This is a genomic window from Streptomyces sp. NPDC029292, from assembly GCF_055569295.1.
Genome location: NZ_JBVHXR010000009.1, coordinates 103588 through 159657 on the forward strand (window position 1 = coordinate 103588; position 56070 = coordinate 159657).

Annotated in this window: 51 protein-coding genes and 2 pseudogenes (1 of these 53 only partly in view); 14 read left to right on the forward strand and 39 right to left on the reverse strand. The window is 71.3% G+C overall.

Translation table 11 applies throughout. The features are described from left to right. Positions 1 to 480: 480 nt before the first annotated feature. The 6 genes from ACZ4WS_RS20930 to ACZ4WS_RS20955 all read right to left on the reverse strand — a co-directional run bounded on the left by ACZ4WS_RS20930 (position 481) and on the right by ACZ4WS_RS20955 (position 5837). Positions 481 to 603: a hypothetical protein gene (locus tag ACZ4WS_RS20930; RefSeq protein WP_467982425.1), complete on the reverse strand. Its 123-nt coding sequence runs from the start codon at positions 601 to 603 to the stop codon at positions 481 to 483. Positions 604 to 1091: 488 nt separating this feature from the next. Further along, a complete protein-coding gene (locus ACZ4WS_RS20935) occupies positions 1092 to 2036 on the reverse strand; it encodes a 3-carboxyethylcatechol 2,3-dioxygenase (protein ID WP_467982427.1) in 945 nt (314 codons plus the stop codon). Further along, positions 2033 to 3787: a bifunctional 3-(3-hydroxy-phenyl)propionate/3-hydroxycinnamic acid hydroxylase MhpA gene (gene mhpA / locus ACZ4WS_RS20940; RefSeq protein ID WP_467982429.1), complete on the reverse strand. Its 1755-nt coding sequence runs from the start codon at positions 3785 to 3787 to the stop codon at positions 2033 to 2035. Before mhpA ends, ACZ4WS_RS20935 begins: the two co-directional genes overlap by 4 nt. Before the next feature lie 26 nt (positions 3788 to 3813). Next, complete coding sequence (locus ACZ4WS_RS20945; protein WP_467982430.1) at positions 3814 to 4674, reverse strand: alpha/beta fold hydrolase; 861 nt, start codon at positions 4672 to 4674, stop codon at positions 3814 to 3816. Positions 4675 to 4808: 134 nt separating this feature from the next. Beyond that, positions 4809 to 5039 carry a hypothetical protein gene (locus tag ACZ4WS_RS20950; protein WP_467982431.1) on the reverse strand — a complete coding sequence of 77 codons (231 nt, stop codon included), beginning with the start codon at positions 5037 to 5039 and terminating at the stop codon, positions 4809 to 4811. Next, positions 5040 to 5837, reverse strand: coding sequence for an acetoacetate decarboxylase family protein (locus ACZ4WS_RS20955; RefSeq protein ID WP_467982433.1), 798 nt, complete (start codon positions 5835 to 5837; stop codon positions 5040 to 5042). Positions 5838 to 5888: 51 nt separating this feature from the next. Between ACZ4WS_RS20955 and ACZ4WS_RS20960 the strand changes: the two genes are divergently transcribed. Further along, positions 5889 to 6515 carry a TetR/AcrR family transcriptional regulator gene (locus ACZ4WS_RS20960; protein ID WP_467982435.1) on the forward strand — a complete coding sequence of 209 codons (627 nt, stop codon included), beginning with the start codon at positions 5889 to 5891 and terminating at the stop codon, positions 6513 to 6515. 151 nt (positions 6516 to 6666) lie between these two features. Here the strand turns inward: ACZ4WS_RS20960 and ACZ4WS_RS20965 are convergent, their stop codons facing one another. From ACZ4WS_RS20965 to ACZ4WS_RS21080, 24 genes and pseudogenes are all read right to left on the reverse strand, one after another. Then, positions 6667 to 7086 carry an ArsR/SmtB family transcription factor gene (locus ACZ4WS_RS20965; protein ID WP_467982437.1) on the reverse strand — a complete coding sequence of 140 codons (420 nt, stop codon included), beginning with the start codon at positions 7084 to 7086 and terminating at the stop codon, positions 6667 to 6669. 57 nt (positions 7087 to 7143) lie between these two features. After that, a complete protein-coding gene (locus ACZ4WS_RS20970) occupies positions 7144 to 8697 on the reverse strand; it encodes a TRAFAC clade GTPase domain-containing protein (protein WP_467982438.1) in 1554 nt (517 codons plus the stop codon). A 7-nt stretch (positions 8698 to 8704) separates the two neighbouring features. After that, positions 8705 to 11284 (reverse strand): GTPase-associated protein 1-related protein, encoded by a 2580-nt coding sequence (locus ACZ4WS_RS20975; RefSeq protein ID WP_467982440.1) that lies wholly within the window; start codon positions 11282 to 11284, stop codon positions 8705 to 8707. Next, the gene (locus ACZ4WS_RS20980) at positions 11281 to 12483 is read right to left on the reverse strand and encodes a TRAFAC clade GTPase domain-containing protein (protein ID WP_467982442.1); all 1203 of its coding nucleotides are present in this window, start codon (positions 12481 to 12483) and stop codon (positions 11281 to 11283) included. The genes ACZ4WS_RS20975 and ACZ4WS_RS20980 overlap by 4 nt, the downstream gene beginning before the upstream one ends. Then, entirely contained in the window at positions 12483 to 14447 is a 1965-nt protein-coding gene (locus ACZ4WS_RS20985; RefSeq protein ID WP_467982443.1) for an Hsp70 family protein, read from the reverse strand. The genes ACZ4WS_RS20980 and ACZ4WS_RS20985 overlap by 1 nt, the downstream gene beginning before the upstream one ends. Continuing rightward, on the reverse strand, positions 14444 to 16579 hold the full coding sequence (locus tag ACZ4WS_RS20990; protein ID WP_467982445.1) for a PT domain-containing protein: 2136 nt from the start codon (positions 16577 to 16579) through the stop codon (positions 14444 to 14446). Before ACZ4WS_RS20990 ends, ACZ4WS_RS20985 begins: the two co-directional genes overlap by 4 nt. Continuing rightward, positions 16576 to 17967, reverse strand: a complete 1392-nt coding sequence (locus tag ACZ4WS_RS20995; protein ID WP_467982447.1) for a hypothetical protein — start codon at positions 17965 to 17967, stop codon at positions 16576 to 16578. The genes ACZ4WS_RS20990 and ACZ4WS_RS20995 overlap by 4 nt, the downstream gene beginning before the upstream one ends. After that, positions 17964 to 18611: a 4Fe-4S single cluster domain-containing protein gene (locus ACZ4WS_RS21000; protein WP_467982448.1), complete on the reverse strand. Its 648-nt coding sequence runs from the start codon at positions 18609 to 18611 to the stop codon at positions 17964 to 17966. The genes ACZ4WS_RS20995 and ACZ4WS_RS21000 overlap by 4 nt, the downstream gene beginning before the upstream one ends. Continuing rightward, positions 18608 to 19651, reverse strand: coding sequence for a protein kinase domain-containing protein (locus tag ACZ4WS_RS21005; protein WP_467982449.1), 1044 nt, complete (start codon positions 19649 to 19651; stop codon positions 18608 to 18610). The genes ACZ4WS_RS21000 and ACZ4WS_RS21005 overlap by 4 nt, the downstream gene beginning before the upstream one ends. A 13-nt stretch (positions 19652 to 19664) precedes the next feature. Continuing rightward, positions 19665 to 20717, reverse strand: a complete 1053-nt coding sequence (locus tag ACZ4WS_RS21010; protein ID WP_467982450.1) for a protein phosphatase 2C domain-containing protein — start codon at positions 20715 to 20717, stop codon at positions 19665 to 19667. Beyond that, positions 20717 to 21484 (reverse strand): vWA domain-containing protein, encoded by a 768-nt coding sequence (locus ACZ4WS_RS21015; RefSeq protein WP_467982451.1) that lies wholly within the window; start codon positions 21482 to 21484, stop codon positions 20717 to 20719. The genes ACZ4WS_RS21010 and ACZ4WS_RS21015 overlap by 1 nt, the downstream gene beginning before the upstream one ends. Then, positions 21481 to 21690 carry a hypothetical protein gene (locus ACZ4WS_RS21020; RefSeq protein ID WP_467982452.1) on the reverse strand — a complete coding sequence of 70 codons (210 nt, stop codon included), beginning with the start codon at positions 21688 to 21690 and terminating at the stop codon, positions 21481 to 21483. Before ACZ4WS_RS21020 ends, ACZ4WS_RS21015 begins: the two co-directional genes overlap by 4 nt. Before the next feature lie 162 nt (positions 21691 to 21852). Continuing rightward, positions 21853 to 22929, reverse strand: coding sequence for a macro domain-containing protein (locus ACZ4WS_RS21025; protein ID WP_467982454.1), 1077 nt, complete (start codon positions 22927 to 22929; stop codon positions 21853 to 21855). 40 nt (positions 22930 to 22969) lie between these two features. Beyond that, positions 22970 to 23635, reverse strand: coding sequence for an RES family NAD+ phosphorylase (locus ACZ4WS_RS21030; protein ID WP_467982456.1), 666 nt, complete (start codon positions 23633 to 23635; stop codon positions 22970 to 22972). Further along, entirely contained in the window at positions 23635 to 24342 is a 708-nt protein-coding gene (locus ACZ4WS_RS21035; RefSeq protein ID WP_467982457.1) for a hypothetical protein, read from the reverse strand. Before ACZ4WS_RS21035 ends, ACZ4WS_RS21030 begins: the two co-directional genes overlap by 1 nt. Then, on the reverse strand, positions 24339 to 27788 hold the full coding sequence (locus tag ACZ4WS_RS21040; RefSeq protein WP_467982458.1) for a CHAT domain-containing protein: 3450 nt from the start codon (positions 27786 to 27788) through the stop codon (positions 24339 to 24341). Before ACZ4WS_RS21040 ends, ACZ4WS_RS21035 begins: the two co-directional genes overlap by 4 nt. Before the next feature lie 97 nt (positions 27789 to 27885). After that, positions 27886 to 28428: a hypothetical protein gene (locus ACZ4WS_RS21045; protein WP_467982459.1), complete on the reverse strand. Its 543-nt coding sequence runs from the start codon at positions 28426 to 28428 to the stop codon at positions 27886 to 27888. 203 nt (positions 28429 to 28631) lie between these two features. Then, on the reverse strand, positions 28632 to 29318 hold the full coding sequence (locus ACZ4WS_RS21050) for a response regulator (protein ID WP_467982461.1): 687 nt from the start codon (positions 29316 to 29318) through the stop codon (positions 28632 to 28634). Positions 29319 to 29342: 24 nt separating this feature from the next. After that, positions 29343 to 30524: a sensor histidine kinase gene (locus ACZ4WS_RS21055; RefSeq protein WP_467982463.1), complete on the reverse strand. Its 1182-nt coding sequence runs from the start codon at positions 30522 to 30524 to the stop codon at positions 29343 to 29345. Between the two features lie 109 nt (positions 30525 to 30633). Beyond that, the gene (locus ACZ4WS_RS21060) at positions 30634 to 30870 is read right to left on the reverse strand and encodes an MMPL family transporter (protein ID WP_467982464.1); all 237 of its coding nucleotides are present in this window, start codon (positions 30868 to 30870) and stop codon (positions 30634 to 30636) included. An 11-nt stretch (positions 30871 to 30881) separates the two neighbouring features. After that, positions 30882 to 32039 (reverse strand): annotated as a pseudogene (locus ACZ4WS_RS21065) (MMPL family transporter); the annotation flags it as partial. Positions 32040 to 32366: 327 nt separating this feature from the next. Further along, positions 32367 to 33410, reverse strand: coding sequence for a zinc-dependent alcohol dehydrogenase (locus ACZ4WS_RS21070; protein ID WP_467982466.1), 1044 nt, complete (start codon positions 33408 to 33410; stop codon positions 32367 to 32369). Between the two features lie 66 nt (positions 33411 to 33476). Beyond that, the gene (locus ACZ4WS_RS21075; RefSeq protein ID WP_467982468.1) at positions 33477 to 34241 is read right to left on the reverse strand and encodes an SDR family NAD(P)-dependent oxidoreductase; all 765 of its coding nucleotides are present in this window, start codon (positions 34239 to 34241) and stop codon (positions 33477 to 33479) included. Between the two features lie 82 nt (positions 34242 to 34323). Next, positions 34324 to 35298 carry an SGNH/GDSL hydrolase family protein gene (locus ACZ4WS_RS21080; protein ID WP_467982470.1) on the reverse strand — a complete coding sequence of 325 codons (975 nt, stop codon included), beginning with the start codon at positions 35296 to 35298 and terminating at the stop codon, positions 34324 to 34326. Positions 35299 to 35806: 508 nt separating this feature from the next. Between ACZ4WS_RS21080 and ACZ4WS_RS21085 the strand changes: the two genes are divergently transcribed. Further along, positions 35807 to 36322 (forward strand): MarR family winged helix-turn-helix transcriptional regulator, encoded by a 516-nt coding sequence (locus tag ACZ4WS_RS21085; protein WP_467982471.1) that lies wholly within the window; start codon positions 35807 to 35809, stop codon positions 36320 to 36322. A gap of 314 nt (positions 36323 to 36636) precedes the next feature. Next, positions 36637 to 37356, forward strand: coding sequence for a response regulator transcription factor (locus ACZ4WS_RS21090; RefSeq protein WP_467982473.1), 720 nt, complete (start codon positions 36637 to 36639; stop codon positions 37354 to 37356). An 81-nt stretch (positions 37357 to 37437) separates the two neighbouring features. On the opposite strand, the gene ACZ4WS_RS21095 is transcribed toward ACZ4WS_RS21090, so the two are convergent. Next, a complete protein-coding gene (locus ACZ4WS_RS21095) occupies positions 37438 to 38124 on the reverse strand; it encodes a TetR/AcrR family transcriptional regulator (RefSeq protein WP_467982475.1) in 687 nt (228 codons plus the stop codon). An 89-nt stretch (positions 38125 to 38213) separates the two neighbouring features. Here ACZ4WS_RS21095 and ACZ4WS_RS21100 point away from each other — a divergent pair, with 89 nt between their 5' ends. Continuing rightward, the gene (locus ACZ4WS_RS21100; RefSeq protein ID WP_467982476.1) at positions 38214 to 38615 is read left to right on the forward strand and encodes a hypothetical protein; all 402 of its coding nucleotides are present in this window, start codon (positions 38214 to 38216) and stop codon (positions 38613 to 38615) included. 35 nt (positions 38616 to 38650) lie between these two features. Here ACZ4WS_RS21100 and ACZ4WS_RS21105 read toward each other — a convergent pair whose 3' ends face one another. Further along, positions 38651 to 39463 (reverse strand): SDR family NAD(P)-dependent oxidoreductase, encoded by an 813-nt coding sequence (locus ACZ4WS_RS21105; protein ID WP_467982478.1) that lies wholly within the window; start codon positions 39461 to 39463, stop codon positions 38651 to 38653. After that, a pseudogene (locus tag ACZ4WS_RS21110) lies at positions 39463 to 39675 on the reverse strand (acyl-CoA dehydrogenase family protein); the annotation flags it as partial. The gene ACZ4WS_RS21105 and the pseudogene ACZ4WS_RS21110, both read right to left, overlap by 1 nt. Positions 39676 to 40018: 343 nt before the next feature. Here ACZ4WS_RS21110 and ACZ4WS_RS21115 point away from each other — a divergent pair. The 4 genes from ACZ4WS_RS21115 to ACZ4WS_RS21130 are packed head-to-tail and all read left to right on the forward strand — an operon-like array spanning position 40019 to position 43510. Continuing rightward, positions 40019 to 41263, forward strand: a complete 1245-nt coding sequence (locus tag ACZ4WS_RS21115; protein WP_467982480.1) for a cytochrome P450 — start codon at positions 40019 to 40021, stop codon at positions 41261 to 41263. A gap of 33 nt (positions 41264 to 41296) precedes the next feature. Then, positions 41297 to 41494, forward strand: coding sequence for a ferredoxin (locus tag ACZ4WS_RS21120; protein ID WP_467982481.1), 198 nt, complete (start codon positions 41297 to 41299; stop codon positions 41492 to 41494). Beyond that, the gene (locus tag ACZ4WS_RS21125; RefSeq protein ID WP_467982483.1) at positions 41491 to 42690 is read left to right on the forward strand and encodes an NAD(P)/FAD-dependent oxidoreductase; all 1200 of its coding nucleotides are present in this window, start codon (positions 41491 to 41493) and stop codon (positions 42688 to 42690) included. Before ACZ4WS_RS21120 ends, ACZ4WS_RS21125 begins: the two co-directional genes overlap by 4 nt. Further along, the gene (locus ACZ4WS_RS21130) at positions 42671 to 43510 is read left to right on the forward strand and encodes an SDR family oxidoreductase (RefSeq protein WP_467982484.1); all 840 of its coding nucleotides are present in this window, start codon (positions 42671 to 42673) and stop codon (positions 43508 to 43510) included. Before ACZ4WS_RS21125 ends, ACZ4WS_RS21130 begins: the two co-directional genes overlap by 20 nt. 9 nt (positions 43511 to 43519) lie before the next feature. Here ACZ4WS_RS21130 and ACZ4WS_RS21135 read toward each other — a convergent pair whose 3' ends face one another. Further along, positions 43520 to 45262 carry a hypothetical protein gene (locus ACZ4WS_RS21135; protein ID WP_467982486.1) on the reverse strand — a complete coding sequence of 581 codons (1743 nt, stop codon included), beginning with the start codon at positions 45260 to 45262 and terminating at the stop codon, positions 43520 to 43522. A gap of 112 nt (positions 45263 to 45374) precedes the next feature. After that, the gene (locus tag ACZ4WS_RS21140; protein ID WP_467982487.1) at positions 45375 to 45794 is read right to left on the reverse strand and encodes a TOBE domain-containing protein; all 420 of its coding nucleotides are present in this window, start codon (positions 45792 to 45794) and stop codon (positions 45375 to 45377) included. 175 nt (positions 45795 to 45969) lie between these two features. On the opposite strand from ACZ4WS_RS21140, the gene ACZ4WS_RS21145 reads away from it, so the two are divergent. From ACZ4WS_RS21145 to ACZ4WS_RS21160, 4 genes are all read left to right on the forward strand, one after another. Then, entirely contained in the window at positions 45970 to 46359 is a 390-nt protein-coding gene (locus tag ACZ4WS_RS21145; protein WP_467982489.1) for a cell division protein SepF, read from the forward strand. 107 nt (positions 46360 to 46466) lie between these two features. Beyond that, a complete protein-coding gene (locus ACZ4WS_RS21150) occupies positions 46467 to 47624 on the forward strand; it encodes an AAA family ATPase (protein WP_467982491.1) in 1158 nt (385 codons plus the stop codon). Then, entirely contained in the window at positions 47621 to 47953 is a 333-nt protein-coding gene (locus ACZ4WS_RS21155; RefSeq protein WP_467982493.1) for a nucleotide pyrophosphohydrolase, read from the forward strand. Before ACZ4WS_RS21150 ends, ACZ4WS_RS21155 begins: the two co-directional genes overlap by 4 nt. Before the next feature lie 192 nt (positions 47954 to 48145). After that, complete coding sequence (locus tag ACZ4WS_RS21160) at positions 48146 to 48628, forward strand: DUF6099 family protein (RefSeq protein WP_467982494.1); 483 nt, start codon at positions 48146 to 48148, stop codon at positions 48626 to 48628. A gap of 209 nt (positions 48629 to 48837) precedes the next feature. Here the strand turns inward: ACZ4WS_RS21160 and ACZ4WS_RS21165 are convergent, their stop codons facing one another. Next, on the reverse strand, positions 48838 to 49002 hold the full coding sequence (locus ACZ4WS_RS21165; protein WP_467982495.1) for a hypothetical protein: 165 nt from the start codon (positions 49000 to 49002) through the stop codon (positions 48838 to 48840). 302 nt (positions 49003 to 49304) lie between these two features. Continuing rightward, positions 49305 to 50228 (reverse strand): LLM class F420-dependent oxidoreductase, encoded by a 924-nt coding sequence (locus ACZ4WS_RS21170; protein WP_467982497.1) that lies wholly within the window; start codon positions 50226 to 50228, stop codon positions 49305 to 49307. A gap of 462 nt (positions 50229 to 50690) precedes the next feature. Between ACZ4WS_RS21170 and ACZ4WS_RS21175 the strand changes: the two genes are divergently transcribed. Both ACZ4WS_RS21175 and ACZ4WS_RS21180 read left to right on the forward strand, forming a co-directional pair. After that, positions 50691 to 52184, forward strand: coding sequence for a 3' terminal RNA ribose 2'-O-methyltransferase Hen1 (locus ACZ4WS_RS21175; protein WP_467982499.1), 1494 nt, complete (start codon positions 50691 to 50693; stop codon positions 52182 to 52184). Then, positions 52181 to 54778 carry a polynucleotide kinase-phosphatase gene (locus ACZ4WS_RS21180; protein ID WP_467982500.1) on the forward strand — a complete coding sequence of 866 codons (2598 nt, stop codon included), beginning with the start codon at positions 52181 to 52183 and terminating at the stop codon, positions 54776 to 54778. Before ACZ4WS_RS21175 ends, ACZ4WS_RS21180 begins: the two co-directional genes overlap by 4 nt. A 157-nt stretch (positions 54779 to 54935) precedes the next feature. Here the strand turns inward: ACZ4WS_RS21180 and ACZ4WS_RS21185 are convergent, their stop codons facing one another. Then, positions 54936 to 55829: a hypothetical protein gene (locus ACZ4WS_RS21185; RefSeq protein WP_467982502.1), complete on the reverse strand. Its 894-nt coding sequence runs from the start codon at positions 55827 to 55829 to the stop codon at positions 54936 to 54938. Continuing rightward, positions 55826 to 56070, reverse strand: the final stretch of a protein-coding gene (locus ACZ4WS_RS21190; protein WP_467982503.1) for an SPFH domain-containing protein. 802 nt of this gene lie beyond the right edge of the window; only the last 245 of its 1047 coding nucleotides appear in the window; the start codon falls outside the window, past its right edge; its stop codon occupies positions 55826 to 55828. The genes ACZ4WS_RS21185 and ACZ4WS_RS21190 overlap by 4 nt, the downstream gene beginning before the upstream one ends.

Genomic DNA, 56070 nt, shown 5'->3' on the forward strand with positions numbered 1-56070 from the left:
TCATACTCCCCTCCCCCTTCCCTCCCCCCCCCCCCCCTCCTCCCCCCTCCCCCCCCCCCCCCCCCCCCCCCCCCCCCCCCCCCCCCCCCCCCCCCAGGACCACGAACGCCAACGGCACGACCATCACGCTGTCCGGCACGGACGCCCCGGCCAACGGCCTGTAGGACTTCAAAGGCACCAACGTCTACGGCGGCAACGCCGTCCCGCCCGCCCTGACGGGCGGTGGCGTGGCCAAAGACTCCATCGGGGACACCAACGTGACGGTGAGCGGAGGCGTGCTCTCCACGCTGACCGGCTCGACGAGGGCGGCACCGTCTTCGGCGGCTGCTACGCGGCCGGCCAGAGCATCACCGCCACGGTCAGACCGACCGGCATCGACGCCGACAACTCATTCACCACCGACTTCACCGGGTCCGTGATGCGCGAGGGCACCGGCACGAACGGCACGGCGAACACCGTCTTCGCCGGCTACACGGGTTCCTACGCTGCGACCGTGGGCGCCGCCGGGACCGGCACGATGAGCAGCGTCTCCTTCAGTGCCGCGGGGTCGCTGCGGCACAACGCCGCCATGTTCGCCGTCACGGGGAGCGCGACCGCAGGCAAGGCCAGGACCGCGCGGGCCGAGGTGCGGCTGCTGAGTCGGGTGCCTTCGTCATGGACCCCGTCAAGGTCGACAACGACGAACAGATCGCCCCAGCGGCGGAGGCGGCTCCAACAGCTCGGACCAGGCGCGCGCCCAGTTGGCCCGGGCGAGTGTGGCCTGCCGCACGGCGCCCGCAAGCTCTCGCCGCTTTGGGCGGTGTGCAGGTGCCAGGACCCGATGCCGAGGCCATGGCCCGTGGACAGCTCGCCCTCGTGCTGCTGCCGCAGTAGCAGGAAAGGCGGCCGGCTGCGCTGCCCACTCCCATCCTGTCGTCCACGACCACGGACCGGGAGTGGTGCGTACTCAGGTCCCGTTGCCGCCGGGTGGATCGGGATGCCCAGGTGCCAGTGGGTGCGCGGGCGGCCAGCCGCCGAAGGGCTGGCTCGCTCCGCGCTGACCTGTGCGGAGGTGACACACCGGCAGCCGCGGTGACAGGCCGGCCGATCGGTCACGGTGCGGTGTGCGCCGTCATCACGCCGAAGCCCGCGATGTACTCGCGGATCGGCCGGTAGAACGAGTACGCCACGTCGTACGGGCCCGCCGCGCCGAGGGCCGCGAAGGCGGCGACCCAGGTGCGGACCTCGTGGGCGGAGTTTCCGGCATCCTTCGCCATCTGCTCGGGCGTCATCGCGTCGATGGGGGAGAGGTCACCGGAGGCGAGGGTCGCCATCAGGGCCTGGTCCCACTCGGGGTTGAGGTCCTGGATGGTGGCCGTGCCCGCCGTGAAGGCCTTCGCCGTGTCGATGACCCGTTGCTGCCGGGCTTCACGGGCCGCGGCCGTGGGGTGCCTGCCGTTGAGCAGCAGGGCGCGGGCGGCGTCGTCGGCGGTGGCCCACTGCGGTACCGGCGGGTCGTGGGAGAGACCGCCGGAGCCGATGACGAGGACGCGCTCGTCCTTGAGTGTCGAGAGGAAGCTGCCGATCGTCTCGCCGAGCCCGCGGACCCGGCGCATGGTCACGAACGGCTTGGCGACACCGTTGACGAAGACCGGGATGGTCGGCACGGTGTCGATGCCGCCGAAGAGGAGCTCCAGCGGCTGGATGGCGCCGTGGTCGACCTCCATCCGACGGGAGATGGCCACGTCGATGTCGCGTTCGGCCACCCACTGGGCCAGTTCCTCGGCGCGCTCGGTCGGCACGCTCAGCGGGCCTTCGGTAGTGCCGTAATCACCGACGCCCAACGCCTCGTAGCCGATGCAGAACGGCGGCATCAGGTCGTAGAAGAAGCCGTTGTAGTGATCGGGTGCGAAGGAGACGACCAGCGTGGGGTCGTACTCCTTGACGAAGGCCCGCGCGGCGGCGAAGGCGCTCTGGACGGCGTCGACCACCTCGGCGGGCGGGTCGGCGTACTCGAGGAGCGGGCTGTGCGACATCGTGACGAGGGCGAGGCTCATGCCTGCGCTCCTTCCGTGGTACGTGCCGTGGCCTGCGCAGGGGTGTCTGCAGCGGTTCCCGCTGTGAAGAGCGAACCGGCCTTCTTGACGGAGGCGAGGGCCTGCGTCGCCTGCAGGGTCAGGGAGGCCGCGGCGACGAAGCGGTCGGGGCGCAGCACGACCAGGCCGCAGGAGCGGACGTCGAACCAGTCCTTGAGGGCCCCGGTGGTGTCACCGACCACGGTGACCGGCGCCGGGGAGCCCGCGTACTGCTTCTCGGCCCAGGTGCGCTGGGTCTCCGGCATGAAGGAGACCAGTTTGATCCGGTGGCGGCGGACGAACTCGAGGTCGGTGGGGGAGAGGAACGCCGTCGGGTCGGTGCCCCAGGTGGCCAGCGTCCACCAGTCGCCGGTGACGTCGTCGAGCAGGACGTTCGTGGCGTCCGCGGTGTTCACCCGGGGCTGGATGAACTGCAGACCGACCGGCGAGAGCTCACCCGCCGAGTCGATGAACGGTGCCAGCTTGCTGCGCTTGAAGCCGGCCTGCGCCTGGCCCGGGGTGAGCGTGGCCTGGTCGACGACGACACCGGCGGCGTAGCGCGGCATCGGCTTGAACCGCAGCTCGGTGAAGTACGACTTCCACTTCGGCACGAGGTTGAGCGCCGAGGCGGACAGGTCGCGCACCTTGCCGCCGAAGCGGCCCATCTTCATGACCGTACCGGCCGCCATGTTCACGTCGATCATGTCGGCGGCGTGCTTGCGGCGCTCCTCGGTGTAGGTGTCGAGGAGGGCGTCGTCGGCGTCGCCGGACAGGACGGCGGTGAACTTCCACGCCAGGTTGGTCGCGTCACGTATCCCGGAGTTCCAGCCCTGGCCGAGCCAGACCGGCATCAGGTGCGCGGCGTCACCGGCGATGAAGACCCGGCCCTTGCGGAAGTCCGAGGCGACCCGGCCGTGGTGGGTGAAGGTGCGCTGGTTGATGACCTTCAGCGCCGACGGGTCGGGGACGTGGCGGCGGAGCAGGGAGTGCATGAACGTGGGGTCGTCGGACAGCTCGGTGGGCTCGTCGTCGTGGAGCATGAACTCCCAGCGGCGGATGCCCTGGGGAAGACCGATGGACACGTACGGTCGGCGCGGGTCGGCGCCGAGGTACACCGACGGGGTGCCGATCGGGTCGTTCTCGACGTCGACGACCACCCATCGGGTCGACGGCGACTTGCCTTCGAACTGGACGCCCATCCACTTGCGGGTGAAGGAGCTGCCGCCCTCGCAGCCGACGGCGTACCGAGCGGTGAGAGTTACCGTCCCGGTGGCGTTGTTGTCGGCGTCGAGCCGCTCGGCGGTGACCGCGACGTGGTCCCCGCGGTCCTCGATCCCTACGACACGGTGACTGAAGCGCAGCTCGGTGCCCTCGAAGCGGTCGAGCCCGGCGGCCAGCTCCTTGTCGACCAGCGGCTGGATGAAGCCGTGCTTGCGCGGGTAGCCGAACTCCTGCGTCTTGGGAGCGTTGGTGGCGAGCACCTGGCCCGTGCCGTTGACCAGCCGGACCACGTGGTGCGGGACCGTGTAGGGCTGGATCTGCTGCCACAGGCCCGCCGTGTGCAGGGTGCGGATCGACTCGTCGTCGAGGCCGACACCACGGGGGTAGTCGATCAGCTCGTGGCGGGCTTCGAGCACGGTGGCCCGGTGGCCGCGTACACCGATCAGGTTGGCGAGGGTGAGGCCCACCGGCCCGGCTCCGATGACGACGACGTCAGTGTCGAAGGTGGTCATGGGGGTGTGTCCGATCGGGTCGGCTGTCAGTTGTGGGACAGGAAGTCGATGACGAGGCGGTTGAACTCTGCGGCGTGCTCGATCATCGCCCAGTGACCGCAGCGGTTGAGCAGCACGAGCCGCGAGTTGGGGATGTTGGCCAGGAGCCACAGGCTGGTCTCGTAGTGCAGGACTCGGTCGTCCTTGCCGTGGATCAGCAGGGTCGGCGTCTGGATGCCAGGGATCTTGTCGCGGTCGACCTTGATCGGGATAGGGGCGCCGTGCGCGAGGCCCTCGACATAGTTCTTGAGGTGGTCGGGACGGGCGAGCGCCGCTTCCGAGCGGGCCCGGGTCAGCTCCGGGGTCGCGAAGCGCGCCTTGTCGTAGGTCATGATCTCGACGAGCGCCTTCATGTTCTCCGGGCTCGCGTCCTTGTACGCCTTGACCAGGACCTTCAGGCCCTCGCTCGGGCCGTCACCAGCGCCGAAGAGGGAGGCCGGGCCGCGGCCGAGTGAGGCCCCCATCGTCACCAGGTGGGTGATGCGCTCGGGGTGCAGCGTGGCGAAGCGGACCGCGGTGTGGGCGCCCATCGAGTTGCCGACCAGGGCCGCCTTGGGCAGGCCGAGCGCGTCCAGGAACTCCACGAGCGTCTTGTCGTGGTCCATGTCCGTGGTCGCCTGGGCGTCGGAATCGCCCCAGCCCGGCATGTCAGGGGCGATGACATGGAAGCCGGCGTCGGCGATGGCGCTGATGTTGCCGGAGAAGTTCGACCAGCCGGTCGCGCCAGGGCCGGAGCCGTGCAGCAGGACGACGGGCATGGCATCGGCCTCGCCGGCCTCGTAGTACTGCATGTGCAGCCCCGACGGAAGGGCGATGTCGCGCGATGCGGTCTCTTTTGTGACGGCCATGATCCGGATTCCCTCGTACAGGCGCTCGTGCGCTATATGAACGCCAACGAACGATAGTTGCACAGTTACATGCATGTAACGCTCGCGATCGAGGAATGTCAAGGGATGGCTGTACCGGAATGAGGCGCAGCCGATCAGCCGCCAAGAACGCCAACGGCGGCATGACCGGCGATCTCGGCGCGGCAGGTGACGCCGGGCTCGGCGGTGCGGATCGCCGCACCGAAGCCACGCCCGCACGCCTCGGCGGCGCCCGCGACCCCACCCAACCCAGGAAAGAGGCTGATGTCAGCGTCTTCTCCGCCTTGCAGCTGCACGCACCACACCCCGCTCACCGGCGCTGACAAGGCGCCGCTGCGTTCCTCCACCTAGTTGCTGTGGTCGGTGAGGGTCTTGAGGTCGGTGACCGTGTAGGCGAGGTCGAAGTGGAATCCCTTGCCGGTGCGCTGGACGGGCAGGTCGGCGAGTTCTTCGCCGTGGGCGGGGAGGAAGGCGAGGTCGGCGGTGCCGGCCCAGGCGTCGCTGACGGCGGCGTCGTCCAGGACGGACATGACCAGTTCGTGGACGGCGGGCTTGTCGTGTTGTCCGGCGGCCAGGCGGGGGAAGTGGCGGAGGTTGACCACGGGGCGGTTCATCAGGGCGGCGGGGTCGGGGACCGGCTGTTCGAGGGTGATCTTGGCTTCGGCGATGCGCTGTCCGGCGGCGGAGGCGGTGGCGCCGAACTGTCCGCCTGGACCGAGGGCAGGGGTGCCGGGGCCGCCGACGGAGTAGGCGCGGGTCTGGTGGACGGCACCGAGTTTCTTGGGGAAGCCCTGGACCCAGCCGCGGGCCATGGCGGAGTCGTTGTCGACGTAGATGTAGGGGCACCAGGCCACCGGGGCGCCGTTGTAGTGGGCGTCCAGGGTGACGAGGAACTCCCGGTACTGCGAGCGTGCGGGGTCCAGGTACTCCAGGCCCGTGGAGGAGTACTGCCAGTCGATGAACATCGCGACGCCGCGGCCGGCGGAGTCCGGGTCGGGGGTCAGACCCTCGGGCAGAGTCGCTGCTGCGGCGGCCGGGTCGGTGAAGAACTCCACACCCACCACGGAGCCCGCGTAGTGCCACGGCGGGGCGGGCGCCAGGTTCGCGATGCCACGGGGAGACAGGGGGACGGTGTAACCCTTCATGTCACGTCCTTCGGGAAGAGACAGACGGAAACGATACGTATCGTTCTAGTCATGGCACTCGTCTTCTCCTCGGGTTCGGTGGCCGGTGGGCCGCGTTCTGTTTCAAAGATCCTCGACGCGACACGGGATGTCCTGTCGGGGCAGGGGTACCCGGCGCTGACCATCGAAGCCGTCGCGGCGGCCGCGGGCGTCGGCAAATCGACCATCTACCGCTGGTGGCCCAGCAAGGAGGCGCTCGTTGCCGACGCGCTCGCCGAGATCTTCCGCGCCGAGGAGATCCCCGATCAGGGCGACACCCACGCCGAGCTGCGCCACGCCGTCGACATGACCATCGACAACTACGCCAACGAGGACATGGCCGCCTCGCTGCCCGCACTCGCCGGCGGCCTTCTCCCCCACCCCGAACTCATGGCTCGGTTCCGGGAGGCTTTCCTGTACCGCAAGCGCGAGAACATCGCCGCAGCACTGCAGCGCGGAATCCAACGCGGCGACCTGCCCCACGACCTCGACACTGACCTCGTTCAGGACATTTGGGCCGGCACCGTCCTCTACCGACGACTCATGACCGGCTCCCCCCTCGACGCCGACCTCGCCGAACACCTCGTCCAACTCGTCACCAACACACCCCCGCTGCTCCCTCACCGAGAAGCGGGGGTGCGTCCCATTACGGACCCGTGAAACGGGCGACTGCGCTCGAGCTGAGCCCCCGCACCGTGATAGGTGCCTCGGCAGGGCATCGGCGACGACAATGAGCGTCCTGCTCCGCCAACCAGGACCTCGTCCGGTCCGCCCTCCGCGCGATCCGCACCTCCACCGGCGGCATCACCGGCTACGGCCGCCTCTTCACGTCGTAGTGCCGGAGTATCTGTCCCATCGCGGCCAGTACGGTGGGCTCGACCCGGTAGTACACCCAGGTGCCGCGCCGCTCCGAGGTGAGCAGGCCCGCCTCCTTCAGCTTCTTCAGGTGGTGGGAGACGGTCGGCTGGGAGACACCGACGTCGGAGATGTCGCACACGCATGCCTCGCCGCCCTCGTGCGAGGCCACCAGAGAGAACAGGCGCAGCCGGACCGGGTCGCCCAGTGCCTTGAACATCGCGGCCGTGCGGACCGCCTCGTCGACCGTCAGCGGGCGCTCATTCAGCGGTGGGCAGCAGGGTGCCGCGGACTCGGGGGTCTCAGGCGTTTCGGGGGTCTCGGGCGTCTCGGGTGTCTTGGGGTCGAGCAGCGGCAGCACCTTCGGATTCGACATGCATCTATGTTGACATATGTCGAACCAAGCGCCCAAGGTCGACCGCCGCGGCGCCGTTCACGGGTTCAGGCACCAGTTCACGAACGGCGCGATGCTGTCGTGGAGCTGGTGGTCGTCGGACTTCGTCACCGCGGCCGTGCAGAAGTATCTGACCTCGCCGAACTCCAGCTCCATGGCCTGCACCAGGTTGTGCAGGCCCAGTTTCTCGCGCAGCCAGTCGCGGGCGCTGCCGCTGTCCTCGAGGCGCTCCGGGACCAGGCCGTGTTCGGTCAGGAGGTCCGTCTTGCTGATCGCCACCGCGAGACGGCATCGGCGCAGGGGCGTTCCCATCGTGACCACTGTCTGGGAGGAGTGGCTGTACACGGTTTCCGGTGAGACCGGTGAGGCGAGCGTGCGGTCCACCAGGGGGCCCGGTGAGGGTTCGAGGCGGGTCCAGAAGGCGTCCACCGACAGCGGGTCCAGTACGAAGACGAAGGTGCGGGCGTCCCGGGCATAGCGCAGGGGGTCGACGTCCTCGCGTTTCACGAACCGTTCCCCGGCGGTGTCGAAGACATGCACCAGGCGTTCCCTGCGGCCGGCGCCGAGCACGAAGGAGTGCGCGCGGGGGAGCGCACGCTGGGTGCCCCGCGGGTGGCCGCGGATCTCCAACACCTCCCGCAACACCTGGTAGTTGGCGAGCGAGTCGTCGTCGGCAAGGCGGATCGCCGGGCCACCGTTCCCGGCCGCGTTCTCCAGCGACATCAGCATGGCCGCCATCAACTGGGTCTTGCCCGCGGCCCGGCCGCCGATCAGCGGGAGCACCAGCTCGGGGACGTGCCCGGCGTCCGCGTTCATCGCCCTGCGGCAGCTCTGGTGGGTGCAGTACGGCTGGAGCCTGCCGTCCCTGCTCATCAGCATCAGCAGCGTCGGCATCCGCTGACCGCATTCACAGCGGCGCCGGAAGATCCCGTACGTACCGGGGCGGATGTCCACGTGCCGGCGGCGGCAGGTCTCGCTCGGGCACTCGAACGACGGGTAAAGGACATGCCCGAAACAGTGCGGGCACAGCATCCCGGTGTGCAGCCCCTTCACCCGCAGCAGGGCACGGTCGACGGCGCGCAGGGTGCCCACGGTCAGCCGGGCCGCCCCCGTCATCACCGCCACGCCCACCGCGTGCAGCAGCAGGAGCAGGCAGAGGAGCGGTACGGCAAGGACCGCGCCCGCGACGAGGCCCACGCAGAGCGTCAGCCCCCACGGCACGGTGATCAAGGGGCTCGCGCCCGGCGAGGTCAGGTTCTCCCGGACGGTGCCGCGGAAGCTGTCGCCGACGATCCGGCCGTACATCCGCTGCCCCAGCGTGCCGAGTTGACGCAGATCGCGGACGGCCGGGCCGGAGAAGTAGGTGCGGTACGCCCTGACGCGTTCGTCCTGCGGCCGGTACGGCGGGATCGTCTCGAACTCGGCGGTGCGGCGGTGCAGCACGCCGATCAGGAGGCGGCCGTAGCCCCAGAGGAGCTCGCCCAGGATGCCGACGGCGCGCAGGGCCGCGATGAACGGGGCGATGACCAAGTACGCCAGGATCAGGGCGATGTAGAGCCCGGCGACGAACAGATACATGATGAGTTCCGCCATTGCCGGATCACCTCTTCCGGTCCGGGGCGGGGCCCTGGTCGTCGTCCGGGGGCCTGCGTTTGGTGATGCGGCGAATCAACTTCCTTGACGTGGGCAGGCGTTTCTCGGCCCGCTCGGAGAGATCGGCCGCGAGCGGTGGGTTGTGGGGCCGTACCAGCTGCGCGAGGCGTTTGGTGTCCTTGACCCGCCAGTGGTGCGCCGCGTGGACCAGGATCGCCAGGACGGTCTCGATGTGCGCCTGCGGCAGCGGACCCCGCCGGTCCACCAGGGACACTCCCGCCACATGGCTGAGGAGCACGTCGTCGATGGTGTCACTGCGGACGGTCAGGGCCTGGAGGGCGCTCAGGTAGGCGCCGCGGGTGCGGTCGCCGAACTGCTCGACCGTCACCGGGAGTTGGCGGACATCGGCAGGTCGTTCAAGGAGCGCGTTCATCAGGCGGAACTGCTTCAGGGCGCGGGGCGGGGCCCACATGTCCGTGGCCGGGATCGCGAACCCGCGGGCCAGCGAGGTGGCCTCGCGGGCGTCGTGCAGCAGGCTGTCCAGCGTGAGCGTGGTGGTGACGCATTCCTGGGTGACCGGCCGCAACCAGGCGTACCTGTTGGGCGAGGACAGCACCTCGCACAGGATCAGGCAGTCCTTCAGGCCCCGTTCGTCCGTGATCGGCTGTTTGACGGCGCCGTCGAACCATTCGTCGACCGCCGGGCCGAGCGCCCGGCCGGTGGGCAGCCGCCTGGCCATCTCGACGGCGTCCCGGTGGGACCAGGGCGGCTTCCGCCACAGGGCGCGCAGCAGGTCGGCGTCCGGCGACTCCTCGTGCCGCACGCCCAGGATCTTGAACAGCAGCTCGACGGTGCGGTCCGGCTCCCGTTCGGCCTGTGCCCGCCAGTAGTGCTCCAGGAGCTCCGGCCGCCCCGCCAGGTCCCGCTCGCGGAGCAGCTGGGCGGGGAACTGCGAGAAGAGCTGCTCCTGGCCCCCGCGCTGGGTGACCAGCTCGGCCACGCCCGCCACCAGGTCGCTTCTGAACTGCGGCCAGCGGGCGAGGAGTTGCTCGGTCTCGCGCCGGAAGACGGGCCCCGCGGACCGGGTCGACGTCGAGCCGAGGAGCTCGCGGGCCAGCTGCCCGGTCTGCTCGGCCAGCAGCGGCTCGGGCGGGTTCAGCCCGGCGCCGCCTGCCCACAGCAGCAGCCGTACCCGTTGCCGTACGCTCTCCGCCTCGCCGAGGAGCCGTCGCCAGTGCGTGGTGGCGTGCGCGCGCTGCTCGGGGTCCGCGATGCGTACCGGCTCCACGGCATCCTCCGCGGCGGTCATGTACGCGCGCATCCGGGACCCGTGCAGCCTGCCCTCCAGCTTCTGGTGCAGGTCGCGGGCGCCGCCCGCCAGCGCGGCCGCGCTGAGCTTCGCCAACTGGCCGTCGTCCAGGTCCTGGTGGCTCTCGTCGATGGTGCGGGCCACCGTGGCCCGCAGCGGCCCCAGATGGTCCGCGCCGCCCAGCCAGTCGATCACCGCCCTGACGTCGACGCCGTCGAGCGCGATGCCGCCCTCCGCCGCCGCGGCGGCCACCGGGGCGTGCCAGTCGCCCAGTTCGCGCTCGCGCCCATGGGTGTAGTCCCGTGTCCAGGTCCAGACGGACCTGATGGATCCGACGCCGATCCGCACCAGCAGGCGCACCAGGGGGTGCGTGAGGACGATCGAGGGGAAGTCGCCTTCGGCGAAGTCGAAGACGGTGTACGAGTCCTCGTCGTCGGGGCCGAAATCCGCCGTGGCCTCCGCGACCGTACCGATCAGATGGAGACGGCTGCGGGTGGGCCGGAACAGATAAGTGGCGAAGGAGAGCCGGCGCGCCAGCGGGGGCGGCAGCAGATACGACACCCCCGCGAACCAGTGCGCGATCCGGTCCGTGGAGCTGTCGACGACGACCACCGAGGGCTTGCCCTCCTCGGTCAGCGCGGCGAGGACGGCGGCAAGCAGCGGCGTCACCTGGCCGCTGTGCGCGTGCCCGCGCAGGAACGCCTGGACCGCGCGGGGGTCGAGGGGCCCGCGCGGCGGGGGAGACACGAGCGCCGGGATCTCGGTGTCCTGGGCCACGGTGGCCGTCCACACGGGAGAGCCCCACAGCTCGATGCCGAGCATGCCGTTGCTCGCCGCGCCGAAGTCGTCGGTGTGCAGGGCGTGCGTGAAATAGTTGCCGAAGCGGCGGGCCGAGTCGCGGCCCACGTACCGCACACAGAGCACGGTCGCGCCGTTGCCGGACGGCGTGTAGCAGAGGTTGACCGGGCAGCGTGCGAGCTGGTGCGGGGTGTCCGACTCGACGAGGGAACGCGGTGGGTCGTATCCGGCGAGAGCCTCCACGGTGTGCATCAGCTCCGCCGAGACGCCGGCGCTCACCGCGTTGAACTGGAAGCCGGAGAAGCCGCTGAGGCCGCGCTCGCAGGAGGTGTAGTAGAGCTGCTGGAATTGGGCGCCGCTGCCCGGTGGTTGGGGGTGCGTGCCGCTGTCCGGTGGCTGGTGGTGCGTGCCGCTGTCCCGTGGTGGGGGGTTCTCCCCGTCGCCCGGCTGTGGGGCGTACGCGCCGCCGTCGCCCGTCATCCCCGCCCCGTCTTCGGCACCGAGCCGAACTCGCTCAGCAGCCAGAGCAGCGGATCCGAGACCCGGTAGGGCTGGATGCCGGTCGGGGCGACACGGGCCTCCGGGGTGGGGCTGTGGCCGAGTGCGGAGACGCCGAAGTAGCGGTAGCGGGCGTAGGTGTTCTCCAGGATCTGGTCGATCGGGACACCGTCCCAGTCCTTGAGGAGCTGACGTACCTCCTCGTGGCCGCTGAGACTGTCCTCCACGTCGAACTGGCCACCCCCCGGCGGATGCGCGCGCAGCGGACTGCCCGGCTCCAGGAGGTGCCAGAAGGCGTCCAGTTTGGAGAAGACCACCGCGACCGGGGTGTCCACCTTCCGGGGTGACTTCCCCTGCCCCCTCCCCGTCCGCGAGGCGAGCAGCATGTTCGTGACCCGGCCCAGCACGTTGACGGGCGCGTCGAGGCCTTCGGTGCCGGGCAGCGCGGTGCCCGGGAGCGCCGCGTCGCGGGCGCCCGGCATCTGCAACGGGTCGAGCAGCAGGATGATGCCATCGGCGTTGGCCAGATACCGCGTGTTGAGCTCCACGCTCTCCCGGGAGTTGAAGTCCTCGCCCGCGGTGTCGAAGAACGACAGGACGGTGTGCTGCGGCCGGTCACCGAAGAGACCGCGGCGGCGCAGACCGAACCGGAAGACCAGTGGCTCGACGCGGTTGTTGTTGGTGGCCGCGGTGTGGGTGCCGCGGAACATCCGGCGGTCGCGGTAGAGGTGGTCCTGGTACTCGGAGCTGTAGCGGCGCATCGTGTTGTCGTCCGAGCCCATGAGGAAGGCTCCGTAGTCGGCACCGACCTGGTTCATCATCTCGTGCAGGAGCACCGTCATGTACACCGTCTTGCCGGAGGCCTTGGCCCCCACCATGGCGATCAGACGGTTCTCCACCATGCCGAACTGCACCGGGAGCAGGGAGTGGCACACCGGGCAGATCCGGTAGGTCGTCTCGCCGTCGCAGCCCGGGCAGACGGCGGTCGGCTTGCGGCCGTCCCCGGCGAAGTCCGGGCCGAGGTCGTGGGCCGGGCGCTTGCCCATCCGGTCGTCGAGCACCTGGTCCCGCTGACGGGCGCACTGCTTCTGGGTGCGGCTCAGACGGCTGTTGCAGCGGAAACGGATCTCGCGCGCGGTGAAGGTCTCATAGCAGTACGGGCATGTCAGGGGTCGGGCCATCAGGTCACTCGCAGTCGGTGCAGCGCCGTGGGGCGGATGTCGATGTCGGTGGCGGCGTTGGCGTCGGCGGGGAAACAGACCAGCCAGGACGTGTCACGCGTGGCGGGCAGCGGGAACTCGACGGACAGGGGCGTCCGGGCGGGTAGCCGCTGGGCGGGTACTTGGTACAGGACGGTGCCGTCGGCGGGGCTCGTGGGGCGGTAGCGGCCGAGGCCGTGGACGATGCGGAGCGCGGGGAGTTCGCAGGCGGTCTCGCTGGTGAACGTCACCGTGGCGATGCGGCCCTTGATGCGGCGGCGCACGGACGGGACGTACTCCACGACAGGCGTCTCCGCGGCGATCCGCAGGGACGACGCGCCCTCGCAGTCCACCGCCGGGTCGGCCACCAGGGCCTCCACGGTGAGGGTGACCGCGCCGCGCCCCACCTTGAGACTGAGCCCGCCGTCGTGCTCGTACACCCTGCGCAGACAGCGGAGTTCGCCCGAGCTGGACGGGTGCGTCGGGTCGGCCTCGTCGAGGCGCCAGCGGACGCGCGCGCTGAGCGCGGTCTCGGGCCAGGCCCAGATGACGAGGAGGTGGTCGCCGCGGCGGCTGGCGTGGAGTTCGGCCACGGGGACGGCCAGGAGAGGGGAGGGGGAGGCTTCGGGGCTCGTGGGATCCGGTGGGCTCGGTGGCGCAGGGGGTGGTTTGGAGTGGGGCGAAGTGTGGGTGGGGGGTGGGGTGTTGGCGTCTGTGGTGGGTGGGGCGGTTTGGCCGGGTGGGGTTTCGGGGGCGGGCTCGGCCACCGGCGTGAAGTCGCGACTTGACGGCGTTGGTTCGGTGTCTGCTGGTGCGAACTCATTGCGTGACGTTGCCGGTTCGGAGTCATCCGGAGTGATCGGGACGCGTGACGGCGCCGGTTCCGGGTCCTCCAGGTGGCGCCATGGACGCGGCTCGGGGTCCTCCGCCGGCGGCGGCGGTGGCGCCTCGGACGGAGACGTCCCGCGTCGCGGCTGTGCCGGGCCCGACTCGAGGCGGAGCGCGCCGAAGTCCTCCAGGGCCAACAGGCCGTGTACGACGGCGAATTCGGGTTCCTGGCACCGCACAAGGATGCCGAGGCCCAGGCCCTCCTCCAGCTCCCGCGCCGCACCCGGCGTGGCGGAGAGGCCGCCCGCGAGGAGGATGGTGTCCGGTCTCTGGGCCGCGTCCGCCACCGACTGGGCCACCGCGATCCGGGCCCGCTCGCGCAGCGGTGCCACCAGACGGTCGAGCGTCGCCCGGTCCAGACTCACCTGGTGGTCCTGCCTCTGCCAGGGCACGGACACGGTCACGGCGTCCCGCGCCGACAACTCCCGGCGGAGGCGCTCGGCGACCGGACGGGGATCGCTGTGTCCGGGCAACTGCCGAAGGACTTCCTCGGCGAGGGCCTCGTCCCAGTCGTCGCCCCCGAGGCGATGGGTGCGGGTGTCCACGATGCGTACGGTGCGGTTGGGGGCGATGTCGAGGACGGTCAGGTCGAGGGTCGTCGCACCCTGGTCACAGACGAGGACCGTGCGGTCCACGCCCTCCACGACCGCTTCGTAGTGCAGGGCCACGGCGACCGGCTCCGGCAGCAGACGGAACACGGTCAGACCGGCCTCCTCCGCGGTCCGCCGCAGTTCCGACGCCTGTCCCTCGGACGGCCACAGGCCGAGCGCCGCGGTCGAGTCCGCCGGACCGGCACCTTCCGCCGGACCGGCACCCTCCGCCGGACCGGCACCCTCCACCGAACCGGCACCTCCCGTCGTATCGCCCCTTTCCGCCGCGACTCGCAGCAGCGCCGCGAGCGCTGCCGCGGGATGACCGTCACCTCCGGTCCGATCGAGCGGCACCGCGCTGTCGAGCGGCACCGTACTGACGAGCGGCACCGTACTGACGACCGGGCGCCCGTCCGGTCCAAGCCGCCCGATCCGCCCGTACCGGTGCCCGATATCGATACCGATCACGTGCGCACGCCCCCTTCGCGGGTCACCTGCGGATCGCCGTCGGGCGTCACCCGCGGCTCCCCCTCCTCCGAGATCCCCACCCGAATCCGGCTCCCCGCCGGGGGCCGCCGCTCGATGAAGTGGCGGACCACCGCCGTCCGAAGCCGCTCCAGTTCGTTGCGGATCTGGCGTCCGCCGTACGCCTGGTGCTCGGGGTCGGACATCCGCACGGTGATCCAGGGGAACAGCGTGGCGGTGTCGGGCACGAGCTCGACCTGGTGGCGTTCGCGTACGGATTCGGCGAGTTGGCCGAGGAGCCGCTCGGCGATCCGGACGATGTGCTCGCGGCGCAGCATGTCGAAGACGACCACACCGGGCTTGAGCCGTCCGTAGATCTCCGGCCGCCCGATCGCGCGGAACTTCTCCTCCACCGCCAAGGTGAAGTGCGCTTCCAGGGCCGCGTACGGGAGTTCGTCGCCCCGCTCGGCGAGGAGGTCCTGCACCGCGTCCGCGCCCGTGTTGGAGGTGAAGATGATCAGACACTGCGAGAAGTACGCCGTCTGGCCGCGGCCGTCCGTCAGGCGCCCGTCCTCCAGGATCTGCAGGAACTTGTCCAGCACCTTGGGGTGGGCCTTCTCGATCTCGTCGAAGAGCAGCACGCTGAACGGCCGTTCCTGGACCCGCCGCGTCAGCTCGCCGCCCTGCTCGTGCCCGACATAGCCGGGTGGCGCGCCCGCGAGGCGTTCGGCGGCGTGTTCCTGCTGGTACTCGCTCATGTCGAAGCGCGCGTACGCACTCTGGTCACCGAACACCAACTCGGCGACCGCCTTGGCGAGTTCGGTCTTGCCGACACCGGTGGGGCCGACGAAGAAGAACGCGCCACGGGGCCGCGCGGTGCCGGAGTTCCCGAAGTCCACGCCCACGAAGGCGGCCTGGAGTGCCGCGGCGACGGCGTCCACGGCCGTGGCCTGGCCGACCACCCGCGCGCTCAGCTCCTCGGCGGCGCGGCCCACGGTCGCCCGGTCCAGCTGGGTCCACGGGTCGACACTGACATTGAGACGGTGCAGTTCGAGCAGCTTGTCGGGCTTCTGGAGCGGGGCGTTGCGCAGCCAGGACGTCTTGGTGAGCGCGTCGATGTCCCAGCCCGCCATGCCGTCCGTGGCCCCGATGAGCGCCTCGACCTCGGCGCGCGAGGCATCCGGCGCTCCCTTGAACTCCTGTCGCAACCAGGAGAGCCACAGGCGTCGCTCGCTCGGGTCGGGCGGGCCGATGTGCAGGGACGCGATCCGCGGGTCCTCCAGATGGAACCAGCCCGGAAGCCGCCCGACGTCGCCGACCGCGCACAGCACCGCGTTGCGGGCGTGCGGTGCGGGCCCCGTCCCGGAGCCGGGACGGGGCACCACGGCGTCCGTCATCGCGGCTCGCAGGCGCAGATAGCCGAGGCGTGCGTCGGGCTGGTCGTGCGGGAGCTGGTGGTCGACGTCCTGGAAGACGAAGGCGGTGGCCGCGTCGTGCGAGGTCACGAGGCGGTGCACGGTGGCGGCGACGTCGTCGAAGGTGCGCGGCCGTCCGGCCGTCCGCGGGGCAAGGGCCCGCGCACCCAGGCGCTGGCGCTCGGCGCCCCGGCGGGTCGGCGGGCGAGCCGCTGCCTCGTCGGAGCCCTCGTCGGAGCCCTGGTCTGCGCCGTGGCCGGGGCCCGCGCCGTTCGCGGCGCCGGGCTGTGCGGCCGGGAAGGCGTCCGGCCGTCCGGCTGGCTGTCCGGCCCGCTGTCCGGTCGGCTGTCCGGTCGGCTGTCCGGCGGACGGGGCGTCGGACTGCGCCGTCGGCGACGCCATCCGTGCCACCAGCTGGTCGAAGCGCTCCGCGTGCCCCGGCACCGGGAACGTGAGGCCGTCGACCGGATCCCACCACCCGACCACCTCCGCACCACGCAACTCCAGCACTCCCGCGACCAGTTCACGGAAGGAGGCGGGCCGGTCCTTGAACCACCAGCGGTCCCTGATCTGCCCGTCAAGGATCAACTGGCGTCCCCGGCGCAGCTCCCAGCCGAGCGACACCGCCCATCGCGGCATCATCCCGTCGGCCGCGGCGGGCCCTTCCGCGCCCTTGCCGTCGCTGTCCGGTGCGCGCTTCTCCCAGTCGGGGGTGCTCATCGGGCCCGCTGTGCCTGGTCCCCCGGCAGCGGCCTGGCCCGGCTGCCCGGCGGCTTGCCGCGCCAGGTGATCTCACCCGGCACGAAGGAGTCGTCCCCGCTCAGCGCCTCGTGCACCTGCTCAAGGAAGTCCTCCGTCGCGTCGCAGACCGCGCCGTCTTCCGGTGCGGCCACCGACACGTCGGGCTCGCCCTCGACGTGGTAGATCAGGACGGGAGCCCCGTCGGCGTCAGTGCCCACCGTTGTCTCGTACGTCGCGCCGGTGGGCCGTACGAAAGTCAGCAGGAACTGCTCACCCTGGTCCTCGCCGCCGGTGTAGGAGAGGCCCTGGTCGGCCATGGCCTCCTGGAGGGCCGCGGCGAGATCGCTCCGCCGCGTGTACGCCAACTGCAGCTCGTCCAGGTGTGCTTCGGCGGAGGGCAGCAGCTCCTCAAGTGCCGCGACCGCCGCGAGCGCCTCGTCCGGCTGGTGCGCGGACAGCGTGTCCGTGACGGCGCGCAGGGCGCCCTCCAGACGCTCGCCGAGGTCCGGGTCGCCCAGCTGAGAGGCTTCGGCGACGGCGTCCCGCGCCTCCTGCTGTACGACGCCGAGCCGGGCCCTGGCCTCCGCGAGCGCCGCCTCGCGCGCCTCGTCTGCCTCGCGCTCGGCTTCGGCCCGTTCCTGTTCCGCTTCGGCCTGCTGGCGGTGGCGCTCCGCCGCCTCCTGCGCTGCCCGTGCCACGGTCGCCGTATGCCGAGTGATCGCGTGTTCCGCCGTGCCGAGCAGCGCCTCGAAGCGGACGTGCCGGCCGGGCCCGGAGGCGGCGCGCAGCCGGTCGAGCAGGGTGACGCACTCCTGCCGGCCCGCCTCGTCGTGCGCCGCGCCGTCCGCACCGGCTTCCCCGAGGCGCCGTTCCAGGTCGGCCAGCACCGCCCTCGTATCCGTACGGTGCGCGGGACCGCTCCCGAGGTGGCGCAGCGCGACGACCCGGCCGCGCAGCTCCTCGATCGCCCCGCCGAGCGACTCACCCCGGCCGACCCGTCCGCGCAGTTCGGACAACTGCAGCTCCAGAACGTCCAGTTGACTGATCGATGCGGCCTCGGAGCGGACCTCGGTGATCAGGTCCCGCACCTCGTCGAGCCGCCGTGCGTCGGCGCGGCCGTGCTCCGCGCGGATCCGGGCCGTGTGGGCCTCCTGCTCGGCGTGCCGGCGCTGGGCCAACTCCGCTTTCCTGCGCTCGGTTTCGGCCCGCGCCCGCTCGCGGCTCAGCGCGACCTCCCTGGCCCGTTGCTGGGCGCGCGCCGCCTCCCGTGCCCGGCGCTCGCGGGCCTGCTGTGCGCGCCGCGCCGCCTCGCGCCGCGCATAGGCGGAGCCGACGCCGACGGTGGTGTATTTGGGTGATCCACTCATGGTTCCCTCCGGCCTTCGGTGTGCAGCACGAACCCCCGCGCGGCGAGATTCGCTTCAAGTCCCTCCCGGAAACCGGGAGTTGGTGGTACCCCCGCCCAGGCGAACGAACCGTCGGACTCCACCGACAGCTCGATGCCCACGCTCGTGTCCGGCTCCGTCGGCACGTGTGCGTACCGGTCCGAGAGAGGGAGGAGACGCTGATTGGCCGAGCCGCGCCAGCGCAGACTGCCGTGCTTCGAGGCGACATACGGACCGTCGACGAGCAGGTCCAGCCGGTCGAGGAGCGCCTGCCGGTCCGCGTCGCCCCGGCGCAGGGCCTCGTACCGGAAGCCGGAGTACGCCATGGCGGTGAAGCCGGGGCGTGCCGCGCGGACCGTGTCGATCAGCTCGGCGAGTGCCGCCGCCTGGCTGAACGGCTCGCCTCCGGACAGCGTGACACCCTCGATGTCGCTCAGCTCTCCCAGCCAGGCGGCGAGTTCTGCCACCGTGCGGGTCGTGCCGCCCTCGAACGGCAGCGTTTCGGCCGCCACACAGCCGCGGCAGCGCAGCGGGCAGCCCTGCACCCAGATGACGGCACGGGTGCCGGGGCCGAGGACGGTGCAGTGGTCGAGGATCCTGGCCACGGAGAGCACAGTCGTCGTCATGGCACCCCCTTCGGCGGGTCCGCGGGCCGCGGTGGATAGCTGTCCATGCCGCGCTCCGCCTGGTCGCACCAGGGGCACCATGGCCGCTCCGTCGTGTACACGTGCAGCTCATGGGCGGAGCAGACGGTGAGCCGCCCGGGGGTGCGCGCCGCCGCCAACTCCTCGGCCCAGAGGGCGGCTTGAGGGCGAGTACCGCCGAACGCGGCACGGAAGAGCGCCGCGATCCGCCGCGGCAGCAGGTCGGCGGGTGGCGCGGAGCGGGGCAGTACCACCGAGGTGTGGTCGACGATCCGGCACCGGCCGTGCAGCAGATTGTCGTCGAGCGAGAGATAGTCGCCGCCGTCCGCCGGGTGCCCGGTGAAGGGGTGCAGGCCCGCCATCAGGAGCTGGTGGACCAGGATGGCCAGCACGAAGTCGTCCGAGGAGCTGTCCGGCGGCGCGCCGTCGGGGCCGATCCGCTCCGGTGCCGCGTAGCCGGGTGTGCGCATCCGGCCCGGGAACACCTCCCGGCCGTCCGTGAACTGCCAGGAGTCCACGTCCGCGAGTCCGACCCGGCCCTGTGCGTCGACCCAGAGGTTGTCGGGCTTGAGATCCCCCACCACATAGCCCTCGACGTGCAGTTCGGCGAGGAGGCGGGCGAGTGCCTCGGCCGCGGCGAGGGCGGTCACCCAGGTCGCGGCGGGCAGGAAGGTGCGGCGGGCGGCGGGGGACAGGAGATGCGTGAAGGGCTGGAAGGCGCGGCGCATGTCGGGCATCACATAGCCGTCCACCCGGTCGCGCACGGACCGCACGGGCACCATGGGCCAGGCGAGCCGGACCGGGGAGCCGGACAGCAGCCGCACGGTGCGCGGCTCGCGCCGCTGTCGCACCAGACGCTCCACGCGCCGCCGGTACGCCGCCGGGTCCGGCGGGTCGGGGACGAGCTTGGCCACCAGGGCGCGCGGGTCGTCGACCGCGTACACGATCCCCTCCGAGCCGCTGCCGATCCGCTCGGTGAGCAGCCACTCGTGGCCGCTGCCGGACACCACCCTGACGGCCATCGCTCACCCGCCTTCAAACGAGCGCGCACGCCACCGTGAGGTCGTCGCCGGTGCGGGCGGCCCCTGGCCCGGAGAGCAGGGCGCGCAGCGGCTCGGCGTCCCCTGCGTTGCCGCGGAGCGTCGCGGCGAGCCCGCAGAAGAATCGCTCCGATGGCAAGAGCCCAGCATGCAGAGGCAGTTGACGAACGGAGGGATGGTCGAGGGTCAGCGGCGTGCACCCGTCGGAGGCGAGCACGACCCCGCTGAGCTCGGGCTCCCACACGGCGAAGGTGCGGATCCGCAGGGCGGCACCGGGGGAGGAGAGGAAGGCGGGCGGCGGCTCGCCGGGGGTGGGTGGCGGCAGGACGAGGTGACATCGCTCGGCTGCTTCGGCATCACGTGCGCCCTGGGCGTGTACGTCGCTCGCGTGTTGGGTGGGTGCCCCGGCACTCGCGTCCTGGGTGCGTACGTAGTCACTCGCGTCCTGGGCGCGTACGTCGCTAGGGTCCTGGCCGCGTACGTCGCTCGGGTCCTGGCTCCGTACGTCGCTGGGGTCTTGGCTGTGCACGCCGCTCGGTTCCTGGCTGCGCACGCCGCTCGGTTCTCGGCCGCGTACGTCGCCGACACGGCCCACGTCGCCCCTCGGTCCGCGTGTGAGTATCGTGCCGAAGCAGTCGCCCAGGGACAGGAAGGCCACCCACGGGGGCCGCACGACAGCGGCGGCGAGCGCGGCGGCCAACTCGCCTACGTCTGCCGCCCCCTGTCCCTCCGCCGAGCCGTCCACCGCCCCCAGCACCGCCCGCGCCGCCCGCAGATACTCCCGGAGGACCGCCGCGCCCCGCGCCGCGATCCACCTTGTCCACTCCTCGGGGCGCGCCGCCCCGTCCGGGACGTCCGCCGCGAGGATCCGGCACGCCGCGTCCACCGCGATGTGCGCGCCGAGCGCGCTGCGGTCCCGGCTGCCCGAGCCGTCCGCGACGGCGAGGACCGCCGCGTCTCCCAGGTCGACCGCCTTGAAGGCGTCCTGGCAGCCCTGTCCCGCGGCGAGATGGCCGGTGCCCTGGACGGCCGCGCCCGCGACGATCATCAGAAGTCGTCCTCCATCCGCTGAATCCGCTTGAGCAGCTCCGCTCTCTCGTCCACCTGCCGGTGGACGTCGTCCGCGTCCTGGACGGCGCCGATCCGGTCGGAGCTCTGGAAGAGCAGATCCAGGATCTGGCCGAAGTCGAGGCTCTCGAGCATCAACGAGCCCTTGGGGGCGAGTACTTGGAGGAGAGGAAGATCGGCTCCCCGCACCCCCACCGCTTGGAAGATGCACTCGCCCTGTTCCTCGCCGTGCCGCACCCGCCGCGCCGTGTCGGCCAGGGCCCCTGCGTCCTTGGGCCGTCCTTCCGCGTCGCTGGGCGCGCCGTCGGTCAGCACCCACAGGAACGGGCGGCGTACCTGCACCCGCTGGTCCTGCAGGGCGCGATAGCGCTCCCGGGCCAGATCGAGCGCCGTCTCGACCGCCTCCGTGAGCCGGGTCAGGCCGGACGCGGCGAGACGGGGCGGATGGACCTTGTCCACCGGCACGAAGAGCTGCTCGGAGTCGACCGATTCCACGGGCACCAGTCGCCCCTCGCCGGGCGCGTAGGCCTGGACGCGGGAGTCGAAGGTGATCAGACAGACCTCCACGCGGGAGCGCAGCCTCGGTTCCGACCGCACGCCGTCGAACCAGCGGGCGAGGGCGTCATTGAGCTCGTCGATCCGCGGGCTCTCGGCGGGCCGCCCCATGGAGGCCGAGGTGTCGAGCAGGATGACAACGGGCTGCCGCTCTTCGTAGCCGTCCGCGAACCCCATCCCGTACGTACTCATGCGCGCCCCGCCTCACCCTCGTACGCGATGAGCCGCTGCCGTACCGGGTCGAGGCGCACCTCGACATCCGCGCCCGGCGCGAGCCCGGGGGAGTTCGGAAGCGCCCGCAGCAGCACCCCGTCCACCAAGACATAGGCATCCGGATCGGGCCAGGTCACGATGCGGCCGAGCGAGCCGTCGGCCCACTCCTCCATCCCCCTGATCACGTGGTCCACGCTACGGGAAGCCTCTCTCAACTGGCCTGGGTTTGTCACTAATTGACGCCCCATCGAGGTTCTCTCAGCAATGCGCGCCGGGAGAAGTCGACCCGGGCCGCCCAGGGGTGTGTCCAGCTCCCCCCCGACCTCTGAACGGCCCGGTTCATCCAGTCAACAGGACCGGCCGGTCGCGGGCTGGTCGCGGGCCGGTCGCATCCTGGTGGGCAGTAGTTCCACGAGCGCGGCGGCGGCCGGGGCGCGGACGACGAAGTGGAGGTCCCAGCGCGCGCCACGCGCCAGCTCCGCCTCCACGGCCGCCCAGACGGAACCGAGACTGACCTCGTACCGCAGGCCGCCGCGCCCCGAGCCCAGCAGCGGAAAGCACACCGACCGCAGCGGCGGCGCGAAGTGATCGCGCTCGTCGGCGAGGATCGCGAGGGCGCGGGACGCGGCCCGGGTGACATCGGCGGGCAGCACGTCGTAGTCATTGGTGCCGGCCCGGGGCACGGCGACCGCGGCATGGTAGATCCGGCGTATTCCCTGGTCCGCGAGGGCGCCGGAGCCGGTCGCGGCCACCGTGCCGGGAAGCACCGGGCGGCCCGAAGTGCCATGCAGGGAGGTCCATTTGCGCAGCTCGTCGAGGACCGGGTCGTCCAGTACGTCGCCGGTCACCCCGCGCACCGCGCCCGCGCGGCGCAACGACGCCGAGACCGATGACTTGTACGGCTCGGGCAGCGCGAAATACGTATTGGCGGGGGAGACGACCACGTCGACGTCGCGCAACAGGTCGACCGAGTGGACATGTAGCGTGAGCCGTACGCTTCCTCCGTCGACCCGTACGTCCAGGTGCCGGTGGGAGGGGTCTCCCCAGGTTTCCGCCGCGCCGCCCTCCGTCAACTCCACGATCTGCTCGGCAACTTGCCCGAGCACCATGAGCTCCTGGTCCTTGCGGAAGCGTTCCACGCTCACCCGGTACACCTCGGCCGCTCGTCTGCGCCGTGAGGCGGCGGGCCAGTCCCGGGTTCCCTGGGTCAGGCCGAGGGTGTACTCGGCGGCCGTCCGCAGCGTGTCCGCGTCGATCCGCGCCACGGCGAGCCGCAGCAGCCCCTCGATCGAGCCGTCCGGCGTGCGCGCGGCGGCCGCCTGCTCAAGAGCGGCCAGCTCCTGACCGCGCAGCCGGACGAGCCCGATCCGCCGGACGACCTTGAGTTCCCGGAGAATTGACGCATGGTCAATGGGTGGCGCCATCCCGTCACGATGGCATCAGGTGCCCGTGAGCGACAAGCGATCAGTCGGGCCAGGGCGGCACGATCGCGGCCCGCAGCGGGGCGAGCAGCCGGTTCGCCTCCGTGACACCGGCGGGCGAGCCCAGGTCCGGGATCCCGCTCATCGGCACCTTGGCGAGCGGCTCGTCTTCGCACCGGTCGTGGAAGAGCACCGAGGCGAGGTGGGGCCGGTTGCGCCGGGACTGCCAGATCAGACCCATGGTTTCGGGCGTCTGCGCGCGGATCTCGCTCGCCCAGCGACGGGTCTTGGCATAGCGCTCGCCCTCCGCTTCGAGCAGCCACGAGTCCTGGCAGACGGCGGCCAGGTCCGCCTCGCTGATCAGGGAGACCAGGCTCAGCTCGCACCGGGTGCGCAGCAGGGTCAGGGATTTGCCCACGACCGCGCCGTACGGGACGAGACGCATCCCGGTGGCCGGGTCGAACTCCAGGGAACGCAGCAGCGATTCGGCGAGCGCGGTGGTCGAACTGTCGGCCACGTAGAGATATTCGTACGGGTCCGACTCGGTGCCGTCGAAGCGGTTGCCGCCGAAGTGGGCGTCCACGGGCACCGGGTTGAACTGCTCGGCGGGCCGCGAGGTCTTGTGCATCCGCCACAGCTGCGTGCCGGGGGGAAGCGGGTGTCCGTTGGGCCGCATCGCGTACGCGGACGGGCTGACGGTGCCGGTCATCAGTCCCCCTCCACGAGCGCCGTGGCCGCGCCCACCAGTTGCTCGTCCGGGAGCTCCCCGAGCAGTGAGGCGGGCTTCCCGCCGAGCAGGGTGTTGCCGCTCAGCCACCAGTCGGCGGCGCCCCAGGGGTCGATGTCGGCGCGGAGGAGGCCGTTGACGTGCAGGACGACGGGGATCGGCCCGCCCGAGGCACCGGCGAACTGGAAGGCCGGGTAGCGGTCGCCGCGTTCCGCGTCGCCGAGGCGGATCAGCTCGGGCGGCGGGTCATCGAGTCCTGCGGAGTGGCATCGGTCGTCCACGGTACGGCGATTCAGCGCGGGCGCCTTCAGGAGCCGGGCCTGGGTGGTGCGGATGATCGTCGCGGTGTCCGGGGCGGGCGTGTTCGTCGGGGCGTCCGGAGCGGGCGTCGGCTCCGCGAGCCGCGCCAGGAGGTCCCGCGCCCCGGCCACGGTCGTCAGCCCGACCGGCGCCCCCGCGAGCCGGGTGGAGTCCAGGGCCCGGCGCACCTGATGCTCCCAGGGCAGCGCAAGGCAGGCGAGCCGGACGCCCTGCACCGCCCTGCGCACCGCCCTGTTGTCGTCCTCCGCCGCCTCGGCGAGCGCCCGCAGCCTGGCGAGCAGCAGCTCGTACTGCTGGTCGTCGAGTTCCTCACGGATGCTGTCCTGGTGGTCGCCGATCAGGTCGAGCAGCTGCTCCCCCGAACTCATGCGGTCCCCTCCGCCGATGCGGCCTGTTGGTCCAAACCGGGGTGCCCCTGATGGATGAACGCCGCCCAGACCGGCAGGCGTTCCAGCCCAGGGCGCCCCATCTCGCGGAGCAGCTCGCCGCTCAGCGAGCCGGGGTTCTCCCGGTCCGGGTCGAGCATCCACAGCTGCGCCGCCCGGAGCGCGTCCACCGGACTGCGCCCCTCGACGGCAAGGTAGTGGTGGAACACCGCCATCATCAGGGCCGACGCCCCGTCCTCGGTCGTCCACCGGGAGCCCACCACATCGCGGGCGCCACGCGACACGAAGGCGGTCGTGAGCGTCAGGGCCTCGTCGTGGTCGCGCGTGCTGAGGTCGGTCTCGCAGGCACTCAGGACGACCAACGGGCCGTCCACGGCGGGCTGTTCGTCTGCCGGCCGGTCGAGGAGGCGGGTCACGGTCAGCATCCCCAGGTCCGGCGCGGCCCCCGGGCCGCCCTCCTCGGCGGGCAGCCCGTCGGTGCCGTCCGGGAAGGCGAGATGCAGCGCCGACACCGTCGGGCGGACCCCCGCGGAGCCGTGGGACGCCACATGGAGCAGCGAGGGGGATTCGCCCAGGAGCGCGAGGAGTTCGTCGGGCGTGCCGGTCGCCTCCGGCTCAACGGGCGGTTCGTAGTACTCCCCGTACAGCCGAGCCCGCGGGTAGAAGGCCTCGTACAGCGCTGTGGCCTCCTGTTCGGCGCGGGTCAGATCCTGGCGCGGGTCGGCCACCAGGACCGGGGCGGCGGCCGGGTCGCGCCGCACGCGCCGCACCGTACGCAGGAACTGGCTGCCGGATGCCGCGTAACTGATGACCGCGAACTGGCAGGCGTAGTCGTAGAGTGCCCACTCGGGCAGGCGTGCGGCGTGCCAGGGGACGACGCCGAGGCGGCCGCACGGGATCAGGACGATCCTGAGCGGGCCCGAACGGCCCTGTTGGCGTTCGTCGTTGGCGGCGAGATGCTCCGCGACGACCGTGAACACGGCTTCGAGTGCCGCGGGGTACGCCCAGTCGCACAGTGCCGACAGGGCCTCCTCCCAGGCCTGTTCGGCGGCCGGTTCGCCGAGGTGCCGGGACCGTTCGGCGGCGGCGTCGAGGTAGTGCTCCAGCGGACCGCTCCCGGTGCCGGACAGCAGCGGCAGGCCGCCCACGCCGACGCCGATGTCCGGCCCCACGACGATCCCTACGCCGGGTGCCTCGCCCTCGCCGGGGAGCAGATAGACCAACGCGTCCGCTCCGGCTTCGGCGACTCCGTCCGCCAGATCGTCCAGCGCGGGTGTGGTGAACAGGCCCTGCTGCCGGTAGCCGAGAGCTTCCAGGGCGCGGCGGCGCAGGGTGCTGGGCAGCTCACCGGGTGGCCCGTCGTCCGCCGGGGCCTGAGCCGCGCCGGAGGCACGCCATGCCTGGGCGAGCTCGTGATGCCCGCGCGCTGCGAGGAGTTCCGGCACGGCGCGAGACGCGGACGCCGCGTGCAGTACCAGGGAGCGGCCCAGTTCAAGGGCCGCCACCGCCTCCTCCGCCTGGTTGTTCGACGCCGCCCAGGTAGCCGCCGTGACGGCACGTGCGGCGCCGGCGCGGGCCGCCAACAGGCCGTGCTCGGAGCCCTGTTGGAGGACGACATCGGCCGCGAGTGCGTTCAGGGCCTCCATCGCGGTGGCCGCGGCGGCGTCCTGATCCGCAGGGTCCTGGGTGTTGTGCCAGCGGCCTCGGTAAGCCTCCGCCATTTTCCAGAGGGCGTTGGCGGCCAACTGGGGCTCCTGGCCTTGCCGTACACCCTCGCAGACCCGCTCCAGTTCGGCGACGACTGCGTCGAACGCCGCCGGTTCACCGGTGAGGCCGTACCGCATGATCAGGTACTGCGCGGAGGTCCACAGCTGCTCCGTCGATGCGCCGGGAGGAGCCGGGGTGTGGTTCTGGATCAGCGTCGGGTCGCCGGTGAGAGCGGCTCGCCAGGCGGCGGCGCGGACGGGTGCCTGTGCGAGCAGCTCCTGGGCGGACGCGGGTGCGTACTCCGCGACCGCCGCGGCCTGTTCTTGGTAGGCGGCGCTGCGCAGCATCATGTCGTCGTCGTTCGTGAGGATGCCGAGAATCATGCATGCGTTGGCGAGGGCCAGCAGCACGTGGGAGCGGAACCTGTCGTCCGGCGGGGTGTCCGCCTCGATTGCGACGAGCTCGGTGAGGACGGCTCGCACCTCCGCCGTGTCCTCCGCCTCCTGGGCCACGAAGAGCCGCTCGCCCAGGGGGTAGACACGGCCGATGACCGAGAGGTTGTCGGCCACCGGACTCGTGGGGTCCGCCGCGAGCAGGTCGAGCTGGTCGGAGAACGCCTTCGTGTACGTGCGGCCGAGCGCCTGGTCCTGAAGATTGCCGCCGACGTCTTGTCCCGCCTGCAGCAGCTCGCCGATGAGGGCCTCGACGAAGGGGGTCATCTCATGGCCGGGCGGCAGCTGTTCGTGCGCGGCGCGCAGCTGCCCGAGTGCCCGGTTGAGGACCTCCGGATCGCCGCTCTGCGAGGCTTCGAGTGCGCCGAACGCCGCGGAGTGGAGAGCGTTCATGGCGATGATGGCGATGTTGCGGACCTCGGCGTCGGCCTGGGCGTCGTCGGAGGCCGGGGGTGAAGCCGGGGCCTGGCCCCAGCGCGAGCCGGAGGGCTCCGGGCGGGTTGCCGGGTCGGGATTCGCGGGGGCTTCCGCGCTCGCCGCGGGCTTCGGACCCGCGGCGGCTCCCGACATCGCCGCCGTCAGGTCTGCCATCATCCGCATCTGGTCCCCGTACGGGAATCCCTCGGGCATCGAGTCGACGAACTGGCGCAGGGCGTCCACGGGCGAATCGGGCCTGTCAAGGACGGCGATCATGGCGCTCAGCTGCTGCAACCGCTGGTGCTGCTCCGGCGGCAGCGGCAGCTCCCGGATCTCCGCCAGGAGCTCCCGCATCTCGGCCGCTGTCGTTGCCGTCCCCTCCGAATCCTGCCGCGCCTTCCAGTCGAACAGGGCGGACAGGTCAGACAGGTCTGGCAGGTCGGGAGCTTGACCGTTCCCGGCCCCCAGGTGCGGGGACGGCGCCATGAGACTCATCAGGAAGAACGCGGCCCACCGCCGATCCTCCGCATCCGTCACCGCCCCGATCGCCGTCCCCCGATCGCGGGCCTCCCGCAGCAACCCCTGCGCCTGCTCCCGGTCCCCCGGCGCGCCACCCCCCGCGAGATGGCGCATCGTGAGCACGGAGCCGAGCTGTACGGAGGCGGTGGCGCGCAGTTCGGCGTCGTGGTCCAACAGGCGTACCAGTTGGCCGAGTTCGGCCACCGAGCTGTCGTACGCGTCCGGTGTGGCCGCCGCGAAGCCCGTGTGCGGGTACAGCCGCAGGGCCCGCTTCGTCGCGGCCAGCACCCAGGCACGCAGCCCCTGGACACCCCCGCTCTCCCCTTCGCTCACACGCCCTCCTCGCCCGCCCATGCGTCCCCCAGGCATCAACTGCACTGCCCTGAAGCCATGATGACGATCGCTCAGACCCTGCGGAGACCGAATCCCGTCAACGCCCCGAATCCGCCCCGGCCGCGCCCAGATCGGCCCGCATCTCTCGCCGCATCGCGCGCAGCAGCCCCCACAGCGCGTCGATGTCGGCCTGCGCGGCGGCCGGTGAGTCGTCGGGCCGCGGCACCCCGTCGTCGAGGCGCCTGAGTCTGCCGTACACCGCGCCGAGACCGTGGCTGACCTCGCCCGCGACGTCGAGGACCCGCTCCGGCATGCGCATCTGGGCCTCCGCATGGACGTCCCGGTGCAGATCGCGGGCCTCGATGAGCCGTCGCCGCACCTGCCCCGAGTCCTCGGTGCGGCTCAGTGAGTGCAACTGGTCGGTGAGGGCGGCCAGATACTGCCGCGCGGCGGTGTTGAGCGCGACATACCCCGTGCGCCGCGCCTCGGTCTCGCTGCGCCGCTCCCGCAGACGCTCCGCGCGCTCCAGCTCCCGCTGCCGGCCGCGGTCCGCCGCGCGCTGGGTCAGCAGCGCGGAGAGCAGGGTTCCGACCACCCCGACGACCGCGACCGCCGGAGCGGTCGCGCTACCGGCGTCCACGCCACCTCGATCCAGGTGCCCTCACCCGGTTGTGTTCTGCCACCCTGCCAGCGAAGCAGCACGATCCGGGGCCGGTGAAGCCCTGGCCCGGAGATCGCCCAGTCCACGACCGGCTCACGCCCTGCGCGCCGGTGTTCCGCCGCTGAAGGCTGAAGGCCGAGGGCGCCCGGCGGTCGGAGCGGTCAGCACGACGGCTGGGGCGGTCAGTACGGCGGCTGGGGCGGCGTCGGCCGTACGAGGCCGGACTGGTAGGCGATGACGACCAGTTGGGCGCGGTCACGGGCGCTGAGTTTGGTCATGGCGCGGTGGACGTGGGTGCGTACGGTCAGCGGGCTGACAACGAGCTGTTCGGCGATCTCGGTGTTGGAGCGGCCCTCCGCGGCCAGGGCCATCACCTCTCGCTCACGGGCGGTGAGGGCGTCGAGGGCTTCGGGGAGCGCCAGCGGGGAGCCGGGAGCCGGGGAGGTGAGGAAGCGGGTGATGAGGGCGCGGGTGGCCACGGGGGAGAGCAGGGCCTCGCCGGAGGCCACCGTGCGGATGGCGTCGAGGAGCGCGTCCGCGCCGACGTCCTTGCCGAGGAAGCCGCTCGCTCCGGCGCGCAGCGCCTGGGCCACGTACTCGTCGATCTCGAAGGTGGTGAGGATGAGGACGCGGGTCGCCGACAGGTCCGGGTCGGCGCAGATGGCGGAGGTGGCGGTGAGACCGTCGGTGCCGGGCATCCGGATGTCCATGAGGACGACGTCGGGGTGGTGGACCCGGGCGAGTTCGACCGCTTCCTTGCCGTCGGTGGCCTCGTCGACGACGTGCAGGTCGTCGCAGGAGTCGATCAGGATCCGGAAGGTGGCCCGCAGGAGGGCCTGGTCGTCGGCGAGAAGGACGCGGATGGTCATCTGGTGCTGTCTTCTTCCGGGGTTCTAGAAGCGGATCGGCAGTTCGGTGGTGACGGTGAAGCCACCCTCCGGGCGGTTCCCCGCCTGGAGGCGGCCGCCGACGGACTGGGCGCGTTCCCGCATGCCGATGAGGCCGAATCCGCCGCTCGGTCCCGGAACGGCGGGAGCCGCGGCGTCGCCGTCGTCGCTGACCGTGATGGTCAGCCGGTCGTGCGTGTAGGCGAGCTGTACGCGCGCTGTCTTCGCGGCGGCGTGCTTGGCGACGTTGGTGAGCGCCTCCTGCACGATCCGGTACGCCGTCAGGTCCACGCCCGGTGAGAGCGGCTGTTCCTCGCCCTCGGTGGTGACGGTGACCGTGAGCCCGGCGGACGCGAACGCGGTGGTCAGGTCGGGGAGCTGCGCGAGTCCGGGCGCCGGTTCCAGGGGCGCGTCGGGCTCGTTCGCCTGACGCAGCAGGCCGACCGTGGCCTTCAGCTCGCGCAGCGCCGAGGACGTGGTGCCGGCCAGGTCGTCGAGGATCCGCTGGACCTGGTCGGGATGGGTGCGCGCGAGGTGCGCGGCGGTGCCCGCCAGGGCGTTGGCCAGCGCCATGTGATGGGCGACGACGTCGTGCAGCTCGCGGGCGATGCGGATGCGCTCCTCGGCGACCCGGTGGCGTGCCTCCTCCTCACGGGTGCGCTCGGCGTATTCGGCGCGGGCCTGCGCCGCTTCCAGGTAGGCGCCTCGCAGCCGGGTCGCGGTGCCCCAGGCGATCGGCCCCACCACCCAGCAGACGGGGCCGATCGTCTTGAGGAGCCACGAGTAGCCGTTGTGGTCGTCGAGGAGTGCTGTGGTCACCAGGAGGGTGGCGACGGCGAGCAGGGCGATACGGCCCGTCCTGCGGTCGGTGTGCAGGGCCAGCACGTACAACGCGACCATGAGCGGTGCGAGCAGCAGAGGAGTGATCAGAAAGCCTGCGGCGCCGGCGGTATTGGCGCAGACCGCGGTCACCGCCACGACGGTGCGGGGGTGACTGCGACGCCACCACAGGGCCGCGGATCCGATGCCCGCCAGGAGCACACCGGGCCACCAGTCGATCTGCTCGCCGTCGGGCTGCCGGAGGACGATCGCGCTGCCGAGGACGGCGAGGCCGAACACCACCAGGATGACCGTCACGTCGATGAGACGGGCATGGTCGTCCGTGTACCGCTTCCAGCTGGTGATCATCGGTTCTCCGGTCGGGTGAACTGGGTCCATGGAGGGCACCGCCGTGGGCAAACCGCCAATGAGGGCCGCCCGTGCTGCCACGGGCGGTCCTCGGCGCGGGCAGGGGGAGTCAGACGCGAGCCGATTCGAGCTCGGCCACGTCGTCCCGCGCCGGAGCGGTGGCGGACTGGTGGCTGAGCGCCTCGCCCTCCACGTCGACCTTGGGCAGCAGCCTGTCCAGCCGGCGCGGCATCCACCACGCTGCCTTGCCGAGCAGGGCGAGGACGGCCGGGACGAGCGCCATGCGGACGACGAACGCGTCGAACAGGACGGCGATGGCGAGACCGAAACCGATCATCTTGATCATGGATTCGCCGGGAGATCCATCACCGGGATCGCGAGGGCGCCCAGGCCCACGACCGAGGCGATGAGTACGGGCAGGGGGCGGCGCAGGACGAACCGCGCCCAGCGGGCGCCCCCGTTGTTCTCGGAGGCCTCCTTGATCCTGCCGCGCTTGCGGGCGGAGCGGGACAGTACGGCGTTCGGCCAGAAGCCGAGCACGGCCGGGACCAGCGTCAGCGCGATGAGGACGCCGACGGCGACCGCTCCCGCGGCGGCCAGGCCCATCTTCGTGAGCATCGGCACGCCGACGACCGAGAGACCGGCCAGCGCGATGACGACGGTGAGCCCGGCGAAGACGACCGCGGACCCGGCGGTGCCGGTGGCCAGGCCTGCCGCCTCCTGGGGGCTGTGCCCCTTGGCCCGCTCCTCGCGGTAGCGGGAGACGATGAACACGGCGTAGTCGATGCCGCACGCGAGGCCGAGCATCGTGGCCAGCGTGCCGGTCGTCGAGGACAGACCCAGGGTGCTGGCCAGGGCCATGATCGCGGCCATGCTGACGCCGACGCCGATGATCGCGGTCAGCAGCGGAAGCCCGGCGGCGGCCAGCGAACCGAAGGTGATCAGCAGCACGAGGGCCGCGATGGCGATACCGATCGCCTCGGCCGAGCCGCCCGCGGAGGGCTGGGTCGCCAGCGCGGTTCCGCCCACCTCGACGGTCAGATCCGCACCCTGGGCCTCCTTGATGGCGCCCTTCAACGTGTTCTTGCTGGCGTCGGTGAGATCGTCGGCCTTCACCTTGTAGGTGACGGTGGCGTACGCGGTCGAGGCGTCCTTGCTCACCGCCTTCGCCTGGAAGGGGCTCACCGCACTGGCGACCTGCGATCCGTCGGCCGCCTCGGTCACGAACTTCTCGATGGCCGCGCGGTTCTCGGTCGCGGTGACCTTCTGCCCGTCGGGCGCGACGAAGACCACCCGGGCGCTCGCTCCGTCGGCCGTGGAGCCGGGGAAGCGCTGTTCCATGAGGTCGAATGCCTTCTGGGACTCGATGCCCGGCATGGAGTTGCTCGCATCGGGGGCTGCGGGCGCCGTGGCCGCGCCGAAGCCGACCGCGCCGAGCACCGCCGCCCACAGCAGGGCGGCGAACCAGCGCCGCCGGAAGGCCAGACGGCCCAGTCGATAGAGGAAAGCAGCCACGGGCAGAGGTCTCCACATCTGATCTCGGATACGTCCCCAGGCTCCCCGGCAGAGGGGTGTCCCGTCGTCGTGCGCCTGCCGACAATCCGGACTACTGAGAACGCAGTACACGCGGCCCGCGACGTGGTCCCCGAGGTGGACGGAGCGGGCGGAACCTACGGTTGACGGCGCCACGACCGACAGCGCTTCGACTGACAGCGCTACGACTGACGGCGCCGTGGCCGTGCGGCACCGAGAGCGCGGCACGGCCACGGCGCGGGTGGGCGGTGGCTATGGCTGGTCGTCGAAGGCCAAGGCGAAGGCGAAGGCGAAAGACGAAGGCGGTGGCTACGGCTGGTCGTCGAAGGTGACGACCACCTTCTCGGCCGCTCCCGGAGTCAGTGCGAGCTCGAACGCGTGCTCGACCTCGGTGAAGGGGACGCGGTGGCTGATGAGCCGGGCGAAGCGCTCGTGGTGCTCGGCGATCTCCTGGGTCACCTCGAAGATCTCCGTCGGGTAGCCCTGGGAGGCGATGAGGGTCAGCTCGCTGCGGAGCATCCCGCCCAGGTCGATCGCGTCGGACTTCTTCTGCACGGCGACCATGACCATCTTCGCGCCCCACTTGGCGGAGGCGATGGTGGCGTTGAAGACGGCGGGGGCGCCGGCGGCGTCGATGTAGATGTCGGTACCGGCGCGGGGCTGGCCGAGCGCGTTGGCGCCCTGGCCGTGCAGCTCCGTCAGCCGGGCGGTGACGTCCTCGGTGGCGGAGTTGATGACGGCGTCCGCGCCGACGGCCTGCGCCGTCTGAAGGCGCTCGGGAATGATGTCGGCCACGACCACGTGCTCGACCCCGCGCAGCTTCAGCCAGATCGTGGCGCCCAGTCCGATGGGCCCGGCGCCGAACACCACGACCTTGTCGCCCGGCTTGGCCTCGGAGCGGTTGACGCAGTGGCGCGCGACGGCCATGGGCTCGTTGAGCGCGGCGACGTCGAAGGGGACGCTGTCCGGGAACACCGCCACGCTCTTGCCCACGACGGCGTCCTCGATGAGCAGGTACTCGCTCATCCCGCCCAGCGGACCGCCGCAGCCGATGATGCCGGAGGGCGCGCCCTGCGGATTGACGACCACACGGTCGCCCACCTTCAGGTCGGTCACCTCGGCCCCCACCTCGACGATCTCACCGGCTGGTTCGTGCCCCAGCGGCACCGAGACCATCGACCCTCCCGGGCCGAACGGGATGCCCCCGAGGTGGAGGAAGTGGGTGTCGGTGCCGCAGATACCGCAGGCGCGGATCCGCATCAGCGCGTCCTTGGGGCCGGGCACCGGCCGCTCGACGTCGACGACCTCGACCTTGCCGACCTCACCGGTCTGTACGGACTGCATGGTGGCCATGGAATGACTCGCTCTCTTGTACGCGTGTGTGCGTGTGTGCGTGTGTGGAGGGGGAGTTGGGGAGTTCTAGACGGCTGACCAGCCGAAGTCGACCGGCAGGATGACGCCGTTGATGTTGCTGGCGGCGTCGGAGGCGAGGAAGACGATGGCGGCGGCCTGCTCCTCAGGGTCGGACACCTTGCCGGAGAGGCCGACATAGGGACCGATGAGACTGGGGCCGTGGGCGTTCGGCCGGGACTCCACCTGGATGCTGGTCACGGTCGGGCCGGGGGCGATGGCGTTGGTGCGGATTCCCTGGCTCCGGTACATCACGGCGAGGGACTTCGTCAGGCCGACTATGCCGTGCTTGGAGGCGGTGTACGCGGCGCCGGCCGCGCTGCCCCGCAGGCTGGCCTCGGACGCGGTGAACACGATCGAGCCGCCGCCCGCCGCCAGCATGTGCGGCAGCGCGGCACGGGTCAGCAGGAAGGGCGCCGTCAGATTGACCCGGATGACCCGCTCCCACTCGGCGTCACTGGTGTCCGCGAGGGCCGACATGTGGTCCATGACACCGGCGTTGTTCACCAGTACGTCCAGACCGCCGAAGGCGTCCACGGCGGTGGCGACGACCTCGTCCACCACTCGAGGGTCACTGAGGTCGCCGACGACCGCGCGGGCGACGCCCCCCGCGTACTCCATCGTCTTGACGACCTGTTCAGCGGCGTCCTTGTTGAGATCGGCGACCAGGACCTTCGCGCCCTCCTCGGCGAACTCCAGGGCGGCGGCCCGGCCGATGCCCGAGGCCGCTCCGGTGACGACGACGCTGCGCCCTTCAAGACCTGTGCTGCTCATGACGTATTTCTCTTTCTCCAGAGGTGCTGTGAATGTCGCCGTACGCGCTGCGAACGGCCGGTATGCGTGTTGCGCGTCGGGCTCATCCCGAGCTCTTGAGCACGTGCAGGACCGCGTCGGCCATGCCGCGCTCACCGCGCTCATTGGGGTGGATGGGGGCGGCGGGCGCGGCCGGGAGGAGGGGCTCGATCCAGCGGGTCTCGCTCGCCGAGCAGGCGTCACGGCCGGCGGAGGGGGTGTACGTGTCGACGTATCCGGCCCCGGCGGCCCGCGCCCGCTGCCGCAGCGCGCGGTTGAGCTGCTGCTCCTTGTCGTTGAGGAACCTCGCGTCGTCGGGTGCGAGGGTCATGTCGTCGTCGCAGCCGACGCCCTTGTCCGGCAGGATCGACGGGTATCCGACGACGTACACCTGGGCCTTCGGGGCACGGCGCTTGACCTCGCTCAGCGTGTCGGCCAGGCGTTCTCCCGCCGCCCGGATCTTCCGCAAGACCTCGTCGGTGTCGCCGGAGACGTACTTCCCCTTGCAGGGCGCGTCGTTCCCCGTGTACTTGCCGCTCCCCGTCGCGACGTAGAGGGCGCCCTGCTTCACGCACTGTTTGACCAGCGAGCTGAAGCCGATGTCGTTCCCGCCGATGCCGAGGGTGACCAGCTCGGTCGAGGCCGACAGCGCCGACAATTGGGCCGGGTTGACCCCGTCGCCGGTGGACTGCGGCGAGGAGAGGTCGGAGATGGTGGCGCCGCTGCAGCTCACGTCACGGAAGTCGGCCACCTTGATGTCCAGCTCCTGGGCGACCAGCGCGGGGTAGTTGTGGTCGGAGCGGTCGCACCCGGCGGGTCGGCCACTCTGGGCGGGGATCTTCGGTCCGGCGGTGTAGGAGTCGCCCAGCGCGACGTACGGGCCCTTCGGCGGCGAGGCGGCGACCGTGCCCTTCGGCTGGGTGGAGGCGGTCGAGTCGTCGTCGCCGTCGCCGCCGTCGTGTCCGACGCTGACCGCGAGGAGCAGCAGGCCGCAGGCGACGCCCGCGCCGGCCACCCACGCTCGTGTGTACGTTGCCATCTCGGTGTCCTGTCTTCCGTCTCAGGTGGCCCCATGCGGGGTGTCGCGTGGTGCGCGAAGTGGCGTGCGGGGCGCACGACTTCGCGTGGGACACCAGGCCGGTGATCGGCACACGGTGGGTGGGCCGACGAGCAGTGACACGGGCGCTGTGCCGACGTCGGCCCCGGATCGGGGGAGAGGCGTGGTCGGCCGGTGTCCTCGGGCCCGGCGGCGGATCGGGGGAGTGAACCGGCCGCCGGGCCCGGGACTGCGCCGTTCCCCGTCCCCACGGGTGCGGCGCTACGGGGCCACGTCCGCTCTGTGTGGCCCCGGTCTGTGTGCCACGGGCCGGAGCGCCGTGGGCGTCGGTGGCCGCGGGCGGTCGCCGGGGGAGGGTCGGGTGCGGTGGCCTCGGATGGTCACCGCAGGGTGGCTTGCTTGACTTAGGCAAGCATGCCTGGGTTACTTGAGTCAAGCAATCTAATCGTTAATTTACTTGAGTCAGGCAAGTAGATGCTAAACTGGACTCATGCCCACCACACCGCCAGCGGATGCCCCAGCCTCGACCGACATCGCGGAGATCGAGGGTGCCCTCACCCGCATCTCGTATCTGACCAGCCGGGTCCGGCAGCACGACCGTCTGATGGCCCTGGCCGGAGTGTCGCTGGACCGCGCGGCCGTGGCGATCCTGCGGCAGATCGCCGATTCCGAGCCTCTGCGCCTCGGCGAGCTGGCGAATCTGCTGGCCGTGGAGGCGTCTCATGTCACCCGGCAGGTGCAGCAACTGCAGAAGACCGGTTACGTGACCCGCGTCCCGGACCCGGACGACCGGCGTGCCCAGCGCATCGAGATCACCCCGGCCGGTAAGGAGGCGATCGACCGCGTCCGCGAGGCGAGCTGCCACGGCATGCAGGTCGCCCTGAAGTCGTGGTCCCCCGAGGAACTGCGGCAGCTCGCCACCCTGTTCCACCGGATGGTCGACGACTTCTACTCCGCGGAGGACGAGGTCGTCACGTACGAGCCCGCCCAGGGAGCACGTGCCTGACGGCATGGACGTACGGCTGTGTCGATGCAGTGCTTTGCCGATGTAGTGCTTGACGGATGTACTGCTGTCCGGAGTCCGCGCAGGCGTACTCCGTCCGGAGACCCACGGAGGAACCCCCGTGAGTGCACCATTCCCCCCACATGAGCGCGACGCCGAAGCGGCTTGCGCTCGACCGTCCGTTCACGGTTCCCGTTCGGTACGCCCGTGTACCGGGGGCGAGAGACAGATGGCGGCGCCCGGTTCCCCCTGGGTGCCGCTCCGGTCTGCAGTTCGGTCCCTACACGAATGGTCCTGCCATGCCGAATGGTCTTTCCGTGGGCGGAAGCATCAGCGAGAAGCCGTCACCGGTCCGTGGAAACGGGCAGCACGTCCTGGTCGCCGTGGACGACCCCGAGGCCGTCGAACTGCTCTCGACCACCCTTGAGCTGGCGGGCGATCAGGTCGGCACGGCGGGCTGCGGAACCGAGGCGCACGCGCGGCTCATGGAGCACCGGTTCGATCTGATGGTCCTCGATGTGACCCTGCCGGACATGGAGGGCCTGTCCCGGGGGCACCGGCTCGTCCCCACCGCAGAGCGTCCGCGGGTTCTCTTCCTGGTCGCCTGCGAGTACTTGGGCAACCTCCTGCCCGGGCTCGGCCCGGGTGTGAACGACTACGTCACCACGCCGTTCCGGATCGCCGAGGTCCTGGCCAGAGCGCAGGTGCTGCTGCGCGGCAAAAGTCCCGGGTGGCGGGACAGCACGCCGTACTACGGCGACCTCGTCCTGGACGACATCACCTGCCAGGCCCGGCGCGGGCGCCGGGCACTCGACCTCACGCCCGCCGAGTACCGACTGTTGCGGTATCTGCTGGTCAATGCCGAGCAGGTGCTCTCCAAGGAACAGATCGGCCGACACGTCTGGGGCGAGGTCCGTCCAGGCAACGTGATCGAGCAACTCCTCTCGCGTCTGCGGCGCAAGGTGAACCAGGAGCAGCCGGCGCTGATCCACACCCGCCGGGGTTTCGGCTACTGGCTCGGCCGGCCCGCGCGATGATGAGCGAAGCGATCGCGACGAGAACCATCCTCTCGCCACCGGAGAATGAAAGTCTCGCGCGGTGAGGTGACGCAGGGAGCCCTACGACTGTCCGGTGGCGGCCCCGCCCACCGTGGCCGGGACACCCGAGATGCCGCCGAGGCAGAACTCCCAGACCTCGTCGGCGGTGACCGGGTGGGCGTGGCTGTCGGCGGGGACGCCGTTGGCCTGGGCGGCGAACATGACGGTCTGCATGACGAACGAGGCCTGGCGGCGGGCCTTCCCGGCGGGGATGACGCCGGCCTCGATGGCCTGCTCGATCAGCTCCGTGAAGACCGTGAGCAGCGGAAGGTGGGCGGTGGCCACCTGCGCGGGGTGCTTGACCAGCAGTTGCAGGGCGAAGTCACTGAACAGCGGGCGCTGCACGGCGGGGTTGGGGTGCGACTGCGCGTAGAGCATCTCGACGGCCGTCCGAAGGGCCGGTAGCGGATCGCTCAGCGTGGAGGCGGTCTCGCGGATCTCGACCGCCGACTTGGAGAGCGCGTCCTCGAACAGGGCCAACAGCAGCTCGTGCTTGCCGTCGAAGTGCTGGTAGAAGCTGCGCAACGACTGCTTGGACCGGTCGACGACCTCCTGAACGGTGAAGTCCGTCGTGCCCTTCTCGGCGATGAGCTCCTGTGCCGAGTCCAGGAAGCGCTGTACGCGCTGCTCGGCGCGCAACTTGGCGGCACGGGTGGACCGTTCGACGGCGCGCTGGCGCCACGCTGGCTCTTCGGGGACTGCTGTCACTTGCAGAACGATACTCCACTTCACCGGTAATCAGGGCTGGCATCCTACAGAATCACGCACCGCAAGTTACGAGACTCTTACTTGTGTGCATGAGAATGTTATTCTCCGGCCGGGAGTACGCGACGGACGTGGACGCCGACGATCAGGCCCACCTGTACCGGTGCCGTTCCCTGGCCGAGGCGGGCATCCCGCTCGCCGCCGGCACGGACGCGCCCTTCGGGACCCGCGACCCCTGGGCGGTCATGCGGGCGGCCGTCGAACGGGGCGGCGGGGAGGGACCGAATCCCAGGGCGGCTCTCGACCTGTTCGCCGGCGAACCCCAACTCCCGGACCGAGCACGACGGGTGACGGTCGATTCGGTCGCCGACCTGTGCCTGCTCCACGTGTCCCTGCGCGAGGCCCTCGACGTGCTGTCTGCGGAGGTCGTACGAGCCGCGTTCGTCGGCGGACGCCGGATCACACCCGAATGGGCGGCGCCATCACGTACTTGACCGCCATCACGTACGAGACGGCTATCACGTACGTACTAGACGCTGTACCCCCCATCGACCCCCAGCGCCTGCCCCGTGATGAACCCGGCGCGGTCCGAGGCCAGGAACGCGGCCGCCTCGGCGATGTCCGTCGCGTCGCCGAAGCGGCGCAGCGGGATGTTGCGCCGAGTGATCTCCAGCGCCGCCTCGTCGAGTTCGCCGGAGCTGATCAGACGTGCGGCGATGCCGTCGGTCAGCATGCCGGGGCCGACACAGTTCACGCGGACCCCGTACCGCCCCTCTTCGGCGGCCAGCGCCCGTGCGACCGCCTCGACTGCCCCCTTCGTGCCCGAGGAGAGCCCGTCGCGGACGGGGAACCGGCGGGTGGCCACGGTGGTGACGGCGACGATGCTGCCCCGGCTCTCCCGCAGCCGGGGCAGCGCGGGATGGACCAGATTGAAGAACGCCCCGGCGTCCGCGTCGAGTTGGGCACGGTACTGACTCGGCGTGACCTTGCTCAGATGCACCATCGGCACGTGCGGGCCCGCCGCGTACACGACGGTGTGGATGCCGCCGAACACCGAGTCGGCCTCGGACACCGCCCCCGCCGCGGCCGACTCGTCGCTCAAGTCGAGCCGAAGCGCCATGACTTGGCGCCCGTGCGCGTTGACCGCGTCGATGAGCTCCTGGGCCGCCGCCTCGTTGGCGCGATACGTGAACAGCACATCGCTGCCCCGCTCGGCCAGCGTACGGACGATCGCCGCCCCGATGCCGCCGGTGCCGCCCGCGACGAACGCGGCGCCCGACCTGCCGGAGAAGTCGTCCGCCCGGGCCGAGGAGTCGCCCGTCCTGCCGGAGAGTTCAGACATCACAGTCCCAGGGATTTGGCGATGATGACCTTCATGACCTCGCTCGTGCCCACGTAGATGCGGGTGACGCGCGCATCCGCGTACAGCCGGGCGATGGGGTATTCCAGCATGTATCCGTACGCGCCGAACAGTTGCAGGCAGCGATCCACGGACCGCGCCTGCATCTCCGTGCAGAACAGCTTGACCTTCGCGGCGTCGGCGCCCGAGAGTTTTTTCTCGGTCGCCGGGATCGGGCCGGTGAGCATGAGCACCGGGTCGGTCCCGGTGACAACTCCCGAGCGGTAGCGCGCGATCGGCGTCAGCCCCAGCTCGCGCGCTCAAAGTCCACAGCAGGGACCCCTCCGCAGCTTCAGTATCTGCGAAACATGACAAAGGTCGGACCGAAAGTTGGATGCCTGCGCCAGGGCGCCACGCGTGTGACCTCTGTCACGTCAGCTGCTTGTCAGACTTCTGACAAACGACTGTCAGTTCGCTGCGCTTGCATGGGCTCACCGAGGCCTCCGACCGCCCGTTCCCCGTTCTCCGTTCCGACGGAGCCCCCCACCGAGGAGTGACATGGCCGAGACACTGACCGGCACCGCGGACGACGCGGCCCAGCCGATCCCGGAGTACCCGATGCCCAGGGCGACGAGCGGCTGTCCCTTCGCCCCGCCGCCGGCCCTGGAGGCGCTGCGCGACGAGACGCCGATCACCCGGGTGAAGATCTGGGACGGCAGCGAGCCCTGGATCATCACCGGCCACGCCCTCCAGCGGGCGCTGCTCACCGATCCCCGCGTCAGCAACGACGACCACTTCGGCAGCTTTCCGCACGTGACCGAGTACCGGGCGCAGATCGCGCAGGTCACCCCGAGGCTCATCACCAACACCGACGCCCCCGAGCACACCCGGCTGCGCCGGATGGTCACCGGCCCCTTCCTCATCAAGCGGATCGAGAAGCTGCGGGCGCCCATCCAGAAGATCGTCGACGGTCTCATCGACGACATGCTGGCCGGACCCAACCCGGCCGACCTTCTCACGGCGCTCGCCCTGCCCGTGCCGTCGCTGGTGATCTCCGAACTGCTCGGAGTGCCGTACGCCGACCACGAGTTCTTCCAGCGCAACAGCAGCCTCGCGCTCGACCGGAGCGCCCCGCCGGAGGAGTCACGGGCGGCGAGCGGCGCGCTGAGCGGCTACCTGGACAAGCTGCTCGGCGAGAAGCTCACCGACCCGAGCGACGACGCGCTGTCCGAACTCGCCGGCCGGGTCAGCGCCGGCGAGATGACGCGCAGTGAGGCCGTCCACATGGGCGTCGCGATGCTCATCGCCGGGCACGAGACCACCGCCACCATGATCAGCCTCGGCACCCTCGCCCTGCTGGAGAACCCCGAGCAGCTCGCCGTGCTGCGCGACACCGAGGACCCGAAGGTCGTCGCGAACGCGGTCGAGGAACTCCTGCGCTATCTGACCATCGTCCACTCGGGCCTGCGGCGGGTCGCCAAGGAGGACATCGAGATCGGCGGCCGGACCATCAAGGCCGGGGACGGCATCCTCGTCGAGATCACCGCCGCCAACTGGGACAGGGAGGTCTTCCCCGACGCCGACCGGCTGGACCTCTCCCGGCCCGCGCGTCAGCACAACGCGTTCGGCTACGGCCCCCACCAGTGCCTGGGCCAGTCCCTCGCCCGGCTGGAACTCCAGGTCGTCTACAGCACGCTCTACCGCCGCGTTCCCACCCTGCGTCTGGCCGCCCCGATCGAGCAGCTCGAGTTCGACCACAGCGGCACCACCTACGGCGTCCGCTGTCTGCCCGTCACCTGGTGACCTCCCCCGCACGGAAGAACTGAGGAAAAGATCATGCGTGTAGAACTGGACGAGCCGAAGTGTGTGGCATCGGGGCAGTGCGTTGTGGCTTCCCCCGAGGTCTTCGACCAGCGTGACGACGACGGCGTGGCGATCCTGCTGGACGAGCAACCCGGCGCCGAACTCCTCGACGGGGTAAGGGAAGCCGCGGCGATCTGCCCGGCGGCGGCGATCCGGCTGGTCGAGAAGTGAGGCGGATCCTCGTCGTCGGTGCCTCGGCCGCCGGACTCGCGGCGGCCGAGACGCTGCGCCGGGAGGGGTACGACGGCACGATCACCCTCGTCGGCGACGAACCGCACGCCCCCTACGACCGGCCGCCGCTGTCCAAGCAGATCCTGGCCGCCGAGTGGGAGCCCGACCGGCTGCCCCTGCGGTCGCCGGGCGACCTGCAAGGACTCGACCTGGACCTGCGGCTCGGCACCACCGCCACCGGCCTCGACCTGACCGGCCGTACGGTGCTGCTGGCCGACGGCCCACCGGTGCCGTACGACGGTCTGATCGTGGCCACCGGAGTACGGCCACGCAGTCTTCCCGGCGAGGGCGCGCACGTTCTGCGCACCCTGGACAACGCCCTGACCCTGCGGGACCGGCTGGGGCCGGGGCGGCGCCTGGTCATCGTCGGTGCCGGGTTCCTCGGGGCGGAGGCGGCCGCCGTGGCCCGCGGACTCGGCGCCGAGGTCACCCTCCTCGAACCGGCGCCGGTGCCGCTGGCCCACGCCGTCGGCGAGGAGGTCGGGCGGGTGTTGTCGAGCGCCCACCTGGAGCACGGGGTGGATCTGCGCACCGGGGTCACGGTGAGCGAGGTGACCGACGACGGGGTGCGGCTCGCGGACGGTGAACTGGTAGATGCCGACGAGGTGTTGGTGGCGATCGGCTCGCTGCCGAACACCGAGTGGCTGGCGGGCAGCGGCCTGAAGGTGGCCGACGGCCTGGTGTGCGACGAGTACAGCGCCGCCGCGCCGGGTGTGTACGGGGCCGGGGACGTCGCCCGCTGGCACAACCCGCTGTTCGGCGTGCCGATGCGCATCGAGCACCGTACGAACGCCGCCGAACAGGGCATGGCCGCCGCCCGCAACCTCCTCAACCCCGAGGCGCGCAAGCCGTTCGCGCCGGTGCCGTACTTCTGGTCCGACCAGTACGACATGAAGATCCAGGCGTTCGGATACCTGCGAGGCTACGACGAAGTCGCTTTGGTGGAAGGGGACTTGACGGAACGCCGGTTCGTGGTCGCCTACCGTACCGGCGACCGGCTGACCGGAGCCCTCGCGGTCGGCATGCCGCCCAAGGCGATCCGCCCCTGGCGGCAGGCGATCGCGACGCGCGCCTCATGGACCGCTTCAACGGGAGCTGACACCAAGGGGGTTGGCCGTGCTGGACCGTCCGTATGAGTCACGTCGTGACGTGGTCGTGGTCACGGGGGCGGGAGGCATGGGCGCGGCGGTCGCGCGGCGGCTCGGCAGCGGACGGACCCTGGTCCTCGCGGATGCCTCGCGCGGTCAACTCGACCGAGTCGTCGGCGCGTTGCGCGACGAGGGTTACGCGGCGCGGGGCGTGGTCACCGACGTGTCCGACCGGAAGTCGGTCGAGGAGCTCGCGGAAACCGCGTCCGGCGAGGGGCGGTTGGCCGCCGTCGTGCACACCGCGGGGGTCTCTCCCGCGATCGCCTCGGCGCGGACGATCCTCGACGTCGACCTGATCGGCACCGCGCAGGTGATCGACGTCTTCGAGACGGTGGCCTCCCCGGGCATGTCACTGGTGTGCGTCTCCAGCATGGCCGGTCACTACGCCTCGCTGAGCCGCGCGGAGGAGGCCGCCCTCGCGATGGCCCCGACGGAGGAACTCCTCGGGCTCGACGCCGTCACCGCCGTCGGCACCGACGCGACCGCCGCCTACATCGTGTCCAAGCGCTGCAACCAGCTGCGCGTACAGGCCGCCGCGCTCGCCTGGAACCTCCGTGGCGCCCGGGCGAACAGCGTCAGTCCGGGCGTCATCTCCACCGCGATGGCCAAGGCGGAGGCCGCATCGCCGGCCGGTGGGCACATGCTGAAGATGCTCGACGCGTGCGGCGCCGGCCGCTCGGGGACGCCCGGGGAGATCGCCGACGCCGTGGCCTTCCTGGCCGGTCCGGGGGCCTCGTACATCACCGGCACCGACCTTCTCGTCGACGGCGGTCAGGCCGCGTGGATCCGCCGGCACCGGCCGGAGTGACAGCTCCCGTCAGCCCTTGACGGCCGACAGGTGGACGTCCGAACTCGACAGGGTCATCGGCGATGCCGACACGGCCCGTACGCGGATGCGGACGCTCGACTTGGGAAGGGTGAACTTGCCATCGGGCGGCCGGAGTTCGTAACGGGCCGAGCCATGCCCGGGGAGCGAGGCCGGGCCGGCCGCGACGGTCCAGTAGCGGCTCATGCCATGCCCCGTGGTCAACGTGAAGTGGGGCTGCAGGGCCGTGCCCGAGCGGTTGGTCACACTCAGGGTGAGTTCGGTCAGCGCGCCGGCGGCCCGGCGCGCGCCGACCACGTCCATACGCAGGGGTGGTGACCCCGAGGCCGCGAGGGTCACCGCCGCCGCGGACGGCGCCAACAGGAGCACGGCCGCGGTCACCCGGGCCGCGCGCCGGTGCGGGCCGCGCAGAAAGGCGGGGCGTGGCTGCCACGCGGTGGTGAAGGAGTGCGGCGGCGCGGTGATGGCCGCGGCCAGCCACAACGGCGTCATCATCAGGTAGTAGCCGTCCTGCGAACGGGTCGCCACATAGAACGCGCACCACGGCAGGATCGTCGCTGCCGGACCCAGCCGCCGGATGAAGAGGACGAACAGGCTCAGCAGGCCGGCGGCCAGCAGCAGACTCGCGCGTGAGTACCAGACCAGCCGGCTGCTGCCGTCGGTGAGGTAGAGCGAGATGCCGACCAGGCCCTGGCCGTGGATGTCCGCGTCCTGGGTCAGCGGGAGCGCGACACCGGAGAGCCAGGCCCGCGGCTCGCTCACGATGAAGTACGCGTTGATCACCAGCCAGGTCGTGGCGGCCACGCCGGCGATCCGGCCCACGGCGGCCGCCGCCGCGCGCGGGCCCAGCTCGCCACGGCGCAGGGCGTAGACCCCGGCCAGCAGGAACGGCGCGAGGAACCACGGCAGTTGCTGGGCCGCGCAGGCCGCGCCCAGGCATGCCGCCCGCACCCAGTCGGCCCGGCCGCCGCCTCCCATCCGCGGCCAGCGCATCACCACCGGGATGAGCAGGGCGCAGGCGACGATCGCCGGATAGCCGAGCCGGGCGTACGCCGGCAGCAGACCGAGGCCGAGGCAGACCAGTGTGGCCGCGGAACGCCACGGCACCGGCAGCATCCGCCACATCACGATCGCGCCCACGATCAGCGCCAGGATGCTCACCAGTACCGCCGGAGCCGCACCGTGGCCCATCCAGAGCAGCGGCGCGGTGAGCAGCAGGGGCAGGGGTGGATAGCCGTACGTGAAGTCGTAGCCGCCGCTCATCGTCGCGGTGATGGCGACCCCGTGACCGAAGAGCCAGGGCCACGGCTGCCCGTAGACCTGGTGACCGGCGACGAACGCATGGGCGGCCTGCGTGGTGAGGACCGACTCGTCACTGCCGCCGTGGTTCATGACGTACCCGCACACGGCGAGCGTCACGGCGGTCACCAGGACGCACAGGTCGAGGCGGGCCAGCGTCCGGCCCCGGCGTACGACCAGGGTCAGGACGCCCGTCGCGAGGATCGAGGCGTAGCAGACCGAGATGACCGCGGCCACGACGAGACGGTGGCTCGCGGCCTGGTTCCACAGCGGGCGCGCACCGATGAAGAGGCTGATGTCGGCGAGCAGGGTCAGGACACGGTGCCACTGCGCGGGCTCTCGGTCCGGCTGCCACGGTGCGGGCGCCCCGTCGGGCGATGCCTTCGAGGGGGCCTGCCGACCGGTGGGCGACGGCCTCGTTTCTGCCAAGTACACGACTCCAGACGCTAATTCCCGCAGGTGAGCGGCGTACGATTGGACGTGAAGAGTCCGGTGTGAGCCGGGTAAGAAGCCGCAGCCGCCCATCGGGTGGTGAACCAGGCCGTCCTCAGGCGTTGGACAGCGACACTTCGGTGGACTTGATGAGCGCCACGACCTGGGCACCTGCCGCCAGGCCGAGCTCCGCGACCGCGTCCTTGGTGATCGCGGAGGTCAGCTCACCGCCCGCGACGTTCACCTTGACGCGGGCCATGGCTCCGCCGGTGGCGACGTCGGTGACCGTGCCCGGCAGCTGGTTGCGGATGCTCACCCCGTCCACCGGGGCGGTGGCCAGCGACACCTCGGTGGACTTGATCAGGGCGCGCACCGTGGACCCGGCGGTCAGGCCCAGGTCCTCGACGGCCTCCAGGGTGACGGCCGCGGTGAGTTCCTGACCGGCGTCGAGGCGGACCTTCACCGTCGCCATCACCTCGCCCGGGGTGACGGAGGTGACGGTGCCGGGGAGCTGGTTGCGGATACTCAGGGACATGAGGAGGCCTCGATTGCGGTGAGGGACGCCGGACTTAGGCCAGTATGTCCGGCCTGTTGCCGTCGTGGCGCCCGCAGACGCGTCGCGGACCGTGTCGCTGTTGGGCCGAACGGGTGACCATGCGTAAGAATTGCCCGGTGCAGACAACGAGTGCGAGTCAGGACGGGGCAGTCCAGTGAACAGCCACGACGCCACCGACGAACAGTGGGAAGGGCTCGCCCAGGTCGTTCCGTTGCGAGGCCGGGACGCCTGGCCGTCCGCGGTCCACCACCGCTCGATACCCGAGGCCGCGACGGAGGCGCGCCGCCGCTTCGTCGTCCTGCGGATCAACGTGTTCGCGGACGCCCGCGAGGTCGCCGAGACACTGATGGCGGGCATCCCCGTGCTGCTCGACCTGACCGGCGCGGAGACCGACGTCGCCAAGCGGGTCCTGGACTTCAGTACGGGTGTGGTCTTCGGACTGGCGAGCGGGATGCACCGGGTCGACCGGAACGTGTTCCTGCTGACGCCGCCGGGGACCGAGGTGCGGGGGCTGATGGAGGGGGCGGGGGTTCCCGGGGTCTGATCCTGAGGGGAGGCGGAGCCGGTACGACGTGGGTCCGGTCCCTCGATCGTAGGAAGGTTGTCGGGGTGGAACGGTTCGCCTGACGGGAGGAGGCCTACCGTCCGCATATGACCGTGTCACCCCTGGAGGCCCCAGCGGCGGCGGAGGTGCGCCCCGACCGTCCGGGCGTCACCGAGCTGCGGCTCGCCGCCTTCGCCACGCACCGGCGCGTCCGGTTCCCGCTCGCACCGCTCACTCTCATCGCCGGGCCCAGCGGCAGCGGCAAGACCAGTGCCTTGAGGGCGTACGAGGCGCTGGCGCGGCTCGGCAGCGGCGCCGAACTGGGCGAGGTGTTCCCGGACCCGGTCTCCTGCGTGCCCGAACGGGCCCGGCCCGACGCCCAGCGCAGGCGCGGCTTCCGCATCGGCTGCACCGCCGACGGCCCCGCGGGCCCCGTACGGCTCGACGTCGCCGTACAGGCCGAACCCGAACTGCGCATCGTGGGCGAGCGGTTGTCGGCCGGCGGGCTGACCCTGCTGGAGACGGCGTTGCGTGACCCGGGGCGCCCCGTCGTCCAGGCGGCCTGGCACACGGCGGGCTCGTCCGGGGTGACCCGGGGCCCGCTCCCCGACGACCGCCTCGGCACCGCCCTCCTGCCGCTGCGCGTCGCGGGCCGGACGGACGGCGAGCGGCACGTCCTCGCCGCCGCCGAGCAGATGGTGCTCGCGCTGCGCTCCGTCTTCGCCTGCGACCCGAGCCCCCCGGGCATGCGCGCCGCCGCCCCGGTCGGCTCGGGACGGCTGCTGCGGGGCTGCGGCAACCTCGCCGAAGTGCTGTGGCGTACCCGGTCGGAGTGTGGCCGGCGCCATGCGCAGCTGGTCACCGCGGTCGGCGCCGGATGTGCGGGCCCGGTCGCCGACGTCCTGGCCGAGCCGCTCGGCGACGGCACGGTCCGCGCGCTCCTCGACCGCGGCGACGGCGTCCGTACGCGCCTCGGGCTGCTCGGAGACGGGGAGTTGAGGTATCTGGCGCTGGCCCTGGTGCTGCTCACCGGGCCCGGCGTCCTGGAGGTCGACCAGGCGGGAGAGGTCCCCGCGGCGCTTCAGACGCTGACGGTGCTCGCCGACGGCTTCGACCGCTGCCTGGACGCCCGGCAGGCGGGCGAGCTGGCGCGGCTGGCGGCGCGGATGTGCGAACGCGGACACATCCGGCTGGTGGGCGCGGTGAGCGACGCCTCCTGGGCCTTCCAGGTGGCCGGGGCCACGGTGGTAGACCTTGAGCCGTGACAGAACTGGACGTAGCGAAGCTGCAGCGCCGACTGGCCGAGTTCGCAGCCGCGCGGAACTGGCAGCCGTACCACACCCCCAAGAACCTGGTCGCCGCGCTGAGCGTGGAAGCCTCCGAACTGGTCGAGATCTTCCAGTGGTTGACGCCGGAGGAGTCGGCCCGGGTCATGGACGACACGGACACCGCGCACCGGGTCACCGACGAGGTGGCCGACGTTCTGGCGTATCTGCTCCAACTCTGCGACGTGCTGGGCATCGACGCGCTGGCGGCGCTCGACGCGAAGATCGACCGTAACGAGCGGAGGTTTCCGGCGCCGGAGGGCCCGTAGCGGAGCCGACCGCCGTCTTCCGCGCGGTCGGCTATTACTCTCCGAAGTCGGTGTGTTGTCCACACTCAACTCCGTGTCCACAAATTTCGGGCTTCCTCTGGCTTTTCGTCACGCTGGACCTCACTCTGGGTAGTGGACAGCGGAGTTCGGGCAGACGTGCGACGAGCGCGTCGGGACAGACGGGGGCAGCCCATGGACGCGGTGCGGCTCATCGTGGCGAGCAGGCGTGCCCTGGCGCGGAGCGGCGACACCCCGGAGGTGATGGCGGAGGCATGGCAGGCACAGTCCCTGGCCCAGGCGATCGGCAGCCGCTTCGCCGTCTCCGGGCCTCCTGAACTCCGGGGCGAGGCCCTCGGCCTGACCGAGCTGGCAGGCCGGGGCTGCGGCGTCCTCGACGCCCCCGCACTCGACCTCGGCGCCTTACGCGCCGCCCAGCTCACCGAGTTGGGCGACGCCCGCGAGGCCCTCCTGTGCCTCGGCGGTCTCCTCGGCGAGGTCGGCATCGCCCTCGTCGGGATCGCCTGCGCGGCCGCCGACGAGGGCACTTACTGGCAGTGCATGGAGGCCATCGACGCCGCCGACGAGTCCCGGGACCGCGTCCTGGAGATGCTCAGACGCCTGGCGGTCAGGGACCAGAGGGTGGTGGAGAGGGAGCGGGATGCGGCGGCCGGGTGAGGTCTTTCAGCCCGTCGTGGGGGTCCCCCCGCTCATGGGGGTCCCCCCGCTCGAGCGAAGTCGCGAATGGGGGAGAAGCCGAGAGTGGGGGAGTTTGAGGACGAGGCCGTTCAGGCCGATACGGGGGTCTGGGGGCGGAGCCCTCAGGTACGGGAAGGGCAGGGGCGGCGGGGGCGAAAAGCCTCACAGCAACCCCGCCGCGACCCACGTCAAGTGCAGTCGGGCTCGTCCGACAGCGCGGGCCGCGCCCCCGAAAGATCCGCGTCCAACCGGGACAGATCCGCGTTGAGCGCCGCCATCAGCTCCTCCATCTGCTGGAGCAGCCCCTTCGGCTGTGCGGGCGCATCCTGCTGTGGCACGGCTTCCTGGGACACGAAGGCCTCCTCGGCCCCCGCGCAGGAGGGCCACTGACGAAGCATGACGCCCCGGCGACCGCCGGCGACGGGTGCCGGGCGGCCCGGCTCCGCCCGAGCCAACGATGACCACCGACCCGAGTCACTGGCGCGGACCCGCACCACACGGGGGGTTGACGCATTTTCACCCGACCGGGGACAGGTGCGCGGGGCGGGCCGATGGGGTTGACCGTCACACGACCGTGCGGCACGGGGGCGCGGATCTTCGGCCCTGGCGGAGCTCTCGTCCTAGCCGAACTCTGCTCCTAGCCCGAGTTCTGGTCCTAGCCGAGTTGAGGCATGACCTCGGCTGCGATCAACTCCAGGTGATCAAGGTCGTGGAGATCCAGCATCTGGAGATACATGCGCTGCGATCCGACGGCCTCATACTGGGCGATCCTCTCGGCAACCTCCGCCGGAGAGCCCGCGAGACCGTTCGCCTTCAACTCCTCGACGTCACGCCCGATGGCGTCCGCCCGACGCTTCACGTCGACGTCGGTCTTCCCGACGCAGGCCACGAGCGCGTTGGAGTACACCAGGTCGTCGCCCTTGCGTCCGGCCTGTTCGGCCGCGGTGCGCACCCGGGTGAACTGCTGCTCCGTGTCCGCGATGGACGCGAACGGGATGTTGAACTCGTCGGCGTACTGGGCGGCGAGCGCCGGGGTCCGCTTGGCCCCGTGGCCGCCGACCAGGATGGGTACCTTCGACTGCGCGGGCTTCGGCAGCGCGGGCGAGTCCTTGAGCTGGTAGAACTTTCCGTCGAAGGTGAACCGCTCGCCGACGGGGGTGGCCCACAGGCCGGTGACGATGGCGAGTTGTTCGTCCAGCCGACCGAACTTCTCCTTCGGGAACGGGATGCCGTACGCCTCGTGCTCGGCCTCGTACCAGCCGGAGCCGAGACCGAGTTCCACACGTCCGCCCGACATCTGGTCGACCTGCGCGACCTCGATCGCGAGGACCCCGGGCAACCGGAAGGTACCGGCTGTCATGAGGGTTCCCAGGCGGATCCGGCTGGTCTCGCGAGCCAGGCCGGCCAGCGTGATCCAGGCGTCGGTGGGCCCGGGGAGGCCACTGACGGATCCCATGTGCAAGTAGTGGTCCGAGCGGAAGAAGGCTCCGTAATTGAGGTCTTCAGCGGCCTTTGCGACGCGGAGCAGCGTCTCGTAGGTCGCCCCTTGCTGCGGTTCTGTGAAAACGCGAAGATCCATGCATCCATCATGCACCGGTCACATCGGCTGACTCACGTTGAACCGCGGTCGCACCTGCAACCGAGTGCACAGGGCGCACTTCCTGTGCGCCGCGGTCAGAGTTCCGGGCGGAAGGCACGGTAGAGGACGAACCAATCGCAGCGGGCGGCGCCGGCCAACTCCTCGGCCGTGAGCGGCTGCAGAAACGCTCGGGGCCCGGAAGGAAATTCCTGAGTCCGCCCGCAGTGTTCGCTGTACGTTGGGCAGGCGCGCCGACAAGGGGCATTGCGCGGGCGGGCGACCGCAGCGCGGCGTATGTATCGCTACGAGGTCGAGGAAGGGCCAGGAGCAGTGATCACCGAGGCGCGCTCTCCCATCGCTGTGGTTCACCGGCAGCCAGCGCATGCGCACACGATGTGCGCGGCGATGGTCCCCGCACGGTAGACATCCGCAGCTCAGAACCCGTTTCGAGGCATACCCACAGTGTTCCTGACGATCAGTACCACCGGTACCCCAGAGCGCCCCGCGACCGACCTCGGCTTTCTGCTGCACAAGCATCCCGATAAAGCGCAGGCGTTCTCGACCTCCTACGGCACGGCCCACGTCCTCTACCCCGAGGCGTCCGTCGAGCGGTGCACGGCCGCGCTGTTGCTGGAGGTCGACGCGGTGGCGCTGGTCCGGCGCGGCAAGGGCAAGGGCCGCGGCGGAGCACCCGACGCCGCGCTCGCCCAGTACGTCAACGACCGCCCGTACGCGGCCTCTTCGCTGCTCGCTGTGGCGCTGAGCGGCGTGTTCTCCAGCGCGATGAAAGGCCAGTGCGCGGCGAAGCCGGAGCTGCCGGAGCAGCCCAGGCCGCTGCGCATCGAGGTGCCCGCGCTGCCCGCACGCGGCGGCGCCGCACTCGTCCGGGGGCTCTTCGAGCCGCTCGGCTGGACGGTGACGGCCGAGGCCGTGCCGCTCGACGAGGAGTTCCCTGAGTGGGGCGACTCGCGGTACGTGCGTCTCGTACTGGAATCGGCAGCGCTCACCCTGGCCGAGGCGCTGCGCCACCTCTACGTCCTGCTCCCCGTGCTCGACGACGCCAAGCACTACTGGGTGTCGTCCGACGAGGTCGACAAGCTGCTGCGGGCGGGCGAGGGCTGGCTGCCGGACCACCCGGAGCAGAAGCTGATCACCAGCCGGTATCTCGCGCGCCGCTGGTCGCTGACGCGGGAGGCGATGGAGCGGCTGGAGCTCGTACGGCTGGCGGAAGCCGACGACACCGAGGTCGAGGACATCGACAACGCGGTCGACGAGGAGACGGCTGCATTCGATGGTGAAGAGGGCTCGGAGAAGCCGGTACCGCTCGCCGTGCAGCGGCGCGACGCGATCCTCGCCGCGCTGCACGCGTCCGGCGCCGGACGCGTCCTCGATCTCGGCTGCGGACAGGGCCAGTTGGTGCAGGCGCTGCTCAAGGACACCCGGTTCACCGAGATCGTCGGTGTCGACGTGTCGATGCGCGCGCTCACCATCGCCTCGCGGCGGCTCAAGCTGGACCGTATGGGCGAACGGCAGGCCGCCCGCGTCCAGCTCATCCAGGGCTCGCTCGCCTACACCGACAAGCGGCTCAAGGGGTACGACGCCGCCGTGCTCAGCGAGGTCATCGAGCACCTCGACCTGCCCCGGCTGCCCGCCCTGGAGTACGCGGTGTTCGGCTCCGCCCGGCCCAGGACCGTCCTCGTGACGACACCGAACGTGGAGTACAACGTCCGCTGGGAGACCCTCCCGGCCGGGCACTCCCGGCACGGCGACCACCGCTTCGAGTGGACGCGCGAGGAGTTCCGGGGCTGGGCGCGGACGGTTGCCGAACGGCACGGCTACGACGTGGAGTTCACGCCGGTCGGCCCCGAAGACCCCGAGGTGGGGCCGCCGACCCAGATGGCCACGTTTTCGATGAGCACAGCCGCGCTCACCACGAAGGAGGAGAAGGCCGCATGACCGACACCAAGGGACGCACCCTGCCCGTCACCGACCTCTCCCTCGTGGTGCTGATCGGCGCGTCCGGCTCGGGCAAGTCGACCTTCGCCCGCAAGCACTTCAAGCCGACCGAGATCCTCTCCAGCGACTTCTGCCGGGGCCTCGTCGCCGACGACGAGAACGACCAGAGCGCCAGCCGTGACGCCTTCGACGTGCTCCACTACATCGCGGGCAAGCGGCTCGCGGCCGGGCGGCGCACCGTCGTCGACGCGACCAACGTGCAGCAGGAGAGCCGCCGTCAGCTGATCGACCTGGCGAAGCAGTACGACGTGCTGCCCATCGCCATCGTGCTCGACGTGCCCGAGGAGGTCTGCGCCCAGCGCAACGCCTCGCGCACCGACCGCGCCGACATGCCGCGCCGTGTCATCCAGCGGCACACCCGTGAACTCCGCCGCTCCCTGCGTCACTTGGAGCGCGAGGGCTTCAGGAAGGTGCACATTCTGCGGGGCCTGGAGGAGATCGAGAGCGCCGAGGTCCGGACCGAGAAGCGGTTCAACGACCTCACGCACCTCACCGGCCCGTTCGACATCATCGGCGACATCCACGGCTGCGCCTCGGAGCTGGAGACCCTGCTGGCCCGGCTCGGCTACGTCGACGGGGTGCACACCGAGGGCCGTACGGCCGTCTTCGTCGGCGACCTCGTCGACCGCGGCCCGGACTCGCCCGGCGTGCTGCGCCGCGTGATGTCCATGGTCGGGTCGGGCAACGCGCTGTGCGTGCCCGGCAACCACGAGAACAAGTACGGGCGTTACCTCAAGGGCCGCAAGGTTCAGCACACGCACGGCCTCGCCGAGACGATCGAGCAGATGGAGGGGGAGAGCGAGGAGTTCAAGAAGCAGGTGCGGGAGTTCCTCGAAGGACTCGTCAGCCACTACGTGCTCGACGAGGGCAAGCTCGTCGTCTGCCACGCGGGCCTGCCCGAGAAGTACCACGGCCGTACGTCGGGGCGGGTGCGCTCGCACGCCCTGTACGGCGACACGACCGGCGAGACGGACGACTTCGGCCTGCCGGTGCGCTACCCGTGGGCGGAGGATTACCGGGGCCGCGCGGCGGTGGTGTACGGCCACACTCCCGTCCCCACGGCCACCTGGCTGAACAACACCATCTGCCTCGACACCGGTGCCGTCTTCGGCGGCAAGCTCACCGCGCTGCGCTGGCCGGAGCGCGAGCTCGTCGACGTACCGGCCGAGCAGGTCTGGTACGAGCCCACCAAGCCGCTCGCCTCCGAGGCGCCCGGCGGACACGAGGGCCGGCCGCTCGACCTCGCGGACGTGCACGGACGGCGGGTCGTCGAGACGCGGCACGCCGGACGGGTGTCGGTCCGCGAGGAGAACGCGGCGGCGGCTCTGGAGGTCATGAGCCGTTTCGCGGTCGACCCGCGACTGCTTCCGTACCTGCCGCCGACCATGGCACCGACCGCGACCTCGCACATCGAGGCCCGCGGCGGAGCCGCTGATGGATACTTCCTGGAGCACCCGGCGGAGGCCTTCGCGCAGTACAAGGAGGACGGGGTCGCCCGGGTCGTGTGCGAGGAGAAGCACATGGGCTCGCGGGCGGTGGCGCTGGTCTGCCGGGACGCGGGCGTGGCGCGTGAGCGGTTCGGAGTGGGGGGTACCTCCCGCTCGAGCGGAGCCGAGAGTGGGGGAGGGCCCACGGGTGCGCTCTACACCCGCACCGGTCGTCCCTTCTTCGACGACGCCGCCGTCACCGAGGAGATCCTCGGGCGGGTGCGGGCCGCCGCGACCGAGGCGGGCCTGTGGAAGGAACTCGAGACTGACTGGCTGCTGCTCGACGCCGAGCTGATGCCGTGGTCGCTGAAGGCGTCCGGGCTGCTGCGCAGTCAGTACGCGGCGGTCGGCGCCGCGTCCGGGGCCGTGTTCCCGGGTGCGCTGGCCGCGCTCGAAGGGGCGGCGGCGCGTGGGGTGGACGTACGGGATCTGCTGGCGCGGCAGCGCGAACGTGCCGCGGACGCCGGCGCGTTCACGGACGCGTACCGGCGGTACTGCTGGACGACGGACGGGCTGGAGGGGGTGCGGCTCGCTCCCTTCCAGATCCTTGCCGTCCAGGGGCGCAGCCTGGCCGGGCTGCCGCACGACGAGCAGCTCGCGCTGATCGACCGGCTCGTCGAGCACGACGGGAGCGGTCTGCTGCAGACCACTCGGCGGCTGTTCGTGGACACGGGGGATGCGGAGTCCGTGCAGGCCGGTGTCGACTGGTGGCTGGAGATGACGGGGCGCGGGGGCGAGGGCATGGTCGTCAAGCCGGTGGCCGCCGTGGTGCGCACTGAGCAGGGGCGGCTGGTGCAGCCCGGCATCAAGTGCCGGGGGCGGGAGTACCTGCGGATCATCTACGGTCCGGAGTACACGCGGCCCGAGAACCTCGCCCGGCTGCGGGGGCGCTTCCTGAACCACAAGCGGTCGCTTGCGATCAGGGAGTACGCGCTGGGTCTTGAAGCCCTGGACCGGCTCGCGGAGGGCGAGCCGCTGTGGCGGGTCCACGAGGCCGTGTTCGGGGTACTGGCGCTGGAGTCGGAGCCGGTGGATCCACGGCTGTAGGTTCTTCGCCCCCTTCCGTCCTCAAACGCCGGACGGGCTGAAAATCTTTAGCCCGTCCGGCGTTTGAGGACGAGGCCGTTCAGGCCGATAGCGGGGGTCTGGGGGCGGCAGCCCCCAGGTACGGGACGGGCAGGGGCGGCGGGGGCGAAAACCGTCCTCACCCCACCAACCGCAACCGAACCCCCGCCACCCCCACCCGCACCGTCTGCCCCCACACCAGCTCCACCGCGTCCCCCTCCATCCCGTCCCCGAACACGATGAGCCGGTCGGACTCGACGGTGAGGGCGAGGCGGGCGGAGGCGGTGAGTTCGCCGGCCACGAATGACGTGCCGGTGGCCGGCGACGGCCAGGCCTCGCGGACGAACCAGACGAGGCGTTCGTCGGTGGGGCCCGGCAGCGCCAGGGTGCCGCCCCGCTCCTGCCACACGGAGCGGAGCCAGCCGCTGGCCCCCGTCCCGGTCCCCACGAGGACCCCGGAGGAGACCTGAGGCTCGACGGCACCCCCGTACTCGTCGAGCCCCAGCCGATAGCGGGCCGTCTGATGGCCCGCGGCTCCCAGATAGATCTCGTTGAGCGCGACCAGCCGTTGCGTGTCGTCCGCGACCGCCTCGACCATGGTCAGCTCGTCGGCCCGGCCCCCGTGCGCGGAGGCGAGCAGCGCGCCCGCGTCCCGGGGGCGGTGCCGCACCAGCACCCCGGCATTGCGCCCCGGGTCGGTGTCGATGCCGACGACGGGCTGTCCCGCCAGGTACTTGGCCACGTTCGCGACGAGTCCGTCCTGCCCGACCACGACCACGACGTCCTCCGGGGCGAACAGGAACCGGTCCAAGTCCCGTCGCTCCACCCGAGCCTGACGCCATGTCAGCGGCACCGCGGACACCACCTCGGCCAGCGCCTCCCGGGCCCGCCGGTGCCGCTCGGCCACGTCCTTGATGTCCCGTCCCCGGGAGGAGAGGAAGAAAGCGGCCTGCCCGTGCGTCCCGTGCCGGGCGACCAACTCCTCGTACTCCGTGGTGCGATGGACGAGGACGATCCGCGGCGCGAGACTCACTCCGGTTCCCCGGAGGCCCCGTTGGCCAGCTTGGCGAGCAGCCCCGTCAGGACGTCCGGCGACACCGTGACGCTCTCGATCCGCGGCAGGTTCTCCGCGAGCCGCGTGCCCGTCAGGGCGTGCAGCGTGGTGACATCCACGTCCGCGTGGACGCGCAGCCAGGCGGCCTGGGCCTGCGCCCGCGCCGCACCGACCTGCCGGGCCGCCTCCGCCTCGGCACCGGACAGCCGTACCGTGCGAG

What these genes read in the sequence shown, in the direction of transcription:
- ACZ4WS_RS20935 (WP_467982427.1), bottom strand. Translation starts at nt 2,036, where the DNA reads ATGAGCCTCGCCCTCGTCACGATGTCGCACAGCCCGCTCCTCGAGTAC.
- mhpA (WP_467982429.1), bottom strand. Translation starts at nt 3,787, where the DNA reads ATGACCACCTTCGACACTGACGTCGTCGTCATCGGAGCCGGGCCGGTG.
- ACZ4WS_RS20945 (WP_467982430.1), bottom strand. Translation starts at nt 4,674, where the DNA reads ATGGCCGTCACAAAAGAGACCGCATCGCGCGACATCGCCCTTCCGTCG.
- ACZ4WS_RS20955 (WP_467982433.1), bottom strand. Translation starts at nt 5,837, where the DNA reads ATGAAGGGTTACACCGTCCCCCTGTCTCCCCGTGGCATCGCGAACCTG.
- ACZ4WS_RS20960 (WP_467982435.1), top strand. Translation starts at nt 5,889, where the DNA reads ATGGCACTCGTCTTCTCCTCGGGTTCGGTGGCCGGTGGGCCGCGTTCT.
- ACZ4WS_RS20965 (WP_467982437.1), bottom strand. Translation starts at nt 7,086, where the DNA reads ATGTCGAATCCGAAGGTGCTGCCGCTGCTCGACCCCAAGACACCCGAG.
- ACZ4WS_RS20970 (WP_467982438.1), bottom strand. Translation starts at nt 8,697, where the DNA reads ATGGCGGAACTCATCATGTATCTGTTCGTCGCCGGGCTCTACATCGCC.
- ACZ4WS_RS20975 (WP_467982440.1), bottom strand. Translation starts at nt 11,284, where the DNA reads ATGACGGGCGACGGCGGCGCGTACGCCCCACAGCCGGGCGACGGGGAG.
- ACZ4WS_RS20980 (WP_467982442.1), bottom strand. Translation starts at nt 12,483, where the DNA reads ATGGCCCGACCCCTGACATGCCCGTACTGCTATGAGACCTTCACCGCG.
- ACZ4WS_RS20990 (WP_467982445.1), bottom strand. Translation starts at nt 16,579, where the DNA reads ATGAGCACCCCCGACTGGGAGAAGCGCGCACCGGACAGCGACGGCAAG.
- ACZ4WS_RS20995 (WP_467982447.1), bottom strand. Translation starts at nt 17,967, where the DNA reads ATGAGTGGATCACCCAAATACACCACCGTCGGCGTCGGCTCCGCCTAT.
- ACZ4WS_RS21000 (WP_467982448.1), bottom strand. Translation starts at nt 18,611, where the DNA reads ATGACGACGACTGTGCTCTCCGTGGCCAGGATCCTCGACCACTGCACC.
- ACZ4WS_RS21005 (WP_467982449.1), bottom strand. Translation starts at nt 19,651, where the DNA reads ATGGCCGTCAGGGTGGTGTCCGGCAGCGGCCACGAGTGGCTGCTCACC.
- ACZ4WS_RS21010 (WP_467982450.1), bottom strand. Translation starts at nt 20,717, where the DNA reads ATGATCGTCGCGGGCGCGGCCGTCCAGGGCACCGGCCATCTCGCCGCG.
- ACZ4WS_RS21015 (WP_467982451.1), bottom strand. Translation starts at nt 21,484, where the DNA reads ATGAGTACGTACGGGATGGGGTTCGCGGACGGCTACGAAGAGCGGCAG.
- ACZ4WS_RS21025 (WP_467982454.1), bottom strand. Translation starts at nt 22,929, where the DNA reads ATGGCGCCACCCATTGACCATGCGTCAATTCTCCGGGAACTCAAGGTC.
- ACZ4WS_RS21030 (WP_467982456.1), bottom strand. Translation starts at nt 23,635, where the DNA reads ATGACCGGCACCGTCAGCCCGTCCGCGTACGCGATGCGGCCCAACGGA.
- ACZ4WS_RS21035 (WP_467982457.1), bottom strand. Translation starts at nt 24,342, where the DNA reads ATGAGTTCGGGGGAGCAGCTGCTCGACCTGATCGGCGACCACCAGGAC.
- ACZ4WS_RS21050 (WP_467982461.1), bottom strand. Translation starts at nt 29,318, where the DNA reads ATGACCATCCGCGTCCTTCTCGCCGACGACCAGGCCCTCCTGCGGGCC.
- ACZ4WS_RS21055 (WP_467982463.1), bottom strand. Translation starts at nt 30,524, where the DNA reads ATGATCACCAGCTGGAAGCGGTACACGGACGACCATGCCCGTCTCATC.
- ACZ4WS_RS21060 (WP_467982464.1), bottom strand. Translation starts at nt 30,870, where the DNA reads ATGATCAAGATGATCGGTTTCGGTCTCGCCATCGCCGTCCTGTTCGAC.
- ACZ4WS_RS21070 (WP_467982466.1), bottom strand. Translation starts at nt 33,410, where the DNA reads ATGGCCACCATGCAGTCCGTACAGACCGGTGAGGTCGGCAAGGTCGAG.
- ACZ4WS_RS21075 (WP_467982468.1), bottom strand. Translation starts at nt 34,241, where the DNA reads ATGAGCAGCACAGGTCTTGAAGGGCGCAGCGTCGTCGTCACCGGAGCG.
- ACZ4WS_RS21080 (WP_467982470.1), bottom strand. Translation starts at nt 35,298, where the DNA reads ATGGCAACGTACACACGAGCGTGGGTGGCCGGCGCGGGCGTCGCCTGC.
- ACZ4WS_RS21085 (WP_467982471.1), top strand. Translation starts at nt 35,807, where the DNA reads ATGCCCACCACACCGCCAGCGGATGCCCCAGCCTCGACCGACATCGCG.
- ACZ4WS_RS21100 (WP_467982476.1), top strand. Translation starts at nt 38,214, where the DNA reads ATGAGAATGTTATTCTCCGGCCGGGAGTACGCGACGGACGTGGACGCC.
- ACZ4WS_RS21105 (WP_467982478.1), bottom strand. Translation starts at nt 39,463, where the DNA reads ATGTCTGAACTCTCCGGCAGGACGGGCGACTCCTCGGCCCGGGCGGAC.
- ACZ4WS_RS21115 (WP_467982480.1), top strand. Translation starts at nt 40,019, where the DNA reads ATGGCCGAGACACTGACCGGCACCGCGGACGACGCGGCCCAGCCGATC.
- ACZ4WS_RS21120 (WP_467982481.1), top strand. Translation starts at nt 41,297, where the DNA reads ATGCGTGTAGAACTGGACGAGCCGAAGTGTGTGGCATCGGGGCAGTGC.
- ACZ4WS_RS21140 (WP_467982487.1), bottom strand. Translation starts at nt 45,794, where the DNA reads ATGTCCCTGAGTATCCGCAACCAGCTCCCCGGCACCGTCACCTCCGTC.
- ACZ4WS_RS21150 (WP_467982491.1), top strand. Translation starts at nt 46,467, where the DNA reads ATGACCGTGTCACCCCTGGAGGCCCCAGCGGCGGCGGAGGTGCGCCCC.
- ACZ4WS_RS21160 (WP_467982494.1), top strand. Translation starts at nt 48,146, where the DNA reads ATGGACGCGGTGCGGCTCATCGTGGCGAGCAGGCGTGCCCTGGCGCGG.
- ACZ4WS_RS21170 (WP_467982497.1), bottom strand. Translation starts at nt 50,228, where the DNA reads ATGGATCTTCGCGTTTTCACAGAACCGCAGCAAGGGGCGACCTACGAG.
- ACZ4WS_RS21180 (WP_467982500.1), top strand. Translation starts at nt 52,181, where the DNA reads ATGACCGACACCAAGGGACGCACCCTGCCCGTCACCGACCTCTCCCTC.